The organism is Mesorhizobium sp. ZC-5 (genome assembly GCF_025753855.1).
Classification (GTDB): Bacteria; Pseudomonadota; Alphaproteobacteria; order Rhizobiales; family Rhizobiaceae; genus Neomesorhizobium.
Map to the genome: position 1 here is coordinate 114,110 of NZ_JAOWPT010000011.1, position 57,671 is coordinate 171,780.

General features: G+C 62.6%; 50 protein-coding genes and 1 tRNA gene (2 of these 51 running past the window's edge). 21 read left to right on the plus strand and 30 right to left on the minus strand.

Features of this window, described 5'->3' with window-relative positions:
- Positions 1-625 carry the 5' portion of an AraC family transcriptional regulator gene (locus tag OHD58_RS23540; protein ID WP_263806102.1) on the minus strand. It extends 239 nt beyond the left edge of the window, so 625 of the gene's 864 nt are visible here — the first part of the coding sequence; its start codon is at positions 623-625; its stop codon lies off the left edge, out of view.
- A 234-nt stretch (positions 626-859) separates the two neighbouring features.
- Between OHD58_RS23540 and OHD58_RS23545 the strand changes: the two genes are divergently transcribed.
- From OHD58_RS23545 to OHD58_RS23570, 6 genes are all read left to right on the plus strand, one after another.
- Positions 860-2,326, plus strand: a complete 1,467-nt coding sequence (locus OHD58_RS23545) for an alpha-glucosidase/alpha-galactosidase (RefSeq protein WP_263805989.1) — start codon at positions 860-862, stop codon at positions 2,324-2,326.
- Between the two features lie 106 nt (positions 2,327-2,432).
- On the plus strand, positions 2,433-4,520 hold the full coding sequence (locus tag OHD58_RS23550; RefSeq protein ID WP_263805990.1) for an ABC transporter substrate-binding protein: 2,088 nt from the start codon (positions 2,433-2,435) through the stop codon (positions 4,518-4,520).
- Between the two features lie 119 nt (positions 4,521-4,639).
- Positions 4,640-5,653: an ABC transporter permease gene (locus OHD58_RS23555; protein WP_263805991.1), complete on the plus strand. Its 1,014-nt coding sequence runs from the start codon at positions 4,640-4,642 to the stop codon at positions 5,651-5,653.
- The gene (locus tag OHD58_RS23560; protein ID WP_263805992.1) at positions 5,650-6,828 is read left to right on the plus strand and encodes an ABC transporter permease; all 1,179 of its coding nucleotides are present in this window, start codon (positions 5,650-5,652) and stop codon (positions 6,826-6,828) included. The genes OHD58_RS23555 and OHD58_RS23560 overlap by 4 nt, the downstream gene beginning before the upstream one ends.
- A gap of 14 nt (positions 6,829-6,842) precedes the next feature.
- The gene (locus OHD58_RS23565; protein WP_263805993.1) at positions 6,843-8,507 is read left to right on the plus strand and encodes an ABC transporter ATP-binding protein; all 1,665 of its coding nucleotides are present in this window, start codon (positions 6,843-6,845) and stop codon (positions 8,505-8,507) included.
- A gap of 18 nt (positions 8,508-8,525) precedes the next feature.
- The gene (locus OHD58_RS23570) at positions 8,526-9,899 is read left to right on the plus strand and encodes an alpha-glucosidase/alpha-galactosidase (RefSeq protein WP_263805994.1); all 1,374 of its coding nucleotides are present in this window, start codon (positions 8,526-8,528) and stop codon (positions 9,897-9,899) included.
- A gap of 429 nt (positions 9,900-10,328) precedes the next feature.
- Here the strand turns inward: OHD58_RS23570 and OHD58_RS23575 are convergent, their stop codons facing one another.
- The 12 genes from OHD58_RS23575 to katG form a co-directional block, all read right to left on the minus strand.
- Positions 10,329-11,423: an ABC transporter substrate-binding protein gene (locus OHD58_RS23575; protein WP_263805995.1), complete on the minus strand. Its 1,095-nt coding sequence runs from the start codon at positions 11,421-11,423 to the stop codon at positions 10,329-10,331.
- A 15-nt stretch (positions 11,424-11,438) separates the two neighbouring features.
- Positions 11,439-12,662 carry an SfnB family sulfur acquisition oxidoreductase gene (locus tag OHD58_RS23580; RefSeq protein WP_263805996.1) on the minus strand — a complete coding sequence of 408 codons (1,224 nt, stop codon included), beginning with the start codon at positions 12,660-12,662 and terminating at the stop codon, positions 11,439-11,441.
- A complete protein-coding gene (locus OHD58_RS23585) occupies positions 12,659-13,729 on the minus strand; it encodes an LLM class flavin-dependent oxidoreductase (RefSeq protein WP_263805998.1) in 1,071 nt (356 codons plus the stop codon). Before OHD58_RS23585 ends, OHD58_RS23580 begins: the two co-directional genes overlap by 4 nt.
- On the minus strand, positions 13,726-14,706 hold the full coding sequence (locus tag OHD58_RS23590; RefSeq protein ID WP_263806000.1) for an ABC transporter substrate-binding protein: 981 nt from the start codon (positions 14,704-14,706) through the stop codon (positions 13,726-13,728). The genes OHD58_RS23585 and OHD58_RS23590 overlap by 4 nt, the downstream gene beginning before the upstream one ends.
- Positions 14,707-14,734: 28 nt before the next feature.
- Entirely contained in the window at positions 14,735-15,478 is a 744-nt protein-coding gene (locus tag OHD58_RS23595) for an ABC transporter ATP-binding protein (RefSeq protein ID WP_263806001.1), read from the minus strand.
- Positions 15,475-16,338, minus strand: coding sequence for an ABC transporter permease (locus OHD58_RS23600; RefSeq protein ID WP_263806002.1), 864 nt, complete (start codon positions 16,336-16,338; stop codon positions 15,475-15,477). Before OHD58_RS23600 ends, OHD58_RS23595 begins: the two co-directional genes overlap by 4 nt.
- A gap of 458 nt (positions 16,339-16,796) precedes the next feature.
- Positions 16,797-18,371, minus strand: a complete 1,575-nt coding sequence (gene guaA, locus OHD58_RS23605) for a glutamine-hydrolyzing GMP synthase (protein WP_263806003.1) — start codon at positions 18,369-18,371, stop codon at positions 16,797-16,799.
- A gap of 139 nt (positions 18,372-18,510) precedes the next feature.
- On the minus strand, positions 18,511-19,131 hold the full coding sequence (locus tag OHD58_RS23610) for a 5'-methylthioadenosine/S-adenosylhomocysteine nucleosidase (RefSeq protein ID WP_263806103.1): 621 nt from the start codon (positions 19,129-19,131) through the stop codon (positions 18,511-18,513).
- Between the two features lie 23 nt (positions 19,132-19,154).
- Positions 19,155-19,613: a PaaI family thioesterase gene (locus OHD58_RS23615; protein ID WP_263806005.1), complete on the minus strand. Its 459-nt coding sequence runs from the start codon at positions 19,611-19,613 to the stop codon at positions 19,155-19,157.
- A gap of 89 nt (positions 19,614-19,702) precedes the next feature.
- On the minus strand, positions 19,703-20,479 hold the full coding sequence (locus OHD58_RS23620) for a Crp/Fnr family transcriptional regulator (RefSeq protein ID WP_263806006.1): 777 nt from the start codon (positions 20,477-20,479) through the stop codon (positions 19,703-19,705).
- Positions 20,480-20,527: 48 nt separating this feature from the next.
- On the minus strand, positions 20,528-21,817 hold the full coding sequence (locus OHD58_RS23625) for an RsmB/NOP family class I SAM-dependent RNA methyltransferase (RefSeq protein WP_263806007.1): 1,290 nt from the start codon (positions 21,815-21,817) through the stop codon (positions 20,528-20,530).
- Between the two features lie 181 nt (positions 21,818-21,998).
- A complete protein-coding gene (gene katG, locus OHD58_RS23630) occupies positions 21,999-24,203 on the minus strand; it encodes a catalase/peroxidase HPI (RefSeq protein ID WP_263806008.1) in 2,205 nt (734 codons plus the stop codon).
- Between the two features lie 146 nt (positions 24,204-24,349).
- On the opposite strand from katG, the gene OHD58_RS23635 reads away from it, so the two are divergent.
- Positions 24,350-25,258 carry a hydrogen peroxide-inducible genes activator gene (locus tag OHD58_RS23635; RefSeq protein WP_263806010.1) on the plus strand — a complete coding sequence of 303 codons (909 nt, stop codon included), beginning with the start codon at positions 24,350-24,352 and terminating at the stop codon, positions 25,256-25,258.
- Positions 25,259-25,261: 3 nt separating this feature from the next.
- On the opposite strand, the gene OHD58_RS23640 is transcribed toward OHD58_RS23635, so the two are convergent.
- Together OHD58_RS23640 and guaB are read right to left on the minus strand one after the other, a co-directional pair.
- Entirely contained in the window at positions 25,262-25,681 is a 420-nt protein-coding gene (locus tag OHD58_RS23640) for an MAPEG family protein (protein ID WP_263806012.1), read from the minus strand.
- A complete protein-coding gene (gene guaB, locus OHD58_RS23645; protein WP_263806013.1) occupies positions 25,681-27,180 on the minus strand; it encodes an IMP dehydrogenase in 1,500 nt (499 codons plus the stop codon). The genes OHD58_RS23640 and guaB overlap by 1 nt, the downstream gene beginning before the upstream one ends.
- 205 nt (positions 27,181-27,385) lie before the next feature.
- Between guaB and OHD58_RS23650 the strand changes: the two genes are divergently transcribed.
- The 3 genes from OHD58_RS23650 (at position 27,386) to OHD58_RS23660 (ending at position 31,127) form a co-directional block, all read left to right on the plus strand.
- Positions 27,386-28,495 carry a YjgN family protein gene (locus OHD58_RS23650; RefSeq protein WP_263806015.1) on the plus strand — a complete coding sequence of 370 codons (1,110 nt, stop codon included), beginning with the start codon at positions 27,386-27,388 and terminating at the stop codon, positions 28,493-28,495.
- A 13-nt stretch (positions 28,496-28,508) separates the two neighbouring features.
- Positions 28,509-29,579 carry a M48 family metallopeptidase gene (locus tag OHD58_RS23655; RefSeq protein ID WP_412177284.1) on the plus strand — a complete coding sequence of 357 codons (1,071 nt, stop codon included), beginning with the start codon at positions 28,509-28,511 and terminating at the stop codon, positions 29,577-29,579.
- Between the two features lie 141 nt (positions 29,580-29,720).
- A complete protein-coding gene (locus OHD58_RS23660; protein ID WP_263806018.1) occupies positions 29,721-31,127 on the plus strand; it encodes an MFS transporter in 1,407 nt (468 codons plus the stop codon).
- A gap of 40 nt (positions 31,128-31,167) precedes the next feature.
- Here the strand turns inward: OHD58_RS23660 and OHD58_RS23665 are convergent, their stop codons facing one another.
- Entirely contained in the window at positions 31,168-31,872 is a 705-nt protein-coding gene (locus OHD58_RS23665; protein WP_263806019.1) for an RlmE family RNA methyltransferase, read from the minus strand.
- Positions 31,869-33,206 carry a Ppx/GppA phosphatase family protein gene (locus OHD58_RS23670; protein WP_263806020.1) on the minus strand — a complete coding sequence of 446 codons (1,338 nt, stop codon included), beginning with the start codon at positions 33,204-33,206 and terminating at the stop codon, positions 31,869-31,871. Before OHD58_RS23670 ends, OHD58_RS23665 begins: the two co-directional genes overlap by 4 nt.
- 360 nt (positions 33,207-33,566) lie before the next feature.
- Between OHD58_RS23670 and OHD58_RS23675 the strand changes: the two genes are divergently transcribed.
- Both OHD58_RS23675 and OHD58_RS23680 read left to right on the plus strand, forming a co-directional pair.
- On the plus strand, positions 33,567-34,544 hold the full coding sequence (locus OHD58_RS23675; RefSeq protein WP_263806021.1) for a lysylphosphatidylglycerol synthase domain-containing protein: 978 nt from the start codon (positions 33,567-33,569) through the stop codon (positions 34,542-34,544).
- 194 nt (positions 34,545-34,738) lie between these two features.
- Positions 34,739-34,812 (plus strand) — tRNA-Gln (locus tag OHD58_RS23680).
- 82 nt (positions 34,813-34,894) lie between these two features.
- Here the strand turns inward: OHD58_RS23680 and OHD58_RS23685 are convergent.
- Complete coding sequence (locus OHD58_RS23685; RefSeq protein WP_263806023.1) at positions 34,895-35,362, minus strand: hypothetical protein; 468 nt, start codon at positions 35,360-35,362, stop codon at positions 34,895-34,897.
- Positions 35,363-35,913: 551 nt separating this feature from the next.
- Between OHD58_RS23685 and OHD58_RS23690 the strand changes: the two genes are divergently transcribed.
- Positions 35,914-37,113, plus strand: a complete 1,200-nt coding sequence (locus tag OHD58_RS23690) for an aromatic ring-hydroxylating oxygenase subunit alpha (RefSeq protein ID WP_263806024.1) — start codon at positions 35,914-35,916, stop codon at positions 37,111-37,113.
- 78 nt (positions 37,114-37,191) lie between these two features.
- Here OHD58_RS23690 and OHD58_RS23695 read toward each other — a convergent pair whose 3' ends face one another.
- Positions 37,192-38,619: an aminotransferase gene (locus tag OHD58_RS23695; RefSeq protein WP_263806026.1), complete on the minus strand. Its 1,428-nt coding sequence runs from the start codon at positions 38,617-38,619 to the stop codon at positions 37,192-37,194.
- Between the two features lie 256 nt (positions 38,620-38,875).
- Here OHD58_RS23695 and OHD58_RS23700 point away from each other — a divergent pair, with 256 nt between their 5' ends.
- Genes OHD58_RS23700 through OHD58_RS23710 form a run of 3 tightly spaced genes read left to right on the plus strand, consistent with a single transcriptional unit; the run spans position 38,876 to position 41,692 of the window.
- Positions 38,876-39,793, plus strand: coding sequence for an ABC transporter permease (locus tag OHD58_RS23700; RefSeq protein WP_263806028.1), 918 nt, complete (start codon positions 38,876-38,878; stop codon positions 39,791-39,793).
- Positions 39,790-40,611, plus strand: coding sequence for an ABC transporter permease (locus OHD58_RS23705; protein ID WP_263806029.1), 822 nt, complete (start codon positions 39,790-39,792; stop codon positions 40,609-40,611). The genes OHD58_RS23700 and OHD58_RS23705 overlap by 4 nt, the downstream gene beginning before the upstream one ends.
- Before the next feature lie 7 nt (positions 40,612-40,618).
- Entirely contained in the window at positions 40,619-41,692 is a 1,074-nt protein-coding gene (locus OHD58_RS23710; RefSeq protein ID WP_263806031.1) for an ABC transporter ATP-binding protein, read from the plus strand.
- A 98-nt stretch (positions 41,693-41,790) separates the two neighbouring features.
- Here the strand turns inward: OHD58_RS23710 and OHD58_RS23715 are convergent, their stop codons facing one another.
- Genes OHD58_RS23715 through OHD58_RS23725 form a run of 3 tightly spaced genes read right to left on the minus strand, consistent with a single transcriptional unit; the run spans position 41,791 to position 44,434 of the window.
- Positions 41,791-42,867, minus strand: a complete 1,077-nt coding sequence (locus tag OHD58_RS23715) for an ABC transporter substrate-binding protein (RefSeq protein WP_263806033.1) — start codon at positions 42,865-42,867, stop codon at positions 41,791-41,793.
- 29 nt (positions 42,868-42,896) lie between these two features.
- Entirely contained in the window at positions 42,897-43,586 is a 690-nt protein-coding gene (gene betI, locus OHD58_RS23720) for a transcriptional regulator BetI (RefSeq protein ID WP_412177285.1), read from the minus strand.
- Between the two features lie 23 nt (positions 43,587-43,609).
- On the minus strand, positions 43,610-44,434 hold the full coding sequence (locus tag OHD58_RS23725) for a class I SAM-dependent methyltransferase (protein WP_263806034.1): 825 nt from the start codon (positions 44,432-44,434) through the stop codon (positions 43,610-43,612).
- A gap of 117 nt (positions 44,435-44,551) precedes the next feature.
- Here OHD58_RS23725 and OHD58_RS23730 point away from each other — a divergent pair, with 117 nt between their 5' ends.
- From OHD58_RS23730 to OHD58_RS23745, 4 genes are read left to right on the plus strand one after another with little or no spacing between them, the layout of a single operon-like run.
- Positions 44,552-46,171 (plus strand): phytoene desaturase family protein, encoded by a 1,620-nt coding sequence (locus OHD58_RS23730; RefSeq protein ID WP_263806035.1) that lies wholly within the window; start codon positions 44,552-44,554, stop codon positions 46,169-46,171.
- The gene (locus OHD58_RS23735; protein WP_263806036.1) at positions 46,158-47,717 is read left to right on the plus strand and encodes a phytoene desaturase family protein; all 1,560 of its coding nucleotides are present in this window, start codon (positions 46,158-46,160) and stop codon (positions 47,715-47,717) included. The genes OHD58_RS23730 and OHD58_RS23735 overlap by 14 nt, the downstream gene beginning before the upstream one ends.
- Positions 47,718-47,719: 2 nt before the next feature.
- Positions 47,720-48,964 (plus strand): aminomethyltransferase family protein, encoded by a 1,245-nt coding sequence (locus OHD58_RS23740; protein WP_263806037.1) that lies wholly within the window; start codon positions 47,720-47,722, stop codon positions 48,962-48,964.
- Positions 48,957-49,202, plus strand: coding sequence for a hypothetical protein (locus OHD58_RS23745; protein WP_263806039.1), 246 nt, complete (start codon positions 48,957-48,959; stop codon positions 49,200-49,202). Before OHD58_RS23740 ends, OHD58_RS23745 begins: the two co-directional genes overlap by 8 nt.
- 9 nt (positions 49,203-49,211) lie before the next feature.
- Here the strand turns inward: OHD58_RS23745 and OHD58_RS23750 are convergent, their stop codons facing one another.
- Genes OHD58_RS23750 through uxaC form a run of 8 tightly spaced genes read right to left on the minus strand, consistent with a single transcriptional unit; the run spans position 49,212 to position 56,305 of the window.
- Entirely contained in the window at positions 49,212-49,550 is a 339-nt protein-coding gene (locus OHD58_RS23750) for a cupin domain-containing protein (RefSeq protein WP_263806040.1), read from the minus strand.
- 11 nt (positions 49,551-49,561) lie between these two features.
- On the minus strand, positions 49,562-50,329 hold the full coding sequence (gene kduD, locus OHD58_RS23755; RefSeq protein ID WP_263806041.1) for a 2-dehydro-3-deoxy-D-gluconate 5-dehydrogenase KduD: 768 nt from the start codon (positions 50,327-50,329) through the stop codon (positions 49,562-49,564).
- A complete protein-coding gene (gene kduI, locus OHD58_RS23760; RefSeq protein WP_263806042.1) occupies positions 50,326-51,174 on the minus strand; it encodes a 5-dehydro-4-deoxy-D-glucuronate isomerase in 849 nt (282 codons plus the stop codon). The genes kduD and kduI overlap by 4 nt, the downstream gene beginning before the upstream one ends.
- 23 nt (positions 51,175-51,197) lie before the next feature.
- Positions 51,198-51,968 carry a FadR/GntR family transcriptional regulator gene (locus OHD58_RS23765; RefSeq protein WP_263806043.1) on the minus strand — a complete coding sequence of 257 codons (771 nt, stop codon included), beginning with the start codon at positions 51,966-51,968 and terminating at the stop codon, positions 51,198-51,200.
- An 8-nt stretch (positions 51,969-51,976) separates the two neighbouring features.
- Entirely contained in the window at positions 51,977-53,257 is a 1,281-nt protein-coding gene (locus OHD58_RS23770) for a TRAP transporter large permease (protein ID WP_263806044.1), read from the minus strand.
- 4 nt (positions 53,258-53,261) lie between these two features.
- Positions 53,262-53,822, minus strand: a complete 561-nt coding sequence (locus OHD58_RS23775; protein ID WP_263806045.1) for a TRAP transporter small permease — start codon at positions 53,820-53,822, stop codon at positions 53,262-53,264.
- Positions 53,823-53,881: 59 nt separating this feature from the next.
- A complete protein-coding gene (locus tag OHD58_RS23780; protein ID WP_263806046.1) occupies positions 53,882-54,859 on the minus strand; it encodes a TRAP transporter substrate-binding protein in 978 nt (325 codons plus the stop codon).
- Positions 54,860-54,895: 36 nt separating this feature from the next.
- Positions 54,896-56,305, minus strand: coding sequence for a glucuronate isomerase (gene uxaC, locus OHD58_RS23785; protein WP_263806047.1), 1,410 nt, complete (start codon positions 56,303-56,305; stop codon positions 54,896-54,898).
- A 198-nt stretch (positions 56,306-56,503) separates the two neighbouring features.
- Here uxaC and OHD58_RS23790 point away from each other — a divergent pair, with 198 nt between their 5' ends.
- Positions 56,504-57,671 carry the 5' portion of a mannitol dehydrogenase family protein gene (locus tag OHD58_RS23790; RefSeq protein WP_263806048.1) on the plus strand. 314 nt of this gene lie beyond the right edge of the window, so only the first 1,168 of its 1,482 coding nucleotides appear in the window; the start codon lies at positions 56,504-56,506; the stop codon falls past the right edge of the window.

Consider the following 57,671-nt stretch of genomic DNA (forward strand, 5'->3'; position numbering starts at 1 on the left):
CAGCGAAAACCCGTGAGAAGTGCGCCCGGCTCAGCCCCGACAATTTCGCCAGCTCGCTGACTGGCAATGAGTGGTGCAGATGGGCGCCAATGTGGTCCATCACTCGGGTCAGCACGGAGTTCGCCATCGTTTCGCTGGCATGCTGGCCGAATATGTCGTCGTAGAGCGCCATTGTCGCTTCATAGGAGATGGCCGACGCCCGCGCAGGCGTTGCCCCATCGCCAGTGACCAGGCGCAGCGTACAATCGGCCAGATGATCTATCGTCTTCGATTGCAGCTTGAACACCGGGCCAGTTACAGACAGCACCTCTCTGTGAATCCGCAGCGCCTCGGAACCGTTCATTGAGATCCAGAAGAACTCCCATCTGCCACCCGGCTCGACCCAGTAGCGGTGCGCATGCGGGATCATCAACAGCATGGTCTCGCCGGGAAGTATGCGGTAACTGCGGTTGCCATAGCGCAGATTTCCAGCACCACCGATCGTGTGCTGCAACACCGTAAAAGGCGTTTGCCCGCGCCGTCGGCCATTCCAATCATAGTTCGCATCATCGCGGATTTCGTAGCCCGTGCTGGTCGGCATCGTGTGCAGCCGCTGCCGGAATCGCGGCAGCGACACCATCCGCATGGTTGGCCCAAGATCAATCAATTTTTGCAGCACAAAATTACCCTAGAAAGCACAATCGTTATCTATTCATCGTGAGCGATGTCCGCATAATGGCCTCCAATTAACATTCTGCTCGGGAATGGCCAGAAAGCGATGCCAAAGCCAAGCGCCTCACGGTTTGCGGCAATTATCGCAGTTTGATGAACCGATTTTACCTATCGGTCAAGAAAACGACAGAGGCGAGGCAGGAAAGATATGAGCAGTTTCAAGATCGCCATCATCGGCGCCGGCAGCATCGGCTTCACCAAGAAGCTGTTCACGGACATCCTGTGCGTGCCGGAATTTCGCGATATCGAAGTGGCGCTGACCGATATCAGCGAGCATAATCTACGCATGATCAAAACGATCCTCAGTCGGATCGTTGCGGCCAACGAACTGCCCACCAAGGTGACCGCCACGACAGACCGTCGCAAGGCGATCGAGGGCGCCCGCTACATCATCAATTGCGTTCGTGTCGGCGGCCTGGAGGCCTACGCCGACGACATCCGCATCCCACTGAAATACGGCGTCGACCAGTGCGTCGGCGATACGATATGCGCCGGCGGCATTCTTTACGGCCAGCGCAACATCCCCGTCATCCTCGATTTCTGCAAGGACATCCGTGAAGTCGCCGAGCCGGGCGCCAAGTTCCTCAACTACGCCAACCCGATGGCCATGAACACCTGGGCGGCAATCGAGTACGGCAAGGTCGACACGGTCGGCCTGTGTCACGGCGTCCAGCATGGCGGCGAGCAGATCGCAGAAATCCTTGGCGCCGAGGACGGCGAACTGGATTTCATCTGCTCGGGCATCAACCACCAGACCTGGTTCGTCGACGTGCGCTTGAACGGCCGCAAGATCGGCAGAGATGAACTGGTCTCGGCATTCGAGGCGCATCCGGTCTTTTCGCAGCAGGAAAAGCTGCGCATCGACGTGTTGAAGCGCTTCGGCGTTTATTCGACCGAGAGCAACGGACACCTGTCCGAATACCTGCCGTGGTATCGCAAGCGGCCCGATGAAATTACCCGCTGGATTGACATGTCGGATTGGATACATGGCGAGACCGGCGGCTACCTGCGCTACTCGACCGAGAACCGCAACTGGTTCGAGACCGAGTATCCGCAATTCCTCGAAAGCGCTTCGGCTCCGCTCGACTTCAAGGCGCGATCCAACGAACACGCGAGCCATATCCTGGAGGCGCTGGAGACGGGCCGGGTCTATCGCGGCCACTTCAACCTGAAGAACAACGGCGTCATCACCAACCTGCCGCCCGACGCGATCATCGAATCGCCCGGTTTCGTCGACCGCTTCGGCATCAACATGGTGGCCGGCATCACGCTGCCGGAAGCCTGCGCGGCAACCTGCATCGCATCGATCAACGTGCAGCGCATGTCGGTGCATGCGGCGATCGCCGGCGACATCGATCTGCTGAAACTTGCTGTCCTGCACGATCCGCTGGTCGGCGCGATCTGCACCCCTGACGAGGTATGGCAGATGGTTGACGAAATGGTCGTCGCCCAGGCCGAATGGCTGCCGCAGTACGCCCACGCAATCGACGCGGCGAAGGATCGGCTCAGCCGATCGACCGTCCAGACTCGCACCTGGAATGGCGCCGCACGCCGTCCGGTCCGCTCGATCGAAGAACTGCGCGCCGACAAGGCGGACAAGCAGGCTGCCGAGTAATTCGCGGCGCGAAACAAACGCGTCGTTGAGGACGGGGCGCGCATCGCGCCTCGATGAGGAGGAGCCGGACGATCCATCCGGCGATAAAAACGGGAGTGAACTGTCGATGAAAACGAAATCTGGACTGGGCCGCCGTGCGGCCCTGCTGATCGGAATTTCGGCGTTTGCCGTGCAATCCTACGCCTCTGAGCCCACTGAGGTGCCGCAGCAGCCGGAGTTCCCCGCGCAGGGCAAGATAACCTACGTCCCGCGTGATTCGATCCTCGAGTTCAAGGCGCTGCCCGAATACAAGGAGCCGGCCTGGGTGACGGAAAATTTCGTCAAGACCGGCAAGCTGCCATCGGTGGCAGAGCGCCTGCCAAAAGAGCCGATGGTCTTCAAAACCGGCAATGCGCCTGACGGAGTGGGCGTCTACGGCGACACGATGCGCCACGTCATCGGCGGCCGCCCGGAGGGCTGGAACTACAGCGCCGGCCAGACGCAAGGCTGGGGCGGCATCGACATCGGCATGTCCGAGTGCCTGACGCGCACCGCGCCGTTGTTCCAGATCGAAGCCAAGGACATGGAGCCACTGCCGAACCTCGCCAAGAGCTGGTCGTGGTCTGACGACGGCAAGGTTCTCACCATGAAGTTGGTCAAGGGCGCGAAGTGGTCCGACGGCGATCCGTTCGATTCCGAGGACATCATGTTCTATTGGGAGGATAACGTTCTCGACTCCAACGTGACGCCGCTCAACGCTGCTTCGCCGGAAACCTTCGGCACGGGAACCACGCTCAAGGCGATCGACAAATATACGATCGAATGGACCTTCAAGGAATCGTTCCCGCGCCAGCACCTCTACGCCATGGCATATGGCACGTTCTGCCCAGGTCCGGCGCATATCCTGAAAACGAAACACCCCAAGTACAACAAGGATATGACCTACGAGCAATACAAGAACGGCTGGCCGGCCGACTTCATGAACATGCCGGTGATGGGCGCTTGGGCGCCGGTGGCCTATCGTCCGGACGATATCATCGTGCTGCGGCGCAATCCGTACTACTGGAAGGTCGACGAGGCCGGTAACCAGCTTCCCTACCTGAACGAGCTACACTACAAATTGTCGACATGGGCCGACCGCGATGTACAGACAATCGCGGGCTCCGCCGACTTCTCCAATCTGGAACAGCCGGAGAACTTTGTCGAATCGCTGAAGCGCGCAGCCGAGGAAACCGCTCCCGCCCGTCTCGCATTCGGGCCGCGTGTCATCGGCTACAATCTCTACCTCAACTTCTCCGGCAATGGCTGGGGCGAGCCGGACGCTCGTGGCCAGGCGATCCGCGAGCTGAACCGCAATCTCGATTTCCGCAAGGCTGTCACCATGGCGTTGGATCGGAAGGCGCTCGGCGAATCGCTGGTCAAAGGCCCATTCACGGCGATCTACCCCGGCGGCCTTTCGTCGGCGACGAGCTTTTACGACCGCGCATCGACCGTCTACTATCCGTTCGACGTGGAAGGCGCCAAGGCGCTGCTAGAAAAGCTCGGTCTCAAGGATACGGACGGCAATGGTTTTGTGAACTTCCCTGCCGACAAAGGCGGCAAGGATGTCGAGATCGTGATGCTCGGCAATTCCGACTACACCACCGACAAGAGCCTTGCCGAAGGCGTCATCGGACAGATGGAAAAGCTCGGAATTCGCGTCGTGCTGAACTCGCTGGACGGCAAGCAATTTGACGCCAGCCGCTATTCCGGCCGGTATGACTGGATGGTCATGCGCAACGAAGCCGAGCGCGCCTCGGTGGTGCAGGACACGCCTGAGCTTGCGGCGACCGGCCCGCGCACCAGTGATCATCATCGCGCACCGGAAGGCGGCCAGCTCGACCTGATGCCCTTCGAGCAGGAGCTTGTCGATACGGTCAACACGTTCATCGCCAGCAGTGACGATGCGGAGCGTGCGAACCTGATGAAGCAGTATCAGAAGGTGGTCACGGCCAATCTCGATACGATCGGCCTCACGGAATATCCGGGCGCGCTGATCATCAACAAGCGCTTCGCCAACATTCCCGTCGGCGCGCCGATCTTCATGTTCAACTGGGCTGAGGACACGATCATCCGCGAGCGCGTCTTCGTGCCTCAGGACAAGCAGGCTGACTTCGAACTTTTCGAGGAAACCCTGCCGGGCAAGCCGGGAGTGGGTGAAGGCCCGGCTAGCTGATCCAAGCTTTCCTCCCCTTCGGTCGCCCACAACGGGCGGTCGTTGGGGAGGCAGCGATCCGGGTGCGACGAGGTCGACGCAGATTTCATGAAGCGGACATCACGAAAGGGACAACGGCAATGTTGAGGTTCCTCGCCATGCGGATCGCCTCCGCGATCCCGCTGCTGTTCATCCTGAGCATCGTGACGTTCGCCATCATCCAGGCCCCTCCGGGCGACTACGGCGACTACATCCGCTCCCAGGCAATCAACCAGGGAGGCGCGTCCTACGAGGAAGCGGAGGCCCAGGCCCAGGCGTACCGGATCGCCAATGGTCTCGATAAGCCTCTGCCCGTTCAGTACATGAACTGGCTGGTCGGCATCGTCACCCGCGGGGACTTCGGCCACAGCCTGTTCTACAACAAGCCGGTCGGCGACGTGGTCGCCGAGCGGCTTCCCCGCACGCTGATCCTGGCCTTGGTCTGCCACCTCCTGGCTTCCGCAATTGGTATCGCCTTCGGCATTCTTGCTGCGACCCGCCAGTATTCCTGGGTCGATACGCTGGTGTCGGGCATTTCGTTCCTGGGCATGACCGTGCCGCGTTTCCTGATGGCGCTGATCATGGTCTATCTGCTTGTGTTCCATTTCAATGTTTCGGAGATCAACAACTTCTTCTCCTCACGCTACGGCGGTGCGCCGTGGTCCTGGGCGAAATTCGTCGATCTGTTGAAACACGTCTGGCCGGTCATTGCGATCGCGGTGTTCGGCGGGCTTGCCTACAACATGCGCGTAATGCGTGGCAATCTGCTCGACACGCTAAATGCTCAATATATCGAGACGGCGCGCGCCAAGGGATTGAGCGAACGTCAAGTGATCATGCGCCACGCGGTGCCCAATGCACTTCATCCACTGATCATGTACCAGGGGGTGGCGCTTCCCTACATGCTGACGGGCGAAATCGAGGTGGCGATCATCTTTGGGCTGGCGACCGTTGGTCCCGCAATTGTCGGCTCCATGCAGGTCGGCGACGTCTATGTGACGGCGACGTTCATGATGGTTCTGGCGGCGACGCTGATCGCCGGCAACATCATCGCCGACATGCTGCTGGCTCTGGTTGATCCAAGGGTGCGCATCGGGGGAGGCAGACAGTCATGAGCCTGACCTCCGAAGCACCATTGAGTGTCGAGCCGGGGCCGCATGGGCACCTTCAAGCACCAGCCGAGCCAACCGGCCCGACGATTGTCGTGCCACCTGCCCAAAAGAGCGAGAGCTATCTGGCACTCGTCTGGCGCCGCCTCCGGCGCTCATGGACCGGAGTGCTCGGCCTGATCCTCGTCGTTGCCCTTCTCTTGATGGCGTTCTTTGCGGACTTCCTCTCGCCAGTCGACCCGAAGGTGACGGGAATCGCCTTCGCACCGCCGCAGTCGATCAACTTTCGCGACAAGGACGGCAATTTCAGCTTTGCGCCGCGCAGCTACCAGAACAGGGAAGGCGAGGAACTCGATCCAATCACCTTCCAGCCGATCGTCGGCCCCGACTACGACAACCCGCAGTGGCTGGGTCTCTTCGTCAAGGGCGCGCCATACAAGCTGCTCGGCTTTATTCCGGCAGAGCGTCATCTCTTCGGCGCCACCGATGGCAGCTCCGTTCATCTGCTCGGCACCGACAAGTTTGGCCGCGATGTACTGTCGCGCATCTTCTATGGCTCGCGCATCTCGCTGATGATCGCCCTGACGGTGGTCGCCATCATTACCATCATCGGCACGACGGTCGGTATGGTGTCCGGCTATTTCGGCGGCCGTTTCGACGCGTGGATGCAATGGTTCGTCGACCTTGTTCTGGCGTTCCCGCAGTTGCCGCTCTACTTGGCGCTGACCTCGCTGATTCCGGTGACGGCGCCGACCAATGTCTTCCTCGCTTTCGTCATCTTCGTCATGTCGGCGCTCGGTTGGGCGCAGCTGTCTCGCGAGGTGCGCGGCAAGACGCTGGCGCTGGCGCGCATCGACTATGTGCGAGCCGCCATCGCCATCGGCGCCACCGACCGTCGCATCATCGTCCAGCACATCTTGCCCAACGTGATGAGCCACGTGATCGTGGCTATCACCTTGGCGATCCCGAGCGTGGTGCTGCTGGAATCCTTCCTCGGCTTCCTTGGCTTTGCGGTAAAGCCGCCGCTGATCTCCTGGGGCCTGATGCTTCAGGACACGGCGACCTATTCGGTGATCGGATCCTACCCGTGGATCCTTGCGCCGGTGGGAGCGGTGCTGATCACCGTGTTCGCATTCAACGCGCTGGGCGATGGCCTGCGCGATGCAATCGATCCTTACTGAAGGCGGACCGGACAATGGCAAACGCCGAAACCAAAGTTCCCACTGAGCGCCTGGACAAGGCAGCGAAGTCCGACCAGCCGGTGATCGACGCGCGAAAGCTGGCTGTCACCTTCAAGGTCGAGCACGGCGAGGTCGAAGCGGTGAAGGACGTGTCCTTCCAGCTCCACCGCGGTGAGACGGTGGCAATCGTCGGGGAGTCCGGGTCAGGCAAGTCGGTGACGGCACGCGCGATCATGGGCTTGCTGACCAAGCGCGCAAAAATCTCCGATAAGGCTACAATCGCCTACAACGGCCGTAACGTGTTCAAGTTCTCGACGCGTGAGCGACGTCTCCTGCGCGGTGACCGCATCTCGATGATCTTCCAGGAGCCGATGAGTTCGCTCAATCCGATCTACACGATCAGCGCCCAGATCATCGAGACGATTCGTGCCCACAAGCGGGTCACCCGCCGCGCGGCGGAGGAGAAAGCGCTGGAGCTTTTGAAGCAGGTCCATATCCCCGATCCGGAGGCGCGCCTGAAGCAGTATCCGCACCAATTGTCCGGCGGTCAGCGCCAGCGCGTCATGATCGCAATTGCGCTTGCCAACAACCCGGATGTTCTGATCGCCGACGAGCCGACGACAGCGCTCGACGTGACTGTTCAAGCGCAGATCCTCAATCTGATCCGCGATTTGCAGCAGAAGCTGGGCATGGCGGTGATCCTGATCACCCACGACCTCACGGTCGTAAAGCAGTTCTCCGATTACGTTTATGTCATGCAGCACGGCGAAGTGTGCGAACACAACACAACCGCCGCGTTGTTCAAAAACCCGACCCATCTCTACACGCAGCGCCTGCTTGCCTCCGAGCCGAAAGGTTCCGCCAATCCGCTGCCAGCCAATTCGCCAGTGCTGCTTGAAGGCAAGGGCGTGCGCGTTTCGTTCATGCTGAAGCGCGGCGGCTTCTTCACACCGGACATGCACGAACTGGTCGCTGTCGACAACCTCGACATCGTGCTGCGCAAGCACGAGACGCTAGGTCTCGTCGGAGAATCCGGCTCGGGCAAAACCACCTTCGGCCAGGCGCTGATCCGACTGAACAGCATGGACCGTGGCGAGGTGTCGTTCGGCGGGGTGCCGATCCAGGACAAGACCCACGCTGAGATGCGGCCGTTCCGCTCGCGCATGCAGGTCGTGTTCCAGGATCCGTTCTCTTCGCTCAACCCGCGCATGTCGATCGGCCAGATCATCGAAGAAGGGCTGGTCGTCAACCAGCGGGGCGCTACCCGAAAGGAGCGTCAGGAGCGGGTCAGGGACGCTCTCGAAGCCGCCGGCATGCCGGGCAACATCCTGTCGCGCTTCCCGCATGAATTCTCGGGCGGACAGCGCCAGCGCATCGCAATCGCCCGTGCCATCGCGCTTGAACCGGAATTCATCCTGCTGGATGAGCCGACATCGGCGCTGGATCTTTCGGTACAGGCGCAAATCATCGACCTTCTGCGCAAGCTACAGGACGAACGCGGCCTGAGCTACCTGTTCATCTCGCATGACCTGAAAGTCGTGCGCGCGCTATGCCACCGCGTCGTGGTCATGCAGCATGGCAAGATCGTCGAAGCGGGGACTGTCACGGAGGTCCTGTCGAAACCGAAAACCGACTACACCAAGCGGCTCGTGCGAGCCGCCTTCCAAGTGGCAGCCTAGCAGAGCACGAGGTCAAAAATGGCTAGACAACCCAAGATCGCATTCATCGGCGCCGGTTCGACGGTGTTCATGAAGAACATCGTCGGCGACGTGTTGCAACGGCCGGCGCTCGCCGGCGCGACCATCGCGTTGATGGACATCAATCCCGAGCGGCTGGAGGAAAGTGAAGTCGTGACCGGCAAGCTGGCCAAGTCGCTCGGTGCCTCGGCCAAGGTTGAGACGCATTCCAACCAGAAGCGGGCGCTGGCGAGCGCCGACTTCGTCGTCGTCGCCTTTCAGATTGGCGGATTCGAGCCCTGCACGGTGACCGATTTCGAAGTGCCGAAGAAGTATGGCCTGCGCCAGACGATCGCCGATACTCTGGGTGTCGGAGGCATCATGCGTGGCCTGCGCACCGTGCCGCATTTGTGGTCGATCTGCGAAGACATGCTGGAAGTCTGCCCTGAAGCAATCCTCCTGCAATACGTGAACCCTATGGCGATCAACACCTGGGCGATCGCGGAAAAATATCCGACCATCAGGCAGGTGGGCCTGTGTCACTCGGTGCAGGGCACAGTCTACGAACTGGCACGCGACCTCGACATCCCGGTCGAGCAAATCCGTTACCGCGCGGCCGGCATTAACCACATGGCCTTCTACTTGAAATTCGAGCATCGCCAGCCGGACGGTGGCTACCGTGATCTCTACCCCGAGCTCGTGCGCGGTTACCGCGAGGGCCGCTTCCCAAAACCCAGCCACTGGAACCCGCGCTGCCCCAACAAGGTGCGTTACGAGATGCTGACGCGGCTCGGCTATTTCGTCACCGAAAGTTCGGAGCACTTCGCCGAATACACGCCCTATTTCATCAAGGACGGGCGTCCGGATCTCATCGAGAAGTTCGGCATTCCGCTCGACGAATATCCGAAGCGTTGCATCGAGCAGGTCGCACGCTGGAAAAGCGTCGCCGACGCCTATCGGGAGGCGGAAAAGATCGAGGTCGAGGATAGCCGTGAATATGCTTCTTCGATCATGAACTCGGTGTGGACCGGCGAGCCGTCGGTGATTTACGGCAATGTTCGAAACAATGGCTGCATCACGTCGCTGCCCGAGAATTGCGCCGCCGAGGTACCGTGCCTGGTCGATGCGTCGGGCATTCAGCCCACCTGCATTGGCGCGCTGCCGCCGCAGCTGACTGCGCTGATCCGGACCAACATCAACGTTCAGGAACTGACTGTGCAGGCGCTGATGACGGAGAACCGCGAACATCTCTACCACGCTGCAATGATGGATCCGCACACCGCCGCCGAGCTTGATCTGGACCAGATCTGGAACCTCGTCGACGATCTGCTTACCGAACATGGTGCGTGGATCCCGAAATGGGCGCGGGTTTCTAAACGCAGTCGCGCCGCTTGACCGGAAACAAAAGATCGGCTGGCGTTGAGGCGCCGAACCTGAACAACGTGGTCGAATCCCATGACGGCCCGACGAACTCGCATCCGCGCGCGTCGATTGCCGGTCCTTCCTTTCCCCATCCGCCCGTCGGCCAGCGGATCGATCGCGCCATATACCGGCGATGAGCGCGATGAGGCCAAAGAAGGTATTTCGTGGGCGGCTTCCGACCCGGATCAAGGCATTCGGTGCATCGCCGCTTTTCTCACGCCCCGGTACAGCCGGAAGGAGGCGGCAAGTCACGGATGTATTAACGGCTACGCCAAGAGCGCGTGAAGCATGATATGATCCGAAGACCGGGGCAGCAGATTGCTGCAAGTCTTCAGAAACGTTCGTGGCCCGCGAGCCCGTCGGCCGACAGGAAACGCTGGATCTTGCCGGCCGACATTTTGGCTACTTCGCCGCGTCGGCGAGGCGGCGCGCCTCGGCCAGCGGTTCATGCGCAACCCAGTCCGGCACGCTGAAGTCGTTCGGGATGAAGCCCCATTTCAGCAGGAAGTTCTTCTGGTCTTCCAGCAGGCCGATCAGTTCCGGCGTCAGGTTGGGCTCCAGCACTTGGGCGACGTTCGGCGAATAGGCGGCATCCACCCATTCCTCGCCGAGGCTGGAATCGCGGGCGATCTGGCGCTTGGCGTCGACTGGGTTGGCGTGGGCCCAGCGGGCCGTCTTGATGGCGCGCGCCAGATAGCGCGCCACGACGTCCGGGCGGTTGTCCAGCAGTTCGCCACGCACCGTGAAGGCGACCGGCGCCAGGTTGTTGATGCGGCTCTTGCGGTCCGGGAAGGCGCTGACATCGGTCACCACATGCGCGTCGAGCAGCGCCGCTAGTTCGACGCCCTGGCTCGACTGGTAGATGGCGTCGACCTCACCGGTCAGAAGCGCGCGCAGTTCCGGCCCTTGGCGCCGACGGGTGACGCGCGACGAGAAATGCGAGCTGCTCAGCGCGCCGGCTTCCGGCGGCTTGCCGACCAGCGGTTCGCTGAGCACGATATCGACGAAGGTCACGTCGTCATAGCCGAGCCCGACGCTTTCCAGCGCCGTCAGATAGCCGCGCAGCGCCGTGGCGCGCGGGAAGTCGACCGGATCGTTCGGCCGCTTGATCAGGCCGAGACGCTTGCCCTTCAGATCGGCGGCCGTCTTGATGCCCGATTCCGGCAGCGCCAGGACCGAGGAGTAGTGGTCGATCCAGGAGAGGCCGATGATGCGGAGGTTCTGCCCCTTCGACTTCGATGTGATCGGCGGGATGTTGCCGCCCTCGCGGAACAGGTTCGGATGCGACTGGTCGTAATGCGCCTCGCGCACCTTGCGGTCGGGATGCGAGCGGATCGAGTGCAGCGTGATGTCGGAGCCCTGGAATTCCTGCTCGTAGTCGCCGCGGGCGAGCGCGATGCTGGCGGCGGAGGGAACGGGGCAGACGGTGTACCAGACGTCCTGCGAGTTCTGCTGCGCGTCCGACTGGCGCGCGCCGACAGGGGTGGCGATGTTCATGGCAAGGTCCTTTTGCTAGACGATGAGGGCTTGGCGCGGCGGCGTGCGGCCATTGAGGACGAAGTCGCCGATGTAGTGGTATTTCCACACTTCGGGATCGTGGAGCGTGTGGGTGCGGGCGTTGCGCCAGTGACGGTGCAGGTTCCATTTCTCGTCGGCCGCGCTTGTGCCGGCGAGCGCGAAGAGGTCGTTACCGACCTTGACGCAGACGGCGGAGGCCGCGGCCTTGGCAGCGGCGACGAGGATCGCCAGCCGGATCGTCGCGGCCTCGTCCAGCGGTCCGGCCAGCACGCGGTCGAATGTGTCGGCCGCATGCAGCAGAAGCGCATGCGCGGCTTCCGTCTCGACGAAGAGCTCGCCGACGCGACGGATGATGTGCGGGTCGTCGCCGGCGCGTTCGAGGTCGGCCCCATACCAAGGCCGCGAGCGCTCGCGCACATAAGCGGTCGTGTCGGCCAGCGCCTCCTGGGCGATGCCGATGTCGACCGCGACATGCATGATCTGGCCGAAGGCGAGCCGCGTCGTCGGGCCGGCATCGTATTTCCAGATCGGCACGAGATCGCGCTCGGTCACGGTGACGTCGTCGAAGATCGCCGTGCCGCTGGCGGTGCCGCGCTGGCCCATCGAGTTCCAGTCGTCGACGATCTCGACGCCCGGTGCATGACGCTCGGCCATGACCATATAGGCGCGGCCCTGCTCGTCCAGTGCCGCGACCGGCAGCCATTGCGCGAACAGCGCGCCGGTGGAGTAGAACTTCTTCCCCGTGAGCGCGAAGCTGCCGTTCGGACGCTGGAGGACGCGCGTCTTCATGTTGGCATAGCCGCCCTTCGGCGTGCCGCGCTCGGAGAGGGCATTGCCCCAGAGCTGGCCGGCGAGAACGCCGCCATAGAAGAAGGCCTGCTGCTCCGGTGCGCCCAGCGCCCGGACATTTTCCAGATGCGAGAAATGGTTCTGCGGGATCTGGCCGATCGCCGGATCCGCCGCCGAGACGATGCGGAACACCTCGACCAGAGTGCGGATCGAGACTTCCGGCCCGCCAAAAGCCTTCGGCACCATGATGCCCAGCAGGCCGGTCGAGCGCAGGTCCTCGATCTCGGCTAGCGGACGGCGGCGCTCCGAATCCCGCGCGGATGCGCCGGGGCGGATGCGGTCGGCATAGGCCGTGGCGATCTCGATCGCCTCGGCGTCGGAGGCGATCACATGCGCCTTGCCGTGGAGAGCACCGGGGCGGACGTTCATTGCGCCGCCTCGAGCTGCGCCGTTTCGCGTTCCCGCACCCGCGGGATGACGTGTTCGGCAAAGCGCCGCATCTCGGCCGCCAGCGGCTGGAACTGCAGCATGAACAGTTCGATGCCGGCATCGCGGAAAGCGACGATCTTGTCCGCCACCTGGTCGTAGCTGCCGACCAAGCCTGCATTGGTGCCGCCGTTCGAGCCGACGACCGGCACGCCGGCATTGACCTTCATCATCTGCACCGCGGCGTCGGTGCCGGCCTTCAGGCGTCCGACATTGTTGTCAGCGACCAGCGACAGGAGATGGTCGAACTCGGCTTTGGCCGCCGCCTCGGTCTCGCGGGCGATGACGAAGGCCGAGAGCGCGAAGCGCAGCGGCGCCTTGGTGCGCGGCCGCGCCACCACGTCGGCGATCAGCGCGGTCGTGTCCGCCAGATTTCGGCCGTTGATGAAGTAGACGTCGGCCTGTTCGGCGGCCAGCACGCGCGCGGGCTCGGACTCGCCGCCGAAATAGACCGGCACGCCGCTAGCCCTCTGCGGCTTCGGGCGCAGGATCAGGCCATCGACGCCGACATAGTCGCCGGACTGGCTGACGGTATCGCCCGCCAGCAGGTTGCGCACGATCCGCAGCCACTCGGCCGAGTAGTCGTAACGCGTGTCGTGATCGAGAATCGGCAGCCCGAGCTGCTTCATCTCCGGCACGAACCAGCCGCTGACGAGATTGATGCCGAACCGGCCCTCGCTGATCTGGTCGATGCCGGTGACCAGCTTCGCCAGGATGCCCGGATTGTAGAGATAGGGCTTGATCGCTGCGATGATCTCGATGCGGCTGGTCGCCTCCGCGATGCCGGCGGAGGCGGTCCAAGCCTCCAGCACCTCGGCTTCGGGATCGCGCGGGCTGATCGTGTGCTGCGCGATCAGCGTCGCGTCGAAGCCGAGCTTTTCGGCCTCGACGACCACTGCCCGGTTGCGGCGGTAGCTGGCGTCGGGAAGATCGTCCGGATGATGGTCCGACCCGAAGAAGCCGTGGTGCGGCGCCCAGACGCCGAACCGGATGGCGTGGCGGGCGCTCACTGGTTCACCTGCGGAGCGACCGGCTCCTTGATAGCGTCGTTGAAGTCGGTGACGAAGAGGTCGCGCACGTCGAGTTTCTTGCGGATAATGCCGGTCTCGAAGATCTCGTCGGCATAGGCCTGCTTGGCCGCGAGGAAGGCGTCGTCGATGACAGCCAGCCCGTCCGAATTGTTGTTCAGCGCGGTGCGGACGGCGTTTTCCGACACGCCAAGCTTCGGCGAGACCAGCTTGACGTATTCCTCCGGGTTGGCCTTCGCCCACTTGATGGTCTTCTCGTATTCGCCAATGAAGGCGCGGATCGCGTCGGCCTTGGTCTCGACGGCGTTCGGCGTCGCGAAGATGCAGTAGAGGTTGGAAATGTCGTACTGGTCGCCGCGGGCCAGCACATAGCTGCCCGTCACCTTTTCGAGGATCTGTGCCGCCGTCGGCGAGTTCTGCGAGGTCGCGTCGACCTGGCCGGTGATGAAGGCCGCGACCGCCTCGGCGCCCAGGATGTTCAGCGACTCGAAATCCGAATCCTTGACGCCATGCGCCTTCTGCAGATGCACCACGAAGAGCTTGTGGTTGTTGTTCTGCGCATAGGCGATGCGCTTGCCCTTCAGGTCGGCGAAGGTGGTCGCCTTGACCTCGGGGCGGACGATCAGATTGGTGTTGCGGCCATTCGAGCCGGTGCAGGCGACGACCTTGTTCTTCGAACCGTTGGCCGACATCTGGATCGGGCCGATCTCGCCCTGGTCCTCGATGTCGACCGCACCCGACAGGATCGCGTCGTTCAGGTCGTTGCTGTTGGGGAAGTATTTGTACTCGACCTTCACGCCCGGCAGCTGGACGTCCTTCTGCCAGAGCGCGGCGAAATAACCGAAGGCCTGCGGCACGCCGACTCTCAGGACGACATCCTCGGCGAAAGCGGACGAACTCATCAGCAGCGAGGCGACGCCGCCGATCACAAGCCGGCGGAAAATAGTGTTTGTGGTCATGGTCTTGTCCTTGTTTGACGAAATTGAATCAGAGGGCCGGAACGCCGAGCAGACCGAGCACGCGCTCGCGCAGACGGCCGAAGCCGGGATCGAGGCGGTTGCGCGGCCGCTGCGCCTCGATCGTGAATTGGTCGAGCACCTTGCCTTCGCCGAGGACGACGACGCTGTCGGCGAGCGTCAGGGCCTCGTCGACATCGTGGGTCACCAGGGCGACGGTGAAGCCGTGCTTGCGCCAGAGGTTGAGCATCAGGGCATGCATCCGGATGCGGGTCAGCGCGTCGAGCGCGCCGAACGGCTCATCGAGCAGCAGCACGGCAGGATGGTGGATCAGCGCGCGCGCCAGCGCCACGCGCTGCCCCTCGCCACCTGACAGCGTCGCCGGCCAGGCGTCCCACAGCTTGCCCAAGCCGACTTCTTCCAGCACGGCCAGAGCCTGCTTCTTCCGTTCCGCCTGCAAGAGGCGCAGGCCGAAGGCGACATTCTCCCAGACCTTCAGCCAGGGCAAAAGGCGGGAATCCTGGAAGGCGATCGAGACCTTGCCGTCTACCGAGACCTTGCCCGACGTGGCGGTGTCGAGGCCGGCGAAGAGGCGGAGCAGCGTGCTCTTGCCGCAGCCGGATTCGCCGACGATGGCGACGATCTCGCCGCGCTGCACCGACAGGTTGACGCCTTCGAGCACGGTGCGCTCGCCAAAGGTTTTCCGCACGTCGGTGGCGCTAAGACCGGGCGTGAGGGATTGCGCCAAGGCGGCGTGGCTGACGGCGACGTTCATTTCAGGAACCCCCTGCTCCAGGGCAGCAGCCGCCATTCCAGCAGGCGCACCAGCGCCTCCATCAGCAGGCCGAGAATGGCGTAGAGCACGAGACCGAGGATGATCCAGTCGGTCTGCAGCGCGTTGCGGCCCTGTGCGACCAGATAGCCGATGCCGCCCTGCGCATTGATGCCTTCGCCGATGACAAGGCTAAGCCAGGCGATGCCGAGCGACAGACGTAGGCCGACCAGCGCCGACGGCAGCGCGCCTGGCAGGATGACGCGGGTCAAGAGTTCCCGCCGGCTCGCACCACACATCTGCGCCAGTTCGGCGAAGCGCCGGTCGATGCCGCGGATGCCCTTATAGAGATTGATGTAGAGCGGAAAAACCACACCGATCGCCACCAGCCCGACTTTCACCCCCTCGTCGATGCCGAGCCAGATCACCAGTAGCGGCGCGGTGCCGAGCGACGGCATGGCGCGGATCATCTGCAGCGGCGGATCGATCGCCTCCTCGCCGAGCTTCGACAGCCCGGACGCGACGCCCAGCATGACCGCCACCGTTCCGCCGATCGCCAGCCCGAGCAGAACGCGCTGCAGCGAGGTCAGGACGTGGACAAGGATTTCGCCAGTGCTCGAAAGCTCCACAAAGGTGGCCCACACCTGCGACGGTGGCGCCAACACGGCCGGATCGACCCAGCCAACGGCGGTCGCATATTGCCACAGCGCTATCAGCAGGAGAGGCGTGACGCTGCGGCGGACGATCGACCACGGAAATGTGCGCGGAATGAATCGCGACACAATTTGGGTTAGCCTGTCCTTCGCGTCGAGCGGAACCGGGCCGTCGCTTTTGTCATGCTGAAACTCTGTCTGGGCAAACACCACATGTCCCTCCGGCTGCCGGATGCATGTGACGAATGTCTACCAATTCGATAGACTATATAAGAAGACCGTTTCTAATAATGCCGGGCAGAGCGAAATCCTGCAGTGGAAAGAGTCCCCCTGAAGGAATCTGTTTCCGCACGCAGGCTATCAGCGCCGTCACCATGCTAGACGACGGCCAGCCCCATAGCTTTTTGGGTCAAACTCCCCTTCCGAGGTGCTCTTCGCTGTGAAAGGCGGGTTTCGTTATGACGCGACGCGATAGGCGAACGGCACTGATTCCGAATGTGGGGAGCGCTTGTAGCGGTCTCCCGCTACCATCGATCCCCACACACCTGTGCGGGTTTTGTTCACTGTGGGGATCGCTTGTAGCGCTCCGATGGTGGGACATTTTTATTTTTTTCAATGAGATAGCTCTGTTTAGCGATTGACCGCGAAACGCCCTGAAGGACGCCGGGTCATTCCCACTCTATTGTCCCCGGTGGTTTGCTCGTCACGTCGTAGACGACGCGGTTGATGCCTTTCACCTCGTTGATGATCCGGGTCGCGGCGCGGCCGAGGAAATCCATGTCGTAGTGGTAGAAATCGGCGGTCATCCCGTCGATCGAGGTCACGGCGCGCAGCGCGCAGACGAATTCGTAGGTGCGGCCATCGCCCATCACGCCCACCGTCTGCACCGGCAGCAGCACGGCGAACGCCTGCCAGATGGCGTCGTAGAGGCCGGCCTTCCTGATCTCGTCGAGATAGATGGCATCGGCCTCGCGCAGAATATCGAGCTTTTCGCGGGTGATGCCGCCGGGGCAGCGGATCGCCAGGCCCGGCCCGGGAAACGGATGCCGGCCGATGAAGCTTTCAGGCAGGCCGAGTTCCTTGCCGAGCGCCCGCACCTCGTCCTTGAAGAGCTCGCGCAATGGCTCCACCAGCTTCATGTTCATACGCTCGGGCAGGCCGCCGACATTGTGGTGCGACTTGATCGTCACCGACGGACCGCCGCTGAAAGAGACGCTTTCGATGACATCGGGATAGAGCGTTCCCTGCGCCAGGAAATCGGGCGTCTTGCCATCGCGCGCCAGCTTCTTTGCCTCCTCCTCGAACACCTCGATGAACAGCCGGCCAATCGTCTTGCGTTTCTTTTCCGGATCACTCTCGCCCTCCAGCGCGCCGATGAAGCGGTCAGCGGCGTTCACATGGACGAGCGGGATGTTGTAGTGTTCGCGGAACATGGCGACCACTTCGGCCGCCTCGTTTTTCCGCATCAGGCCATGATCGACGAAGATGCAGGTGAGCCGTTCGCCGATGGCTTCATGGATGAGCACGGCCGCGACGGAGGAATCGACTCCGCCGGAAAGCGCGCAGATCACCCTGCCCTCGCCGACCTGCTTCCTTATCGACTCCACAGCATGGTCGCGGTAAGCGCGCATCGTCCAGTCGCCAGCAATGCCGGCGATGTTGTGGACGAAGTTCGCCAGGAGCTTCGAGCCGTCCGGTGTGTGCACGACCTCGGGATGGAACTGTACCGCGTAGAAACTGCGCTTCTCGTCGGCGATCGCCGCGAAAGGCGCGCCGGCCGACGTGCCGACAACCTTGAAACCGGGCGGTATCGCCGTCACCTTGTCGCCGTGGCTCATCCAGACCTGATGGCGGGTGCCCTTTGCCCAGATGCCTTCGAAGAGCGGATTGTCCTCCTCGATCTCCAGGAAGGCGCGCCCGAATTCACGGTGATGGCCGGCTTCGACCTTGCCACCCAGTTGCGCGCACATCGTCTGTTCGCCGTAGCAGATGCCGAGCACCGGAATACCCGCATCGAATACCGCATCCGGCGCTCGCGGGCTGCCGATGTCGACGGTCGAATGCGGACTGCCGGAAAGGATGACGGCCTTCGGCTTGATGCGCCGGAAGCCTTCCTCGGCCGATTGGAAGGGCACGATTTCGGAAAACACGCCGGCTTCGCGGACGCGCCGGGCGATCAGTTGCGTCACCTGGCTGCCGAAATCGACGATCAGGACGGTGTCTGGGTGCGTGGGGTTCTTCATGGCGGGCGTTTAAAGAAAGAAATGAGTCGGTGCAATGGGTTGCCGCGCTGCGCTGCCATTTTGATTCCGCCGCCTGACCTGGCGTATGAGCGGCTTCATGCGGTTCATGTTTTGATTCAACTGGCTGCGGCATGCCGCTCTAGACAACGAGTTCGCCAGAAGCGATTGCAGCCTGCAGCCGGTCGACCGCCGCGGCGAGCCTTTCGTCGATGATATGCAGGTATTCCGTCCAGTCGCCGACATGCTTCAGGTCGGCAGCACCATCCGAAATGCCGCGCAGTGCGATCAGCGGCACTCCGAAAAGCTGGCAAGCCCGCAGTACGGCAAAGGTTTCCATGTCGACCATGTCGGCGGCAATGCCTGCATAGGCGTCACCCGAAATAATGCCGGCGCCGGTCGACAGGCTGGCCTCTTTTATGCCGGGAACACGATGCGTCAGCGGAACGATCGCCGGCAGGTCGAGAAAGGGCGTCGTTCCCTTTTCGAAGCCGAGCGGCGAGGCATCCATGTCGCGGTACGACACGAACACGGCCTGGTAGATTTCCGTCTGCGCGAGGCTGCGGCTGCCGGCCGAACCGAGTGAGACGACCAGGTCAGGCAGCCCGCCTTCGATCTTCAGGCGGGCAAGTTCGGCACCGAGCCTGACTCCTGCTTCCACCGGACCCACGCCGGTCATCAACGGGACAAAGCGCTTTTGAAGATTGGGACCGTACTCGGCATCCGCCGCCATGACGAAGAGGATTCTTTTTGCTGGTTCCAACGCGCTCACCTGCTTGATCCGGCTCAGCCCTCGACGCCTTCTCGGCCCACCACCGTCATCATGGTTCCGGTCATGGTGGCGATTAGCTTGGCTTCGCCGTCAGCCGCGAACGCATAGGCCTGACCGTCCGCCACGATGATGGTGCGGCCAGGCTTGGTGACGGAGCCGCGGAAGAGGAACCGTTCGCCCTTGCCCGGCGCCAGCAGGTTGACCTTGAATTCGATGGTCAGCACCCCGGCATTTGCAGGCATCAGCGAAAAGGCGGCATAACCGCAGGCCGAATCAAGCGCCGTCGATATGATGCCGGCATGCAGGAAGCCGTGCTGCTGGGTAAGCCCGATGGAATGGGGCATCTCGATTTCGATGATGCCCGGCGTCACCAATGTCAATTCGGCGCCGATCGTCGTCATCGCGCTCTGGCGCGCGAAGGACTTGCGCACGCGCTCTTCGAAATCAGGATCGGGAACGGGTTTTGCCGTCACTGGAAATGCCTCAAATTCTGGAACCGCTTATCGCAAATTTCAGAAAAGGCGCAATTGGCAAATGTTGCAATGCAAAAAGCGCGCTGAGATCAGACGCTCGTAGCCGGTTTCGGCTCTTCGCCGGCAACGGGAGCTCCTTGTACACTCTCGCGGTTCTCTTCCGCAGGCTCGCTCTTGGCGACGGTGGGTACACGGTTCGCATCGTTCATACGCTCCAGTTTTCCCACCAGATTGCGGTTGAAGCTGTATTCCAGCGCCTGCCTGATGCCCGGATTCTTCTTGTTCAGCGCCCTGAGCACACCGGGATCGAACACGCAGCAGCGTATTTCGTTGGCCACCCTTACCGTCGCTGATGCCGGCTTGCCGGTCAGAAAGCTCATCTCGCCGAGAAAATCGCCTGGGCCGCACACGCCGATAATCGTCGTCCCGGTTTCGATGCTTGCCGCACCGCTGGCAATGAAAACGAGTTCGGGCGCGGCCTGTCCCTCCTCCACCAGCACTTCGCCGGGCTCGCGCGTCTGCCAGCGTGCCAGCTTGAGCATGCGTCCGCGCAGATTGGGCTCGAGCGTCGGCATTACCGTCTCGATGAAGAATTTCTCGTCGTCACTGCCGGAACGCCGGCGTCCGGCAAGCAGGACGATCGCCAGTTGCACCGCATTGACCCCGGCGAAGATGAATTCCCACGTCGCGCTGATGTTGTCGTGGATCAGAAATCCGTAATAAAAAACGCCGACCACGCCGCTGGCGATGCCGAACACCCGCAACCAGCGCATGCTGCTCATCGAGACGGAGATGATGACGAGTATGTAGTTGAGGTGCCCGACCGCATTGTTGAAATCGGTCAATTGGGCGATGACGTAATCCACCGGCAACCCTCCAGGGTCCTTCGAACGCACTTGCTCCGTCTACCGTGCTCACGATTTCCTTGAAAGTGCCGCGAAATAAAATCCATCGGTGCCGGTTCGTGTCGGGCTCAGCATGATGCCTCCGGAAGCGTCGATGCGAGCGGTCGGGTCCTGATCGGGGAAATGCCCATTCCACAGAGCCGCGTGGTCGACGGGGGCGAAATCCGGACTGCGCTTGATGAACGAGGCGACCTGTTCCCGGTTTTCCTCTTCGAATACCGAACAGGTGATGTAAACGAGACGGCCGCCGGGCCTGACATAAGCGCTGGCGGCATCGAAGATCGCTGCCTGCTCGGCCGTGCGCACATCGAGCTGCCTCTGGGTCAGCCGCCACTTGGCGTCCGGGCGACGGCGCCAGGTGCCGCTGCCGGTACAAGGCGCGTCGACAAGCACCAGATCCATGTTGCCGCGCAGTCCTTCAAGTTCAGATGCGCGACTCGCGACCTGCACATTGCGGCAGCCAGCCCGGTTGAGGCGGTCGAAAATCGGCGCGAGCCGCTGTTTTTCCGAATCGTAGGCGAAAATCTGGCCATGGTTCTCCATCAATGCCGAGAGCGCCAATGTCTTGCCGCCCGCCCCCGCGCAATAGTCGAGAACCTGGCCGCCCGAAGCCGGCACGGCGAGTGCGGCGACAATCTGTGAACCTTCGTCCTGAACCTCGAACCAGCCTTTCTGGAATGCCGGCTCGGCCTGAACGTTGGGATGCCGGCCATGGCCGGCGATCGGCGGGATCCGGATACCTTGCGGTGCGATTGGTGATGCCTCGGCGCCGGTACCCTGAAGCTCACCCAAAACGCGTTCGCGATCGGCCTTCAGCGTATTCACCCGCAGGTCGAGCGGCGGACGCTTCGACAGCCCCTGCCCTTCGCCGATCCAATCGCCGCCATAGGTCTTTTCCAGAAGCGGCACGCACCAGTCGGGGCAGTCGGCCCGAATGGCATCGGGAGCATCGGCCAGGGTGCGCGAGGCGAATAGCTTGACTTCGTTTTCGTTCAAAGGCTCGGGGGCGAATTTGTCGCCGTCGAGTTCCGCATTTAGGCTCTCGGGGGTTTCGCTCCATTCGAGAAGAAGCGCTCCAAAACCGAGCGCCCTTGGCGCGTCACTATCCAGCAGCCAGGCGGCGGAACGACGCCGGCGCAGCGCGTCGTAGACGATGTTGCCGATGGCGGCACGGTCACCGGCACCTGCAAAGCGATGGGAGAGCCCCCAATCGCGCAATGCCTCCGCTGCGGGGCGATGCCGCCGCTCGATATCTTCGAGAACTTCGATGGCCGCAGCCAATCGTCCGCCAAGCCGCATGTCTGGTTTTCCCGTGTTCGGTTCGCCCGTCCGGCGGCCTGACTATCCGGCAAAACGAAAACAGACAAGCACAACGGAGCTGAAGCCGGGAAAAACATTCCACTTTCGAACGCCTTCGAAAACGAAAACGGGCGCGGACGTATCCGCGCCTGTTCCGTCTGAAAAATGGTCCGCCTGCTTTTCAGCCCGCCGAAGCACCGAGATCGAAGCGATCGGCATTCATCACCTTCGTCCATGCCGCCACGAAGTCCTTCACGAACTTACCGCCCGCATCCGCTTGGCCATAGACCTCTGCAAGCGCCCTCAACTGCGAGTGGGAACCAAAGATCAGGTCGACGCGGGTGCCGGTCCACCTGAATTCGTTCGTCTTGCGGTCACGTCCCTCGTAGATCCCCTCGGAGCCTGCCAGCGGCTGCCACACGGTGCCCATGTCGAGCAGGTTGACGAAGAAGTCATTCGTCAGCGTGCCGGGCCTGTTGGTGAAGACGCCGTGCCTGGAATCGCCAACATTGGCACCGAGAACACGCAGGCCGCCCAACAACACGGTCATTTCCGGTCCCGTCAGCGTCAAGAGGTGCGCCCGATCCACCAGAGCTTCCTCCGGCTGCATGAACTTGAGCTTGCCGTCGTTCGTATAGTTGCGGAAACCGTCATAGCGCGGCTCGAGCGGCGCAAAGGACTGTACGTCGGTCTGCTCCTGCGAGGCGTCGGCCCGGCCTGGCGCGAACGGAACATTCGCGTCAACGCCGGCGTCCCTGGCGGCTTTCTCGACTGCTGCCGAACCGCCGAGAACGATCAGGTCGGCCAGCGAGACCTTCTTGCCGCCGGATTGTGACGTATTGAATTCGTTCTGGATCGCTTCGAGCTTTTCCAGGACGGTCTTGAGATGGGTCGGCTGGTTGACCTCCCAGTCCTTCTGAGGAGCGAGGCAGATGCGCGCGCCATTGGCACCGCCGCGCTTGTCGGAGCGGCGGAAGGTCGAGGCCGACGCCCAGGCGGTCGAGACCAACTGCGACACCGATAGTCCGGAGGCGAAGATCTTCGCCTTCAGGGCTGCGATGTCCTGCTCGTCGATCAGCACATGATCCACGGCCGGGACCGGATCCTGCCAGATCAGCGTCTCCTGCGGAACAAGTGGGCCGAGATAACGGACGCGTGGCCCCATGTCGCGGTGCGTCAGCTTGAACCAGGCGCGGGCGAAGGCGTCCGCGAACTGGTCCGGATTCTCGTAGAACCGCCGCGAGATCTTTTCGTATTCCGGGTCGAGACGCAGCGAAAGATCCGTCGTCAGCATCGTCGGGACGTGCTTCTTCGATGGATCGAATGCGTCCGGAATGCTCTGCTCGCCGCTTTTCGCCTTCCACTGCTTGGCTCCGGCCGGGCTCGCCGTCAGTTCCCATTCGTTTTCGAACAGGTTCTTGAAAAACAGGTTGCTCCACCTTGTCGGCGTCTGCGTCCAGGTGACTTCGGGACCGCCGGTGATGGCGTCGGCGCCTATACCGGTGCCGTGCTTGCTCTTCCAGCCCAGACCCTGATCCTCAAGCGCGCCGCTTTCCGGCTCCGCTCCCACCAGCGATGGATCGCCGGCGCCATGGGTCTTGCCGAAGCTGTGACCGCCCGCGATCAGCGCGACAGTCTCCTCGTCGTTCATCGCCATGCGGAAGAATGTCTCGCGGATGTCCCTAGCCGCCGCGATCGGGTCGGGATTACCGTTCGGCCCCTCCGGATTGACGTAGATCAGGCCCATCTGCACCGCGCCCAGCGGCTCCGACAACTGGCGTTCTCCACTATAGCGTTCGTCGCCCAGCCACGTTCCCTCGGGGCCCCAGTAGAGCTCTTCCGGTTCCCACACATCGGCGCGGCCACCGGCGAAACCGAACGTCTTGAAACCCATCGATTCGAGCGCCACGTTGCCGGTCAGGATCATGAGGTCGGCCCAGGAGATCTTGTTGCCGTACTTCTGCTTGATCGGCCAGAGCAGGCGCCGTGCCTTGTCCAGGTTCGCATTGTCCGGCCACGAGTTGAGCGGCGCGAAACGTTGCTGGCCTGCGCCGGCGCCACCCCGGCCGTCGGTGATGCGGTACGTGCCCGCACTGTGCCATGCCATGCGGATGAACAATCCGCCATAATGACCGAAATCGGCCGGCCACCACTCCTGCGAGTCCGTCATCAAGGCATGAAGATCCTGGATGACCGCATCGAGATCGAGGCTCTTGAACTCCTCGGCGTAGTCAAAATCCTTGCCCATCGGGTCGGCCGCGGGCGTATTTGTATGGAGCACGCCGACATCGAGATGCTCCGGCCACCAGTCGCGGTTCGCACGTCCGCGGCTGCCGCCGGTGAACGGGCACTTGCCGGCACTCTTGTCGTCAGTCTTCGCGTCCATGGCTTTCGCCTCCTCAAATTTCCAAGCTTTGCCGAATTTCGCCAGGGGCGGAGCGCTGCGCCCGCCACTCTGGAATTGTTCCAGAGTAGCTACCAGCTCCTATAAAGACAAATTGCCTTTCCTGTTTTTATCGATAGGATTTGGTTATGATCAGATTGACCGTTCGCCAGATGCAGTATTTCGATGCGCTGGCTCAGACATTGCATTTTGGCCGTGCTGCAGCATTGGCCGGAGTTTCGCAACCAGCGCTTTCGGCGCAGATCGCTGAAATGGAGGAGCGGCTTGCGTGCCGGCTCTTTGACCGCGGTGGAAAATCCGTGCGCATGACGGATGAAGCTCTGGCGCTGCAGCCCAGAATAGAGCGCATTCTCGGCGAGATGCGCGAGATCGAATCCGTTGCCAGGCGCGGCCGCCTTGCCATGGAGGGCCGTTTCCGACTCGGTATCATTCCGACCATCGCGCCCTATCTCTTGCCGCACGTCCTGCCCGAGTTGAAATCGCGCTTTCCCGCGCTTGTGCTGGAGCTTCGCGAGGCGGTCACCGCATCGCTGGTTGAAGGAACCGCCAGCGGCCGCATCGACGGTTTCGTGGCGGCGCTGCCGCTCGACTTTCCCGGCCTGGTCACCGAGGAACTTTTCCCGGATCGCTTCTTCCTTGCCGTACCGGCCGACGATCCGGGCTTCGCTTCGCCGCCGGTGCCGCCGGAGAGCCCGGCGCTCGAACGGCTGATGCTGCTGGAGGAAGGGCATTGCATGCGCGAGCAGGCGCTCGCCGTCTGCGGCAGTGTCAAGCCGGTGGCGATGGCCAGCTATGGCGCGACCAGCCTCACCACTTTGCTGCAGATGGTGGCGCATGGGCTGGGTATCACGCTCATCCCCGAAATGGCCGCGCGGCCTGCCGGCGCGATGCCCGACCTCAAGATCGTACCCTTCGCCGACCCGATGCCGTCGCGCACCATCTGCCTTGCCTGGCGGCGCAACAGCACGCGGCACAACGAGTGCGTCGAACTGGCAAGCATCATCCGCGGGCTGCGCGGCGTTTTGATGCCGGATTGAAGGTCAGACAGCGCCCACAAGGTGCAGCGCGAACCAGATCCACATCAGCCCCAGCACCAGGAAACCGAAAGCGAAGGCCGGCTGCCGGAAACGGATACGGTTCGACGTTACGTGGATAAAGGCGTGCAGGTAGCGCGACAGCACGAACAGCCACGCCAGCACCACAGGAACAAGCCCCGCCCCTGATGTGACGTAGAGGCACAGGCATACGATATGGAAAAGCCCCGGCAGTTCGAACTGGTTGGCGAGATTGTTGCGGATAAACAGGCTCTCGGCGGGCTCGCTCAGGTTCTCGCGGAATTGCGAAGCCTTGGCGTTGCCCGACTTGACGGCTGCCCTGCGGCGGAGGCTCATCAACGCATAAATGACATAGACCAGCACCACATGCGCGATCATCGGCCAGAAGATTGCCGTCTGGTTCATCACGCACCCGGGTAGTTGGGGCTTTCGCGGGTGATCGCCACGTCGTGCGTGTGGCTTTCACGCAGGCCGGCGTTGGAAATGCGCACGAAGGTCGCCCGATCGCGGAAATCCACGAGGTTGCGGGCGCCGACATAGCCCATCGCCGCCTTGAGACCGCCGGCAAGCTGGTGCAGCACGCCGGACACCGGTCCCTTGTAAGGCACCTGCCCTTCGATGCCTTCCGGCACCAGCTTCAGCGTATCGCGCACCTCGGCCTGGAAATAGCGGTCGGCCGAGCCACGCGCCATGGCGCCCACGGAACCCATGCCGCGATAGGCCTTGAACGAACGGCCCTGGTGCAGATAGACCTCGCCCGGGCTCTCGTCGGTACCGGCGAGCAGCGAACCTATCATCGCCGCGCCGGCACCGGCGGCCAGCGCCTTGGCGAGGTCGCCGGAATATTTGATGCCGCCGTCGGCAATCACCGAAACACCGGATTTCTCGGCCGTCTCGACCGCCGACATGATCGCCGAGAGTTGTGGCACGCCTACCCCGGCGACAATACGCGTGGTGCAGATCGAACCCGGTCCGATGCCAATCTTCACCGCGTCGGCGCCGGCATCGATGAGTGCCTGTGTGCCCGAAGCCGTGGCGACATTGCCCGCCATGATACGCACCGAGTTGGACAGTTTTTTAGCCCGGACCACCGCGTCGAGCACCCGCTGCGAATGGCCGTGCGCGGTGTCGATGACCAGCAAATCGACGCCGGCATCGATCAGCCGCTCGGCGCGCTCGAAACCGTCATCGCCGACGCTGGTAGCCGCCGCTGCCCGCAAGCGTCCTTGCGCATCCTTCGAGGCATGCGGATTGAGCTGCGATTTCTCGATGTCCTTGACGGTGATCAGCCCGACGCAGTTGCCCTGCTTGTCGACGACCACCAGCTTCTCTATACGGTGCTGGTGGAGCAGCCGCTTGGCTTCGCCCTGATCGACGTTTTCCTTCACCGTGATCAGGTTCTCGCGCGTCATCAGTTCGTAGACCTTCTGCGCGGGATCCGAGGCGAAACGCACGTCGCGGTTGGTCAGGATGCCAACCAGCTTGCCGACCTTCTGGCCGCCGGTACCGCCATTCTCGACAACCGGAATTCCGGAAATGCTGTATGTCCGCATCAGCGACAATGCATCGGCGAGCGTCGCATCCGGCCCGATCGTCACCGGATTGACCACCATGCCCGATTCGAACTTCTTGACCTGTCGAACCTGCTCGGCCTGCTCTGCCGGTGAAAAATTGCGGTGGATGACGCCGATGCCACCGGCCTGTGCCATGGCGATGGCCAGGCGCGATTCGGTGACCGTATCCATCGCCGCCGAAAGGATCGGGATGTTGAGGTCGATGTCCCCGGCGATGCGGGTGCGGACATCGGTCTGGCCCGGCATGACCTCGGAATGGCCGGGCTGCAAAAGCACGTCGTCGAATGTCAGCGCCATTGCGCCGGTGGCGGTCTCGATGATTTTTGCCATTGCCGATCCTTAATGCAAAAGGGGCGCTGGCCCACTGGGCAGCGCCGACTCGTAAGTTCCCTTTCAGGATTGGCACGGGCTGGTACCATGTATCTTGTCGTTTGAAAAGACGACCGCTTCACCTGCCGACCCTTGCGGGCAATTGCATTCTCGGCAAGGTTGCAGTTCCACTGCAAGCTCACCGAAGCCGCACCACGAGGGGAAAATGAACGATACCGACGTGCCTCAAGCGGCCGTTCCATCCACGATCCGAATGCAGCGGGAGAAATTTTCCTTCACAGGCACGACGCGCGAATATTTCGGCATCTGGATCGTCAACGTGCTTCTGACGATCGTGACGATCGGCATCTATTCCGCCTGGGCAAAGGTCCGCCGCCAGCGCTATTTTTATGGCAACACCCATCTCGCCGGCGCCACGTTCGACTATCACGCGCGTCCGATCCAGATCCTGATCGGCCGCATCATCGTGCTGGTGCTGCTGATCGCCTACAATCTTCTCGCGACTTTCGCGCCCCTCGTCAGCGGCATCTTCGCTGTGGCCTTTCTGTTCGCATTGCCCTGGTTCATCATGCGAGGCATGCGTTTCAGCGCGCGCGTCACCAGCTACCGAAACGTTCGGTTCGATTTCACCGGTGGCTACTGGGGCGCATTCCAGGCGTACATTCTCGGCGGCGCGCTGATCTACGGCACCGCCGGAATCCTGGCTCCGCTCGCTTCACAGTGGATGTGGAATTACACGCTCGGCAATCTCAGATATGGCGACCGTCCGATAAAGAGCGATCCACGGCTCGAAAAACTCTATGGCCAGTGGTGGCTTCCGGCTTTCGTGCTGGCCGGAGGATTTCTGGTGTTGGTCGCGGTGGCGGTTGCACTCGTTATCCTTTTTTCCACCCAGATCGGCGAATTTTTCAATACCGGCGACGATCCTCAGGTTTCGCCCTACATGATCGTTGTCCTGTTTTATGTGGCCGTTGTCCCCTTCCTGATCCTCTATTTCGTCGCTGGCTTGCTCTATCGGGCCGGCACGCGCAACGTGGCTTTGAACGAAACGATCATCGACGACAGGCACGCCATGGCCTCCTGCATCCATCGCGGCCGCTACGCATGGATTTCCATAACCAACCTGCTCGCCACATTGGCAACGCTCGGCTTTGCCCGGCCGTGGGCAGCGATCCGAATGGCCCGGTACCTCGCCACCGTCACCGCGCTCGATACCACCGGCCCGCTTGACGTATATGTAGGCACCATCCGCGACGAAGGTGGCGCGGTCGGGTCGGAATACATGGACGTGGAAGGATTTGATCTTGGCTTCTGAAACCCGCCTGCCGATGGCGGTGGAAGGCCTCTGGCGCCCGCCCGCCGTCGGGCGTGCCAAGGCAGCGGTCCTGACTGTCGGCCCTGACGCCACCGTCACCGCCGCCGACCGTGATACCGGCGCGATCTTTTCTTCGGCGGCGTTCCCGACAGTCCGGATATCCGACCGCGTCGGCTCTATTCCTCGCAATATCACCTTCCCCGATCAAAGCGTCTTTGAAACAAGCGACAACGACACCGTCGACACTCTGGTGCGGCCGCATCGGAAGAAGAACTTCGGCTTCATCCATGGCCTCGAGCGGTTCCATCCACGACTGGTTGTCCTTGCCGCGCTGGTCGTCGCATTTTGTTTCGCGCTTTATCGTTTCGCCCTGCCGATGCTGGTCGAGGTGGCGATCGTGGCAACGCCGCCGGTGGTCCCACAATTGTTGAGCCAGGGCGCTCTTGCCTCCCTGGATCAGACGTTTTTCGAGCCGACCAAGCTAAGCGCCGAGAGGCAGAAGGCGCTGACCGATCAGTTCACCGCCATTGCGGCCCTGGCGCGCGGCGGCAATGGAGTTGCTGCACCTGCGCAGGTGCCGCCCTACACGCTCAACTTCCGCGGTGGGGGTTCGATCGGGCCGAACGCCTTTGCGCTTCCCGACGGAACCGTCGTGCTGACCGACGAACTGGTGGAACTTGCCCAGGACGACGAGATGGTGCTCGGCGTGCTCGCCCACGAAATCGGCCATGTCGATCATCAGCACAGCCTCCGACAGCTTTATCGGGCAGCCGGTGTCACCGCGCTCATCATGCTGATCGGCGGCGATATCGGCTCGGGAACGGAAGATATCCTGGTCCAGGGCTCAGCGCTTGCCTCGCTTTCCTATTCGCGCGACGCCGAGGCGGAGGCCGACCATTATAGCGTCGAATTGATGCACAAGGCCGGCCACGATCCGGCAGCCATTGCGCGGTTCTTCGAGTTGATGCGCGACAAGCTGGGCGACAAGGGCGAGAACGATTTCCTCTCGACGCATCCGGCAACACCTGAACGCATCGCCGAAACCAAGCGGTATGCCGAAGAAATCGCCAGCCGGAAGAAATGACCTCATCCCGGCAAAGGTTGGCATTGTCACGGTAAGCTGACGGTCCAGTCACGGAAAATCCGCGACAAGCCAAAACAACCATGCTACCCGCCCAAACGTCGACGTCCCACGCATTCCGCGACGTAATTCCGGATCTGGTCCTTGAACCGCATCATCCCGCTCATTCTCGCGGTTGCCCTCTTCATGGAAAACATGGACTCGACGGTGATCGCAACGTCGTTGCCTGCCATTGCCACCGACATCGGCACCAGTCCGGTCGCCTTGAAGCTAGCGCTTACCGCGTATCTCGTGTCGCTCGCCATCTTCATCCCCATCAGTTCTTGGATGGCCGACAAGCATGGCGCAAAACGGGTGTTCCGCATTGCAATCGCGGTTTTCGTGATCGGTTCGATCGGATGCGCGGCAGCAAATGCGCTGGGCGGCTTCGTGCTGGCCCGCTTCGTCCAGGGTATCGGCGGCGCTATGATGACGCCGGTCGCGAGGCTGGTGCTGGTGCGCTCCACACCCAAACGCGAACTCGTTTCAGCCATGGCCTGGCTGACAATGCCCGCGCTGATCGGACCGATGCTCGGGCCACCGGTCGGCGGCTTCATAACGACTTTCTTCAGCTGGCATTGGATATTCATCATCAATGTGCCGATCGGCGTCCTCGGCATCTGGCTGGCCGGACGTTTCCTCCCGGAAATCCCCTCGGCGGGCGCGGGACCGATCGACCTGCCAGGCTTTTTCCTCTCGGCGATCGCCGCATCCGGCATCGTGTTTGGGCTGTCCGTGGTCAGCCTGCCGGCGCTTCCCCCTGCCTTCGGCGTGGCGGCGGTGCTCGTCGGCATCGCGGCAGCCATTTTTTATGTTCGCCACTCCCGCAGGCGGTCCCACCCGCTGCTCAATCTCAGGCTGTTCGCCAACCCGGTCTTCAGGGCCGCGGTCATCGGCGGTTTGGTGTTCCGCGTCGGCATCGGCGCGGTTCCTTTTTTGTTGCCACTGCTCTTCCAGCTCGGTTTCGGCATGAGCCCCTTCCAGTCCGGCATGCTGACCTTTGCATCGGCAATGGGCGCTTTCGCCATGAAACTGCTGGCCCCGATCATGTTGCGCCTGGGCGGGTTCCGCACAATTCTCATCGCTTCCGGCCTGCTGAGCGCCGGCCTGATCGCCGTCAACGGCTTCTTCACCCCTGCAACCTCGGCAGGAGTCATCATCCTGGTGCTGCTGGTTGCCGGATTTTTCCGATCTCTCTTCTTCACGTCGACCAACGCGCTGGTTTTCGCGGATATCGAGAGCGCTGATGCCAGCCAGGCGACCGCGATCAGCGCGGTGTCGCAGCAGATCAGCATCGCGCTCGGCGTGGCTGTCGGCGGCACCACGCTGGAGGCAGCGGCCTACTTCTCGGGACAGGCCATCGGGCCGTCGGCGTTCACGACTGCTTTCCTGGTCATCGCCTTCATCAGCATGCTCGCGGTCATTCCGTTCATCGGGCTCGCGCCGACCGCCGGCAATTCGGTGTCGGGACACCGGCTGTCCGATCCGGAAGAGCCGCGGGCGCCGCTTTAACCTGCTTCACGGAGAACGGCGAACGGCCTGTCAGCAAGGTTCACGTCTCCGGGCGGCCCTTGAAATCCTTAGCGAGAAGATAAAGCTCCACCGACTCGTTGCGCGATGCCGGCGGCTTCACGTGATGCACCGAGCGGAAATTCCGTTTCAACGCATCGAGAAGGCCGGATTCCGTGCCGCCCTGAAAGGTCTTGGCGAGAAAATGGCCGCCGGGCCTCAGCACCGAAATCGCGAAATCGGCTGCCACCTCGCACAAGTGCATGGTCCGGATATGGTCTGTGCGCTGGTGCCCGGTCGTCGGCGCCGCCATGTCGGAAAGCACGATGTCGGGCTCGCCGCCTAGGGTCTCGACAAGCTTTGCCGGCGCCGCCTCGTCGAGGAAATCCATCTGCAGGAAGGCCGAGCCCGGCACCGCATCCATTTCGAGGTAGTCGATGCCCACTACCCGCGGGTTCTGCTCGGTCGACTTGACGCGCGCCGCCGCCACCTGGCACCAGCCGCCGGGTGCGGCACCGAGATCGATCACCCGCATGCCCGGCTTGAGCAGATGGTGCTTGTCGTCGATTTCGATCAGTTTGTATGCGGCGCGCGAGCGGTAGCCGTCGGCCTTGGAGCGCTGCACGTAAGGGTCGTTGAGGTGGCGTTCGAGCCAGCGGCGCGACGATTCCTTCAGGCCGCGCTTCTTCTTGACCTTCGTTCTCAAGACCCGCGCGCCGGTCCCGGTGCCACCCGGTTTCTTGGTCATGGCCGCGGTCCCGGCCGCCAGTTGCGACGCCACACGCCGTCGTCGGCCATCAGTTCGCTGAGAATGCCTTCGCGCAGGCCGCGGTCGGCGACGCGCAGCCGTTCCGAGGGCCAGATGCCGCGGATCGCCTCGAGGATGGCGCAACCGGCAAGCACCAGGTCGGCGCGGTCGGCGCCGATGCAGGGATTGGCGACGCGCGCTTCGAAATCCCAGCCGAGCAGCTTTTCGATCATCGAATCGACGTTTGGCCGGTCCATCCACAGCCCGTCGACGCGGCGGCGATCGTAGCGTTCGAGCCCCAGATGCACGCCGGCCAGCGTCGTCACCGTGCCGGAAGTGCCAAGCAGGTGGAAGCGCGAGCCTGAGGTCAGGTGGGCCAGCCGGTCGCGGCCGTCGAACGCGCCGAGCATGCCCGTCACGTCGTCGACCATCGCCTTGAAGACTGCCGGTGTCACGTCGCGGCCGCCGAAACGCTCGGCAAGCGAGACGACGCCGACCGGCAGCGAGGTCCATGAGACGATGTGGTTGGCGAGCCGCGGCGTGCGCTGCCGCGATACATCGACCAGCGCGATCTCCGACGAGCCGCCGCCAATGTCGAACAGCACGATGCCGTCGGTATCGCGCTCGACCAGCGAGCCGCAGCCGGAAACCGCCAGGCGCGCCTCGGTGCGCCGGTCGATGATCTCCAGCGACAGGCCGGTCTCGGCCTTCACCCGCGCCAGGAATTCGGCGCCGTTGTCGGCGGTGCGGCACGCCTCGGTGGCGATAAGACGGGCGCGGCGTACCGTACGCTGGCGAAGCTTGTCGGCGCAGATCTTCAACGCTTCGACGGCGCGATCCATCGCCGCCTCGCCGAGTCTGCCGTTGGCCGTCAGCCCCTCACCGAGGCGGACGATGCGCGAGAAGGCATCGATGACGCGGAACTGGCCCGGCCGCCCCGGAACGGCGACCAGCAGGCGGCAATTGTTGGTGCCGAGGTCAAGCGCCGCATAGACCGGCAGGTCCTGAAACGCCGGCCGCCGCGGCGCATCGGCTTCGGGCGCCGGTACTGGGGCTGGCGTAGGCGGTTCCTCAACCGACGGCGCATCTTTCGCGGGCAGTCCCTGCGGCACGCCGTCGCGCACGAAAACCTTGCGGCCGCGCCGGCGCTTGCGGCGCTTCTTCCATTTCGGCTTGTCGTTCGGGATCGCGCCAAGCGCCTGTCCGTTGCCGGACCAGCCCTCCGCCGGTCGGGCAGGAATAATCGGATTGGCGGACGGACTCGCGCCGTCGTGCGGCGGAAAGCCCCGTGACGCCCCATTTTCCGGCAACACGCCGGTATCGGGGTCCTTCACCTTCTTGTTCCTTCTGGCGCCGCGCGAACCATAACGGACGCTGCACGCGCTTTATGTTTTCTTCGTTGCCGTCAACGTACCAGCGCCGGTCGCAATCACCAAGCCCTGCTTTTGCAGAATTGACCCGCATCGAGCCTCTCCGCGCGCAGGATTGAAATTCCGATTTGATTGCCAGCGAAGAAAACGGTTCTATCTGCGGAGGGGTGCGTTTAACCACGTGCTGACGATTCGGTCACTGTCGCATCGGCCCGGAAATCGGCAACAGTTTCCGGACCGCGATGCGTAACTCAACGACCTCGGGCATCTTGCGCGTCGGCAATGGCGAGCGATGCTCCAGGGCACAGGAGCGACCCGCACGGGATGAAGTGGAAGGATTATATCTGGCCGGCCATCGGCCTTCTCGCCGTCACGCTTTCGGTATGGCTGCTCTACAAGGAACTGCGCGGCATTTCGCTCGACGATGTCGGTGACGGGCTCGCCGCCATCCGGTTGCACCAATGGCTGCTCGCGGCGCTGGGTTCGGTCGTCGCCTACGCGGCGCTCGCCGGCTACGACCACATCGCGCTTCTGCATATCGGCAAGAAGGTGTCGTGGCTGTTCATCTCGCTGTGCTCCTTCACCACCTATGCGCTTTCCCACAACATCGGCGGCTCCGTCATTTCAGGCGCGGTCATCCGCTACCGGGCCTACGGGTCGAAGGGCCTGACCGCATCGGAGGTCGGCATCCTCGTCGCCGTCTGCTGGTTCACCTTCGTTCTCGCGACCATCGTGCTCGCCGGCTTCGTGCTGGTGCTCGAACCGTCACTCATCCACCGCTACATTGAAGGCACGCCGCCGATCGTGGCGTTCGCGATCGGCGCCTTTCTGCTCGGCCTGGTCGCGCTCTATGTCTTCTGCAGCTGGCTGCACCTGAACCCGCTGAACATCCGCGGCCTCGCCATCCATTATCCGCGCCTGCCGATCGTCGCCAGGCAGCTCATCATCGGCCCGCTGGAGCTGCTGGGGGCCGCCTCGATCATCTATTTCGCTCTGCCCGAAGCCGGAAATCCGGGGTTCATCACGGTACTCGGCGTTTTCATCGCCTCGTTTTCGCTGGCGCAGATCTCGCATGCGCCGGGCGGGCTCGGCGTGCTCGAGATCGTCTTTCTGTCGGGGCTGTCCGACATGGATCCGGTGGGCGTGCTCGCCGCCCTGCTCGTCTTTCGCCTGTTCTACCTGATCATCCCGCTGGCTTTGGCGCTGGTCGTCGTGCTGGTCTTCGAGCGCTCGCAATTCGCCCAGCAATGGTCACGGCCGCTGCCCGTGGACATCGACACAAAACCACCGGATCCTGCCTGATCCCACCCTTCGACATCCGCATCGACGCGATCAGTACGGTGCAGTTGCCGAACCTGCACCGGCAATTTCCACGGCACGTCTCCACCCCTTGCTACCTTGAAGCCGAACAATCCCTTGACTATTTCGGGTCCATGGCTAAAACGCAGGCCGCGCGGACACTTTGGTGCCGACGCCAGCGGGTAATGACCGCCTGCTGGGGAATAGGTTAACGGTAGACCCACGGACTCTGACTCCGTTAGTCCTGGTTCGAATCCAGGTTCCCCAGCCATCTCTTTTTTCCACATAGCTCCCGTTCGCCGGCCGGCCGAGAAGCCGTCGTCTTTTCCCGCTTCCCGTCGAACGCCGGACGATCACGACGTGTCGGGACGGTTTGTGGCGCCCCGAAGCATGCCGTGTTGCCCGTTCGTGCCTGACGCGCGGCGCGAAGGAAAGACCGCAGAACTACGGAACAACGCCCAACCGGCGAACACGCCCGCCTGCCGGTCAGGAACCCAATCATCGGCGAGCCGCCCGGCCTGTGTGGCGAGACCCGTCAGCGCCGCGGCCAGCGCGCGAAAGCACAAAGCGAGGCGCATCGCCTCCGCCGACCGGTCGCCGGCCTGTAGAAGGGCTATCGGCGCGGCGGGCGCGCCGGTCATCTGCAACCCGGTGGTGACGAACTCCAGGGCGACGGACTCGGCGCGACGCAGGATCCAGAGCATGAAATCGCGGACAGGGAGCGGGCTGCCGGCCACACGCTCGGCCAGCTCGGCCAGGGCGACGAGCACAACCGCGATGCGCCTGAGCGCTTGCCTGTGATCCTCCATCGTCCAGTCCATCAACCCCTCCAACCAGTTCGGAGAGCATTATGCGCGCGTTGGCCGAGACGTGGATAAAGCCGAGGAAAACATTCCTGGCGCCTGCTGACAAAGCGACCAAATTCGCACGAGATCATCCGCCACTACGGGCTGGACGGCCGTGTAGCCGTTCAGAGATCGTGGTCCAGCGGCAACCGATATGATGCTACGACCGACCGCCTTGTCGCCAGCGTTGTCCGCGAGTGCTGACTGGGCACGAGACTTGAGTCTGGAAAATCATCCGGAGCTTTTGCATCCGCTCAAGCATTGGAGCCGGATCCGAATCCAAGATGCGATCCTGATCAACCAGAAACGCTCGTTAGGCGTGATCTCGTGGTCACGAATATTGGCGATTTGGCCCCAGCCTTCGGCGGATAGACGCCGCGAAAGCGGTCCAGTCGGACAGCATGTCGTGGGGACGCCATGCGCCCTTTGTGGATGTCGTTCAATAGCGGAAAAATCCCCAAACCCTTGCCCAGCAACAAAAACCGTGCTTATATTGAATGAACATTCAATAAGTAAGAGCCATGAAGATGAACCGGCACGTTCGCGATGTGGCGGTCCCAAACGATTGGGATCGCAGGGGTTTGCCGGGCTGGTGCTACCATAGCCCGGCCCTGCTCGAGGTCGAAAAGGAGCACGTTTTCCGCAACCACTGGCAGATCGCCTGCCATGTGTCGGACGTGCCTGACCGCGGAAATTACCTGACCATGGACGTGGTCGGCGAACGCGCGCTGATCGTGCGCGGCGCCGACGGCGTCGTGCGCGCCTTCCACAACATCTGCCGCCATCGCGGCTCCCGGGTCGTCGCCGACGAAAAGGGCACCTGCAAAAACGCGCTGGTCTGCCCGTTCCACGGCTGGGTCTACAATCTCGACGGCACGCTGAGGGGTGCTGCGCGCCCTCGCTCCTTCCCCGATCTCGACAAGACCGAATTCGGCCTGATGCCGCTCGACCTCGAAATCTGGATGGGACTGATCTTCGTGCGCTTCCGCAAGGGGCCGCAGCCGTCGGTGGCCGAACTCATGGCGCCGTTCGAGGCCGAAATCGCCAACTACCGCGTCGCCGACATGGTGCCGACTACGGGCATCTGGTCGCACACCTCGCCGGTCAACTGGAAATCCGTGCGCGACGTCGACAACGAGGGCTATCACGTTGCGATGGCGCATCCCGCCCTGCAGGATCTCTACGGCGCGACCTATTTCGACGAGCCGTTCGTCAACGGCGTATCGCGGTCTTTCGCCACCTACAACCCGCATGCCGGGCGGCGCTGGAGCGTGAAGAACTATGTCAAGCTGGCACCCGAGCCGACAAACCTGCCGGAGAACCTGCGCAAGGCGTGGGTCTATTACGGCCTGTTTCCGAACGGCGCCCTGGCGCTGATGCCGGAATCGATCCAGTTCTACCAGGAGTTCCCGCTGTCGACCGGCGAAACCATGTTGCGCGGCGCGGTCTACCGCTATGCCGACGAGAGCCGCGAGCAGGCCGCGGCGCGCTATCTTGCCTATCGCATCGACCGCGAGACGCTGGAGGAAGACGTCCAGCTCACCATCTGGTCGAACGAATCCATGCTGTCGGAATCCTTCTCGGGCTTCTACCTGTCCGATCTCGAATATGGGGTGCGCACCCACCACGACCACCTGCGCAAGCTGGTACCGGTCGTCGGGCTCGACACCGCGCCCGACGAGAAGGATATTTGGAATTTGAACGAGGCGCTGAGATCGCAAGCTTAAATATAGCGAGTAGCGACAGATCAACGGAATCGATCAGGCGCAAGGTTTTTTTATCTATTCGCTACTCGCTATTCGCTTCTATCCCCTCCACACCCCTTCCCGCCGCAAATCCTCCATCGTCCGCGAAATACCCTCGTGCAGGATGCCGACCATGTCGTCGATCTGCTGCTTGGTGATGATCAGCGGCGGCGACATCACGCACATGTTGATCAGCGGCCGCACCAGAAGGCCGAGCTCGTGGCAATGCGCGTCGATGCGTTTTCCGACATCCTTGTCGAGTTGCAGGGGATCCCGGCTCTCGCGGTCGGCGACGCATTCCACGCAACCCATCAGGCCGGCGCCGCGCACCTCGCCGACCAGCGGCAGTTCTTCCAGCGTCTTCAGCTGCGCCTGGAAATACGGCGCGACCTTGCGGGCATGATCGAGCACGCCACCTTCCAGCAGGTCGAGATTCTTCAATGCCACCGCGCAGCCGACCGGGTGACTGGTGTAGGTCAGCCCGTGGCCGAACATCGCGTCCGGGTGGTTGGAGCGCCGCAATTCTTCCATCAGACGCGCCGAGATCACCACACCGCCGAGCGGGAAATAGCCCGAAGTGACGCCCTTGGCGAAGGTGATCATGTCGGGTTCGATGCCGAACACCTCTTCCGATGCAAAGACATGGCCGAGACGACCGAAGGCGGTCACCACCTCGTCGGAGACGTAGAGAATATCGTTCTGCCGGCAGATCTCGCGTATCCGCTTCAGGTAGCCGTCCGGCGGCACGATGACGCCGCCGGAAGCCTGCACCGGCTCGCCGACGAAGGCGCCGATCCTGTCGGCGCCGACCCGGGCGACGGTGTCGCGGAATTCATCGACCAGGAAATCCGCGAACGCTTCGACGCTCAGGCCAGCCGGCCGGCGAAACGGGTTCGGCGACGACAGCTTGACGATCAGCTCGTCGGCGCCGTCCATCCAGTCGCGGTCGCGCGGCCGGCCGTTCAGCGATGCGGAAAGATAGGTCGAGCCGTGATAGGCGCCGCCGCGGCTCAGGATCAGCTTCTTTTCCGGGCGGCCGCGCACATTGTTGTAGAACTGCATGAAGCGCAGCGCCGTCTCCACAGCCGACGAACCGCCGGTGGTGAAGAATACGTGGTCGAGATCACCCGGCGCGTAAGCCGCGATGCGCTGCGCGAGTTCCGCCGACGGCGCGTTCATCGTGTACCATGGCGTGTTGTAGGACAGCGCCATCGCCTGGTCGTACATTACCCGGGCGAGCTCCTCGCGGCGGTGGCCGACATTGACGCACCACATGCCGGCCGGCCCGTCGATCAGCTGCTTGCCGTCGCCGTCGGTGATGTAGATGCCCTCGCCTTCGCCGATCAGCGCGCGTGCCTCCGTTCCAATGGAGCCGGCAAGCGGCCAGGGCTGCACCAGATGCCGCTTGGCGCGTTCGACCGCATCGCCGCTTTCCGCCCGCGCGGAAGGCGCATTCGCACCGGTTCTGGTCTCTCTTAGTGCCGCCATGGGATCACCTCGTATTTCGCTCGCCTGCTTGGAATTTCCGAACGCCGGCCAGCCCGCTAAACACGCCTTGCTGAGCTTATTTTGAATGTCCGTTCAATCAATATCACAGAAATAGCGCTTGATTTCAATCGCCGTATGCGCTCATGATGAAGAAAGTCGGCAGCCAACGGGAACTGGCGAACCGGCACCGTTCAATGGGATGCTGCATGGCGGAACTCTCAGCACGTGGGATCGAGCCCGCACCCGGAGCCCTGCAATGACGGCGGCTGCAGAAGGTTCGCCGCCCTTGCGCGCAACGCGCAGCCGCGGCGGCCCTCTTCTGCAATCCGAACAGGCGCAGGGCATGGCCCTGATCAGTCCGACCTTCCTCTACGCCCTCGTCTTGCTCGCCGTGCCGATCCTGGTGGTCATCGCCCATAGTTTCTGGACGCAGAACTACCTCACCATCGACCGCACCTTCACGCTCGAGAATTACCGGGTGACGCTGACGGAGCCGATCTACCGCGATCTCCTGTTCCGCTCGCTCTACATCTCGCTGGTGGTCAGCTTCGTCACGGTGATCCTGGCCTATCCGATCGCCTACTTCATCTCGTTCCATGGCGGCAGCCGCAAGAATCTGTGGCTGTTCCTGATCACCATCCCGTTCTGGACGAGCTATCTGCTCCGGGTGATGTCGTGGAAGGTCATCCTCGGTTATGGCGGCGTCCTGAATTCGGGCCTGATGGGCCTCGGCGTCATCGACGAACCCTCGACCGCCTTCCTCTACAACACCACCGCCGTCATCATCACGCTGACCCATGCCTGGGCGGCCTTCGCCATCCTGCCGATCTTCGTCTCGCTGGAAAAGGTCGACCGCACGCTCTTGGAAGCGGCCACCGACCTCGGCGATGGGCCGATCCGCCGTTTCCTGCGCATCACCTTGCCGCTGTCGATGCCCGGCGTCATTTCCGCACTGATGATCGTCATGATCCCGACGGTCGGCGACTACGTGACGCCGCGTCTGGTCGGCGGCAAGGATGGTGTCATGATCGCCAACGCCATCCAGGCGCAGTTCGGCAAGGCCTCCAACTGGCCGCTCGGTGCCGCGCTTTCGGTGACCACCATGGTGATCGTCACGGCGATGGCCGGCATCACCGTCTTCATCCTGCGATGGGCCGCGAGGCGCGCGCGATGACCGCCGTCCGCAGGCTGCTGACCAACTGGCTGCCGGTCTACGCGGCGCTCTATATCGGATTTCTCTATCTGCCGATCCTGCTCCTGCCGGTGTTCTCCTTCAACACCTCGGCGATCCCGAAATTCCCGCTCACCGGGCTGACGCTGAAATGGTACGAAAGCCTGCCCAACACGCCGGCGCTGCTCGACGCAGCCTGGAACAGCCTGGTCGTCGGCGTGGCGGCATCCATCGTCAGCACCATGCTCGGCATCTGCGCCGCGCGCGCCATGACCCGCTACCGCTTTGCCGGGCAGCGCGCGGTGAGCGGGCTGATCATGGCGCCCTTGGTGCTGCCCGAAATCATCGTCGCGGTATCGCTGCTTTTGGTGCTGCTGCAGCTCGGCCTCAGCCTGTCCCTGTTCACCGTGGTGCTCGGCCATGTGCTGATCTGCGTGCCGTACTCGGTCACGGTGCTGATCTCCGGCTTCGAGGGTTTCGACCGCAGCCTGGAGGAGGCGTCCGCCGATCTCGGCGAAACCGCCTTTGGCACCTTCCGCCGGGTGACGCTTCCGATGGTGGCGCCGGCGATCATTTCGAGCCTGCTCGTGTCCTTCACCATCTCGCTCGATGAGTTCATCATGGCGTTCTTCCTCACCGGCACCGATCCGACATTGCCTGTCTACATCTGGGGCCAGTTGCGTTTCGCGGCGAAACTTCCCGGCGTGCTGGCGCTCGGCACGCTGCTGCTGGTCGGTTCGTTCATTCTCCTCACCTTCGCCGAAATCATGCGGCGGCGCGCGACACGCCGTACCCAGAACGCAGGGGGTGCCTTTGTCTGACAGGCCGATGATCGAGATTGCCGGCGTCACCCGCAGCTACGGGGCCTTCAAGGCGCTGGACGATACCTCATTGAGCATCCGCGAGGGCGAGTTCTTCTCGCTGCTTGGCCCTTCCGGCTGCGGCAAGACCACGCTGCTCCGGATGATCGCCGGTTTCGATACCCCCACCAGCGGCAGCATCGCCATCGACGGCCAGCCGATGGATGGCATCGCCGCCAATCGCCGACCCACCAACATGGTGTTCCAGAGCTACGCGATCTTCCCCCATCTCAACGTCGCGCAGAATGTCGCTTACGGGCTGAAGCGCCTGCGGCTCGACGCCGGCGAAGAAAAGCGCCGCGTCGAGGAGGCCCTGGCGCAGGTATCGCTCTCGGGCCTCGGCAGCCGCGGCGCCACCGAACTCTCGGGCGGCCAGCGCCAGCGTGTCGCACTCGCCCGCGCGCTCGTGATGCGGCCGAAGGTGCTGCTGCTCGACGAGCCGCTTTCGGCGCTCGACAAGAAGCTGCGCGAGCAGATGCAGGTGGAGTTGCGCCGGCTGCAACAGGCGGTCGGCATCACCTTCGTACTGGTCACCCACGACCAGTACGAGGCGCTTGCCATGTCGGACCGCATCGCCGTGATGTTCGGCGGCAGGATCGCGCAGGTCGCGGCACCCAAGGAAATCTACCAGCGCCCCGTCAACCGGCAGGTCGCCGATTTCCTTGGCGGCATGAATTTCGTCAAGGCCGAGATCGTCGAGGAGAGCGGCGCTTCGATCATCGTCGAGACCCACGGTTTCGGCCGCGTGAAGACCGACAAGCCGCAGGCCTTCGTGCGCAACGGCAAGGCAGCGACCCTCGGCATCCGGCCGGAACGTCTGCGTGTCCTGTGGGACGACGCCACCAGCAGTCACCAGGTCACCGGCAAGGTGGTCGACCGCCATTACTTCGGCGAGATAACCCACCTGATCGTCGAGGTTCCCGGCCTTGAAAAGCCGCTGTCGGTTTCGGAGACAAACAATTTCGGCGCCGACGACATCCCGGTCGGCGCCGCGATCCGGCTCGCCTACGATCCGGATGCCCTGGTTGCCATGGCGGATTGAAACGATGCATCTCCCCGACGGGAGATGCAAACCGCAGTAACTGGTTGGACAGGTGAGGCCGACAAGCGTCCTCACCTCATCCTGAGCTTGCCGAAGGATCAATACCCCGATTTGATCTTCTCGAACTCGGCGATCATCTTCTGCTTGAGTTCGCTCGGCACGGGCGACTGGAACAGCGTCTTGTCGACGAACTTGTCGACGTCGGCATAACCCTGTGCTGCGACCACGGCCGGATCGATCGCCGCCATGCTCTTGGCGTCGGCATGGCCATAGCCCCAATCCGACAGCAGGAAGCTCGCCACCTCCGGTGCGTTGATCGCGTTCAGGTAGTCGTAGGCTTTGTCGGCATTGCCCGGCGCGCCCTTGAGGCGGACGTAACCACAGACCCAGGTTGACAAGCCTTCTGCCGTATCGCGCGTCGATTTGATCGGCGCGCCGGCAAGCGCCGATTGCACCGCCGCGTCGTTCCACGCCCAGGCGAGATCGACCTCGCCGCCGCTCATCGCCTGCACGATCTCGGTGTTGTCGGTCCAGTAGAGACGAACGTTCTTGTGCACCTCGCGCAAGAAAGCGGAGGCCTCGGCAAACTGCGCGTCGGTCATTTGCGTCCAGTCCTTTAGCCCGATGGCGAGCGAGGCAAGCGCATAGGCGTCGTCGACATTGTCGCCGATCGAAACACGGTCCTTGAACTTCGGGTCGGCCAGCGATTTCAGCGACTTGATGTCCGCCGGATCGACCTTCTCCGAATTGTAGGTCAAAAGGGTGTTGCCCCAGTCCCAGGGCATGAACCAGGCCGTGCCGTCGGCCGTGGTGGCCAGGTCCTTCATCGCCATGATGGCGGGGTTCATATCCTTCCAGCCTTCGATCTTGGAGGTGTCCAGCGGCTCCAGCAGACCCGCCTCGCGCCACTTGACCACGCTCTGAGAGCAGGGATGGGCAAGGTCGGTCTTGAAGCCGGAGCGGATCTTCTGGAAGGCTTCCTCCTCGTCGCCGAAGAAGGTGAATGTCGGCGAATCGCCATTCTTTGAAATATAGCCCGGGTGGAACTCCGGTGCCTCGTAGCCGGACCAGTCGAATACCGTCAGTTCCGCATCTTCGGCGAATGCCATGGGCGCCACCGAAGCCGAAAGCGCGACCGTCAAGACCAATACCGTTCGTCTGTTGATTCCTCTCATTTCAAGTGCTCCCTGTTCTTGTTGATTGCCTATCCCACATTTCGTTCGCTGCGGGTTTGCCCCGGATAGTGCTTGGGGAATGCCAGGGAGAGAAACTCGAAAGCCGCCTGAAGGGCGGATTCCCGCGTCACGTCCTCGGTTCCCATCATCAGCCTCAGCCACAGCCCTTCCAGCATGGCGCTCAACGCCAGGGCCGTCCCCTGAGGATCAAAATCGTAGCCGGCCTCTTCCTTCAATTTCCGGCAGAGATCGATGAAGACATTCTGGTAGGCCGCATCCCGAGCCCCGCAGAGAGCCTGATAGGTGGGCCGCGACTTGGCCTCGCCCCAGAAGGCGCACCATGCGGCGAGCTTGCGCTTGTTGGATATCGACCGATCGAAATCGGCGGCAACCAGCGCACGAAGCTGGCGCGCCGGATCGTCGCCGGCTTTCAGCAGGGCGGCGCGCCAATGTGCCGAATATTCGTCGTACATATGCTGCAGCGTAGCGACGAGCAGCTTTTCCTTGCTCTCGAAATGGAAATTCACGATGCCGCGCGACAACCCTGCCCCGTCAGCGACATCAGCCATGGTGGTTTCGGAATAGCCGCGCTTGGCAAGGGAATCGATCGTCGCTTCGATCAGTTGCAGCCGCCTGACCTCCTTGGAGGCCTTGCGGCCGCGCTTCTCGTTGTCCTGGGCGGCCTCTTTCGGCAATGCCGATTTCATGAGCGTATCCATCTTCAGCACCGCCGGACGGGGACTCATTGTTCCGGCCTTCGTCCGCGCAGATGAGTGGGACGGTGTTCGCCGCTGTCAAGAACCTTCTGCATGGCCTCCCAGGTTCTGATGTTCTTGTCGACATAGGCGCGGCCCACCGCGGCGGCAGCGACGTCGTAGAGCGGGCCTTTCAGCCTCTCGAGTTCGCCACGCGCCACGTCGCGATACCAGCCATTCCTGTCGGTGACAGTAACTTCAACGAAGCCGGCAAGCAGCATGGCGCGACGATAGCGTTCGGGCGAGGCCATGCTGAACGACAGGCCTTCGGCGGCAATGTAGTCGGCCATGTCTTTCGAAGGCGGTCCGTCGTGACCGATCAGCCAGTCACTGGCAGCGAATACGCCGCCGGGTTTCAGCACCCGGAAAATATCGGCGAACAACGCATCCTTGTCCGGCACGTGAAGCAGCGCGTCCTTGGAGAACACCAGGTCGAAGACGCCGTCGTCAAACGGCAGCCGACCGGGCGGCGCCTGGACGAAATCGGTCTTGCTGGAAAGACGCTGTTCAGCGGCGCGGCGGCGCGCATTTTCGATTACCGGCAGTTCGACGTCGAAACCGGTTGCGTGGCCGGCGCCATGCTTCTCGACCAGGTGCAGCGTGATGCCGCCTGAGCCGCAGCCAACGTCGAGGACTCGCTTGCCCTCCAGCAAGAGCCCGTGCAGCACGCGATCGACTTCCTCCGGTCCGCCGGGCGAGAGGTAGCCCTCGCCCCACAGCGCCTCGAGAAAGCGGATCGCGGTATCGTCGTACTCCGGCCCTGCGCCATGGGCATCGATCATCAGCAATTCCCAATGCCGAAATTTCTTCAAAGCCTACTCCGAACTGCGGAAAACGCAACATGGTTTGTTGAACATTCATTCAATATGACTGGACAGAAGTCGGGCGCCCGTGCCAGATTTGGTAGGGAGAGGGGCCGAGCGACAAATATGAAGACATGGGATGCAATCGTCATCGGCGGCGGCCACAATGGCTTGGTCAACGCCTGCTATCTGCAGCGGGCAGGCCTTGATGTGCTGGTCGTCGAGAAGAACGCGTGGGTCGGTGGCGCGGCGACTAGCCGCGAACTGACACCGGGATTTCTCTATTCGAATTGCTCCTACGTCTGCTCGCTGTTTCGCCCCGAGATCATGCGCGATCTCGAACTGCCGCGCTTCGGCCTTCAGGTCATCTCCTATGAAGGCGGCGCGGTGTTCACTCGCGATGGCGACTATCTCGCCAACTACCGCGACCATGACGCGCATCGCCGCGAGTTCGCGCGGTTCTCCGCCCGCGACGCTGAGGCCTATGACCGCTATGCCCGCGACGTGACGCGGCAATGCCGCTTCATCCAGCCGCTGCTGATGCGCACGGCCCCGGACCCAACCAGCCTGCGTCCGCGCGACATTGGCGAGCTGATGTATCTCGGCAGGAAATTCGCTGGTCTAGGCGCCGAGGAAATGGCGCTGACATTGCGCTTCTGGACCATGTCGATCTCCGATTTCCTCGACGAATATTTCGAGACCGACGTCATCAAGGCCAACTTCGCGCTCTCGGGCATTATCGGCACCGCACTCGGGCCGATGTCGCCCGGCACCGCCTATGTGCTGCTTCACCACTACATGGGCGAGGTCGACGGTTCGGTCGGCGCTTGGGGTTACGCGCGCGGTGGCATGGGAGCGGTGACAAAGGCGCTGGCGGATTCCTTCCGCGCCTCTGGCGGCACCATTCGCACCGAAGCCGAGGTCGATCATGTGCTGGTCAAGAGCGGCAAGGCCAACGGTATCGTGCTTGCCAGCGGCGAGGAGGTCTATGGCAAGCTCGTCGTCTCCAATGCCGACGTGAAGCGCACCTTCCTCAAGCTCGTCGAGGAAAAGGAGCTGCCCGAAATCTTCCTGCGCCGCGTCCGCAACTTCAAGATCCGCGGCTCGTCCGGCAAGGTCAACATCGCACTGGATTCCATGCCGGAATTCCCGGCGCTGCCGAAGGATTCGCCCTGCTACCGGGGCGACATGCATTTCACTGATTCCGTCGAGCGCATGGAACGCGCCTATGACGACTGGAAAGCCGGGAAATGGTCGGCAGATCCATTCCTCGACATGGTGATCCCGACCACGCTCGACCCGACCATGGCCGCGCCGGGCAAACATTTCATGAGCTGCTTCGTCCAGTACGCTCCACCGAAGGTCGGCGGACGCGACTGGACCGACGCCGACCGCGACGGGTTTGCCGAAAGCGTCATCTCGCAGATTGCGGAATACTCTCCCGGTTTCCGCGATCGCATCGTGCATATGGAGGTCCGCACGTCGCGCGAGATCGAGGCCGAGGTCGGCCTTACCGAGGGCAACATCTTCCAGGGCGAACTGACCTTCGACCAGTTGCTGTTCAACCGGCCCGTGCCCGGCTACGCGCAGTACCGTTCACCGGTCGGCGGGCTCTACATGTGCGGTTCATCCACCCATCCCGGCGGCGGCGTCATGGGTGCGCCGGGGCACAACGCGGCCGCCGAAATCCTGCGCGACCTGAAGCGCGGCACCAAGCATATGAGCCCGGCCCATGACGTCATTTGATGTTATCGTCATCGGTGGCGGCCACAACGGCCTCGTCGCCGCCACCACCCTTGGCAGGGCCGGGCGGAAGGTGCTCGTTCTGGAAGCCGCAGGCGAGATCGGCGGTGCGGCACGCACAGAGGAATTTTTCCCCGGCTTCCGCGTTTCGTCGATCGCCCATGTGCTGAACCGGCTGCATCCGGAGGTCGTCAAGATACTCGAACTGGAAAAGCATGGTCTTGCCTTCGAACGCCAAGCGACGCCATCAGTCGCGCTTTCGACGACGGACGATCCGCTGGTGTTGCGCGGCGCCTACGGCGAGAGCCTTGACGGCGCAACCGACAGCGAGGCCGCAGCGTGGCGCGAATTGCGCGCACTGCTTTTCCGCTACGCCGGCATCCTGAAGCCGTTCCTTGCCCGCCGTCCTCCGGATCTCGCCGACATGTCGCTCTCGGAGACATCGGCACTGGCGATGGCCGGGCTGTCGCTCAAACGGCTCGGCAAGGAGGACATGCGCGACTTCCTGCGCATGCTGCTCATGAATGTCGCCGACGTGCTCGACGAGCACCTGGAGGACGACCGGCTGAAAGGCCTGCTCGCTTTCGATGCGGTGCTCGGTTCGCATCTCGGGCCGCGCTCCCCGACTTCGCTCCTCGGTCTTTACTACCGGCTGGCGGGGGAGATCGGCGGCGTCCCCGGCGCCCAGTTGCTGCCCAAAGGCGGAATGGGCGCGATCATCGCAGCAATGGGCGCTTCCGCGTCCGCGGCGGGGATCGTTGTGCGCTCCAACGCTGAAGTTGCGAAAATTCTCGTCGAAAAGGGCCGTGCAGTCGGTGTCGCTCTTCAAAACGATGAGCAAATTCGCGCAAAAACCATCGTTTCCGCCATCAACCCATCCTCCACCTTCAGTCTTGTGGGAAGCCGCGAACTCGACACCGGATTTGTCCGGAAAGTGAAGAATATCCGCATGATGGGCGATGCGGCCAAGCTCCATCTGGCGCTAGACCGGCCGCCGGAATTTCTTGGCGTGCGCACCGAAGATCATCGCGGCCGGCTGGTCATCGCGCCGTCCACCGATCATGTCGAACGCGCCTTCAACCCTTCGAAGTATGGGGAATTCTCGCCGGAACCGGTCATGGAAATCACGCTGCCGAGCCTCGCCGACCCGTCGCTTGCGCCGGACGGCGCCTGCGTCCTGTCGGCCGTGGTGCAGTATGCACCATACGCGCTGGGGGAAGGCTGGGAAGCCGGAAAGCCCAAATTTCTCAATGCGATAATGGCGCAGCTCGAAGCCCATGCACCAGGCATCGCCAAGTCGATCCGCCATACCGAACTGCTGACGCCGCTCGATATCGAGCAGCGCTATCGCATGCCCGGCGGCCACTGGCACCACGGCGAATTGCAGGCGGACCAGATGCTGATGTCGCGGCCGGTCTCGGGCGCCGCAGGCTACAGCACGCCCGTCGACGGGCTCTATCTTTGCGGCGCCGGATCGCATCCGGGCGGCGGCGTTTCCGGCGTTCCCGGGCTGAACGCGGCGCGCCACATCATCGCGATGAAAGCATAGCCATGGCGAAGACTGCGCGGAAAACCAATGCTTCAACACGGCCGCCCCGCGCGGCCCTGCAGGGTCATTTCCGCACGCTGCGCCTGCCCTCGCCCCTCCAGCCGCGCATTGACGCGCTGGCGAAGACCGAGGACTGGTACACCTGGGCGGGCTACAAGGCGCCGCTTTCGCTGTGGGACGAAGAGCTCGAATATTTCACCATCCGCAGCCAGGCGGCGGCCTTCGACATCTCGCCGATGGTGAAATACCGCATAGAGGGCGCGGACGCCGAAGCGTTCTGCAACCGCGTCACGCTGCGCGACGTTAGCAAGCTGAAACCCGGCCGTGTCCACTACACCGCCTGGTGCGATGATGCCGGCCATGTGCTGGACGATGGTACGCTTTTTCGCCTGGCACCGACCCATTTCCGCCTTTGCTGCCAGGAACGGCACCTGCCTTGGCTGCTCGACAGCACCATCGGGTTCGATGTCATGGTGGAAGAGGAGACCGAAGCTGTCGCCGGCCTTGCCTTGCAGGGCCCGACGTCGCTTGCTGTCTTGCGCGACGCCGGCTTCGCGGGTGTCGAGAAGCTAAAGATCTTCGATCTTGCTGAATTTCCTCATGAAAGCGGCATGGTGGCGATCTCGCGCACCGGCTTCACCGGCGATCTCGGCTACGAGCTGTTCGTTCCGGCAAAACTGGCGCTTAGCCTGTGGGATCGGCTATTCGAGGTCGGGCGGCTGCACGGCATCCGCGCCATTGGCTACACCGCACTCAATCGGGCGCGCATCGAGGCGGGGCTGATCGTCGCCAATGCCGATTTCGTCACCGCCGAACATGCCATACGCGGCGATCGGCTGCGCCTGCCCGACGAGATCGGCCTCGGCTTCATGGTCGATGCCGAAAAACCGCATTTCAATGGCCGCCGCACCATCCTCGCCGCGCGCGCCAACCGCAGCATGAAACATGTGCTGGTGGGGCTGGAGATCGAGGGCAACATTCCCGCCGAGCATGCGATCGTCTATCATCGGCAGAAGAGAGAAGTAGGTCTCGTCAGCGCCGCGATCTGGTCGCCGATGGCCAAGCGCAACATCGCCATCGCAAGCCTGTCGCGGCCCTATGGCGACACGGTGACCGATGATTTGTGGGTCGAGATCTATGCCATGCGCGAGCTGAAATACGAACGGCTGATGAAGCGCGCCAGGATCGTGCCGCGCCCGTTCATCAAGCTTGAACGTCGCACCGCCAACCCGCCTGCCAATGTCTGATACGGAAGACAAGGAAGCTGCCGAGCAGTGGGCGCTGGTCAACACGCCGCTCGGCGAGGAGTGGTCCGGCCGCACCCGCTATGCGGCGGCGATGTATTTCTACAAACGCGGCGAAATGAGCGCCGAAGCACTGGAAGTCTATCGCATCTGCTCGCGCCTCGACAGCCAGGATCCCTTGTCGATCATCCGCGACCGCAATGTCGGCAAGGAATGGCTGGAGCGTATAGCCCGGAAATAATCGCGGCCGTCAGGTCAGAAAATCGGCGCGGTGCGGCGTGAACGTATCGACCAGCCGCCCGGCCTCAAGCGCCTTCACGCCATGCACCAAATTCGACGGCACGATGAAGCCGTCGCCGGCCGAAAGCGTCTGCGCCTGCCCGTCGATCGTCACCTCGAAACGCCCCTCGGCGACGTAGCTCGACTGTACATGCGGATGCGAATGCAACGCGCCGACACCGCCCTTTTCAAAGGCGAATTCGACCATCATCAACTCGTCTGTATGGAGCAGGACACGTCGGCGGTTGCCGTCGGGAGTTTCGGTCCATTCACCGTCGCCGGCGCGGAAGAATATCTTGTTGTCGATCATTCGTGGTGTCCTCAGCGCGCCAGCCAGCCGCCGTCGACCGGCACGATGGCGCCATGCATGTAGTCCGACGCTCTCGCCAGCATGAACACGGCCGTGTCGCCGATGTCCTCCGGCCCGCCCCAGCGACCGGCCGGAATGCGCGCCAGGATGGACGCGCTGCGGTCCGGATCGGCGCGCAGGATGGCTGTGTTGTTGGTCTCGATGTAACCCGGCGCGATGGCGTTGACGTTGATCCCCTTGGCCGCCCATTCATTGGCGAGGATGCGGGTAACGCCGACCACACCGTGCTTGGCCGCCGTATAGGATGCGACGCGGATGCCGCCCTGGAAGCTCAGCATCGAAGCGATGTTGACGACCTTTCCGCGACGGCCCGGCTCGGCGAACACGCGCCTGCCAAAGGTCTGGCAGAGGAAGAACAGCGACTTCAGATTGACGTCGATCACGCTGTCCCAGTCGGCTTCGGAGAAATCGACTGCATCGCCACGCGATATGATGCCCGCATTGTTGACCAGCCCGTCGATCGGGCCGGACTTGTCCCAAAGCTCGTCCAGCATGGCCTGCGCCGCTGCATGGTCGCCAAGGTCGCAGCGCGCCTCGCTGAATGATCCGCCGAGGCCGGCGATGATCCCGGCGGTCTCGTCCATGGCGGAGCGTCCGACACCGACGACCGTCCCCCCTGCCCTGGCAATCGAAACCGCTATCCCTTGCCCTATGCCGGTGTTGGCACCGGTAACGACGATCCGCTTGCCCTCCAGGCTGAATGCCGACAGATCGCTCACCGGAGATCTCCAATCGCAACCTGGTCGACATCGGTGTAGTCGACGTTATCGCCCGCCATCGCCCAGACAAAGGCATAGTTGGAGGTCCCTGCCCCCGAATGGATCGACCAGCCAGGCGACAGTACGGCTTCCTCGCTTTTCATCACCACATGCCGGGTTTCGTCGGGCTCTCCCATGAAATGGAAAACCCGCGCGGTCTCTTCCAGGTCGAAATAGAGATAGGCCTCCATGCGCCGGTCGTGCACATGGCATGGCATGGTATTCCACACCGAGCCTGGCGCCAGTTGCGTCATGCCGACGACAAGCTGGCAGGTCTTGACGCCATCCGGGTGAATGAACTGGAAGATCGAGCGCTCGTTGGAGGTCTGCTGGCTGCCGAGGTCGAGGCGCTTAGCATCGTCTATGCCGATCCGCTTGGTCGGATAGGCGTGATGGGCCGGCGCGCTCAGCAGATAGAATTTTGCCGGCGCCACCGCATCATCCGAGGCGAAACTGACGGCTTCGGTTCCCATGCCGACATAGATCATGTCGCGCGAGCCGATCTTGTGCGTGTCGCTGCCTGTTTTCACGCTGCCGGCACCGCCGATGTTGACTGCAATCAGTTCGCGCCGGTCGAGGAAGTTTTTCGTGCCGGTCGGCTTGATGGCTTCAAGCAACAGCGGCGCATCGACCGGCATGGCGCCGCCGACAACCATACGATCGTAATGGGTGTAGGTGAGTTGGATGCTACCGGGCTGGAAGAGGCCGGGAATATGAAAATTGTGGCGCAATTCATCCGTGCCCATCGTGGCGGCCGTGCTCGGGTCGATCGCGTAGCGCGATGAAAAAACGGTAGTGTCGGGCATGTCTGAACTCTTCTTCCTGATGGTCAAAATGTCCTGACCCGTGGGCTTGCGGCCAGGTATTCCGTCTGCTGGCTGGCCAGACGTTTGCGGTAGCGATCCTGCGCGGCGACCAGATGCGCGCGCATGGCATCGCGGGCGGCGTGGGGATCGCCGGCGGAAATTGCTCTCAATATCAGCAAGTGCTCGCGCTGAAGACCGGTCAGGTATTCCGTCGACAAGACTTCCACCGAATACCAGGGTGAGTTGCGGTCGCAGGGAATGGTGCGATCGCCGAGCGCGTCGAGTATTTCGACGTAGAAGGGATTGTTGGTCGCGGAAGCAATCTCGCGATGGAAAGCGAAGTCCGCCTTGCCGGTCGGCTCGCCGAGATTGAGCAACCGCTCGAATTCGAAGAAGGCCTCCTGGATGAGCGCCTCCTGTGCGGCGTTCCGGCGGATCGCCGCCAGCCCGGCACTTTCAATCTCGATGCCCATGCGGACCTCGAGCACATTGATTGCCTGGCTGACCTTGTTGATATCCTGGCTGATCGAGCCGAAGGCCAGGGTAGAATGCTCGAGCACGAAAACGCCGGCCCCCTGCCGCGATTCGACCAGCCCATCGGCGGCAAGCGACGCGATCGCCTCGCGGATGACGGTACGGCTGACACCGAAGGTTTCGGTGAGCTGGCTTTCTGTCGGCAGTTTCTGTCCGGGCGCGACCTCGCCGCCAAGCACCTGCGCGCGCAACGCTGCGACCACGTGCTCGGAGAGTTTTGGTTTGCGTTCGATGCGCTGGTCGGTCGCGGCGTCGGCCATGTCGATCCCTATTTGAACACGCTGGGCAGCCACAGCGAGATCGCCGGGATGTACGTGACCAGCCCGAGAACCACCAGTCCTGCAGCATAGAACGGCCAGATCGAGCGCATGGCCTCCCACACGCTTATCTTGCCGACGGCACAGGCCACGAATTGCACCGCTCCCACCGGCGGGGTGTTCAGCCCTATGCCGAAGTTGAGGATCATGATGACGCCGAAATGCACGGGATCGACGCCGTAGGCCTGGGCTACCGGCAGGAAGATCGGCGTGCAGATGATGATCGTCGGCCCCATGTCCATGAAGGTGCCAAGGAAAAGCATCAGCACATTGAGCAGGAGAAGCACGATCAGCGGATCTTCCGAGACCGCGTTCATCGAGGCGATCAGCGCGGCTGGTACCTTCAGGAACGCCATCAGCCACGAAAAGGCCGCCGCCATGCCGATGATGAGAAGCACCATCGCAGTCGTGCGCACGGCGCCGTGGGTGGCGTGGACGAACCCTTCCCAGCTCATCTGCCGATAGACGAACACCGTGACGAGCAAGGCGTAGATGACAGCGATGCACGAACTCTCCGTTGCGGTGAATATGCCAGACCGCACGCCGCCGAAGATGATAGCGATCAGAAGCAGGCCAGGAACCGCCACGGCAGCGAGATGCACAATGGCGGTAAAGCCGGGGAACGGCTCGGTCGGGTAACCTCGGCTGCGCGCGACGAAATAGGCGGTAACCATCAGCGCTGCGGCCAACAGCAGGCCCGGGATGATGCCGGCGGTGAACAGGTCGGCGATGGAAATTTTCCCACCCGCCGAGATCGAATAGATGATCATGTTGTGCGAGGGGGGTAAAAGCAGTGCGATCAGTGCCGCCATCGAGGTGACGTTCACTGCGTAGTCGGCGCCGTAGCCGCGCGCTTTCATCTGCGGGATCATCAGGCCGCCGACAGCGGCCGCCTCAGCGACCGCCGAGCCGGAAATGCCGCCAAACAGAGTGGCGGTGACGATGTTCACCTGCCCCAGCCCGCCGCGCAAATGCCCGACCAGCGATGCGGCAAAGGCAACGATCTTCTGCGCGATGCCACCTCGCACCATAAGGTCGCCGGCATAGATGAAGAAGGGGATGGCGAGCAGCGAAAACACGCTCATGCCGGAGTTCAGCCGCTGGAACACGATCAGCGGCGGCAGTCCCATGTAGATCACGGTGGCGAAGCTCGCCACGCCGAGACAGAACGCGATCGGCGTGCCGATGATCATCAGCAAGGTGAAGACGCCAAACAATATCCAAAGTTCCATGCCGTCAGACCTTCAAATTGGCTGTATCGAGTTCGGCGGCGACTTCGGCCGGGGGCAACTCGTCGAGAGCATCGTCGATCGGCGCGCCGGAGAGCCGCAGCACGATGCGTTCGAGAGTGAACAGCACGACAAACGCGCCGCCCGCGACCAGCGGAACGTAGTCCCAGCCGCCCGAGATGCCGAGCGACGGCAGCGTGGTGTTCCAGGTCAGCGCGACAAGCTGGCCGCCGTACCAGATCATGCCGATGCCGAAGGCAAAGGCGACGAGGTCGGAGATCATGCGCAGCCATTTCTTGCCGCCCTTGGGCAGCACGTACAGCAGCACGTCGAAGCCGAGATGGTAGTTTTCGCGCACGCCGACTGCAGCGCCGAGGAAGATGAACCAGCTCATCAGCATGACCGACCCCGGTTCGGTCCAGCTTGGCGAATCGTTGAGCACGTAACGGCAGAACACCTGCCAGGCGACGAAGATGGTCATCAGCACGAGGCCGATGCCGGCCGCCCAAAGCGCCAGCTGGTTAAGCTTCGACAGAAATCGACCCGTTTTTTCCAGCGTCGCGGACATGCGCTGCTCCTGAATTGCAGGATGGGCCGACCGGACGGACCGGCCCATCCTATCGCTGGTTACTGCACCGCCTGGACGTCGGCGACCATCTTCTTCAGCACATCATCCGTGACGTGCTTCTCGTAAACCGGCTTCATCGCATCGATGAATCCCTGCTTTTCCGGCGTGGTGATCTGCGCGCCGGCCTCTTCCACCTTCTTGCGCGATTCACCGACCTTGGCCGCCCACAGCTCGCGCTGTTTGGCGACCGAGTCCTTCGCCGCCTGCTTGAAGATTTCCTGATCTTCCGGCGTCAGCTTGTCGAAGGCCGCCTTGTTCATGACGAACACCTCCGGAAGGATGGTGTGCTCGTCGAGCGAGAGGTTCTTGGCGACTTCGAAATGCTTGGCGGTATCATAGCTCGGGAAGTTGTTTTCGGCGCCGTCGATGACGCCGGTCTCGATCGACGAATAGACCTCGCCGTAAGGCATCGGCGTGGCATTGGCACCGAGCGCGGCAACCATGTCGACGAAGATGTCGGACTGGATGACGCGGAACTTCAGGCCCGCCATGTCGGCGACCGAGTTGATCGGTTTGGTCTTGTTGTAGAAGGAGCGCGCGCCCGCATCGTAGAAGGCGAGCACCACGAGACCGGCTGGCTCGAACGCCGCTTTGATCTGGTCGCCGATCGGACCATCCATCACCTTGTGCATGTGGTCTTCCGATCGGAAGATGTAGGGCAACGCCGGAACGATCGTTTCCTTCACCGTACCGTTGAACGGTGCCATCGAGACGCGGTTGAGCTCGATGACGCCCGAGCGCACTTGCTCGATCGTGTCCTTTTCCTCGCCGAGCTGGGCCGAGTGATAGACTTCGACCGAGTAGCGGCCGCCGGTGCGTTCCTTCACCAGCTCACCGAAATACTTGACGCCCTCGACCGTCGGATAGCCGTCCGGATGGGTGTCGGACGATTTCAGCACCGTCTGCGCGAGCGCCGTCCCCGTCATCAGCGCGGCAGCCAGCAACGTGGCCCCCGCCAGTTTCGAAAAATGCAGCATTGTTTCCTCCCGTTTCAAATGTCGGGCTTTCGCCCACTAGAGCCGGTACGCCTTTTTTGCGAGCGTATAGGCAAGATCTTGCGCAAGCTCGTGCGCCTCGTCCTCGCGGAGCCTGTGCTCCGAGACGAGACGTGCAAGGAATGCGCAATCAACCCGGCGCGCCACATCGTGACGGGCCGGAATGGATGGAAAGGCGCGGGTGTCGTCGTTGAATCCGACCGTGTTGTAGAAGCCCGCGGTTTCGGTGGTCATCTCGCGGAAACGCCGCATGCCTTCCGGGCTGTCGTGGAACCACCAGGCCGGCCCGAGCCGCAGCGCCGGATAGACCCCCGCCAGCGGCGCGAGTTCGCGTGCATAGCTCGTTTCATCCAGCGTGAAGACGATGACGGTCAGCTCCGGTTCGGTGCCGACGGCGTCGAGCAACGGTTTCAAGGCGGTCACGTAGTCGGTGCGGGTGGGAATATCGAAACCCTTGTCGCGGCCGAACTTCTTCAGCATCGAAGGCGAGTGATTTCGCCAGGACCCCGGGTGAATTTGCAGAACGAGCCCATCGTCGAGGCTCATTTTCGCCATTTCGGTCAGCATTTGCGCGCGGAAAAGCCGGCGCTCGCGTTCGTCCTCGGAACCGCTCCGGATGCGGTTGAACAGTTCCTCGGCAGCTGCATCCGAGAGGTTCGCGGTCTCCGCCGTTGCGTGTCCATGGTCGGTCGACGTGGCGCCGAACGACTTGAAAAAAGCCCGCCGCGATCTGTGAGAATCCAGATAACCTCGCCAATTTCCCGTGTCGCAGCCGGTAATTTCGCCAAGACGGTCGAGGTTTTCGCCAAAATTTTCGAAATCCGGATCGACGACCGAATCCGGCCGATAAGCGGTCATGACACGTCCCTTCCAGCCGCTGTCGCGGATCATGGCGTGCCATTTGAGATCGTCGAGCGCGCCTTCGGTGGTGGCGATCGCTTCGATGTTGAACCGCTCGAATAGCGCGCGCGGACGATAATCGTCACGCTGCAGATGCTCGGCGATGGTGTCGTAATGCGCGTCCGCGGTCTTCGCGGTCAGCGGTTCGGAAATGCCGAACAGATCGGAGAAAACATAATCCAGCCAGATGCGGGTCGGAGTGCCGCGGAAGAGATGATAGTTTTCGGCGAAACGCCGCCAGATCTTCCGGCCATCGGTTTCGACCGGGGAACCATCGAGCGTGGGCACGCCGAGATCCTCCAGGCGTACGCCCTGGCTGAACAGCATGCGGAAAATATAGTGGTCGGGTACTATCAGCAGGCGTGCCGGGTCCGGGAAAGGTTCGTTGAGCGCAAACCAGCTGGGATCGGTATGCCCGTGCGGGCTGACGATCGGAAGGCCTTTGACCTCGGCATAAAGCTTTCGCGCGATCGAGCGTGTGCGCTCTTCGGCCGGAAACAGCAGATCGGGATCGATGAGCATGCTCATGCCAACGTGCCGCTCCTCCCTCGGCGCGACAATGGCTAGGGCGAGCGACTGATAATGTCAACATACAAAAAATAGATTGTTGTATGATGACTTTGTTGCACGCGCTCCCGAACCGTTGTAGGCAGGATTGCCGACGAGGATGGGCGGCAGGAGGAATCTTTTGACACTGCTCACATCGTGCGCCGGTTGATATCCATTATGCGCCACCGGCTTTCCAGCAACACGCTCACCACAATTCCCGCTCCCGTCGCCTGCCCGCGTTACGATCGCAGCGCGGTTGTTCCCGGCATCGTGCATCTTGGCCTCGGCGCATTTCACCGGGCGCATCAGGCCGCGTATGTCGAGGATTGCCTCGCTGCCGGCGAGACCGGTTGGGGCATTGTCGGCGCCTCCCTGCGCAGCACCGACACGCGCGACGCGCTGGGGCCGCAGGACGGGCTCTACACGCTCGCCGTTCGCGACGGAGAACATGAAGGTCTGCGTGTCGTCGGGTCCATCGTCTCGGTGCTGGTTGCGCCGGAAAATCCCGAGGCATTGCTCGACGCCCTAATCGATCCCCGCATCCGCATCGTCACGTTGACCGTGACGGAGAAAGCCTACCTGCGCAATGCCGCCGGCGATCTCGACACCAGGCATCCGGATGTCGCCTGGGACCTGTCCAATCCCGACCGGCCGAAGACCTTGTACGGCTTCCTCGCAGAGGGACTTGCCCGCCGGAGATCGGCGGGGACACCTCCCTTCACCGTGCTGTGTTGCGACAACCTGCCTGCCAACGGAGCGACGCTTCGGCGGCTTCTGCTGGAATTCGCCGCCGAGCGCGACGCGGAACTCGAAGCTCATATCACCGGCGAAGTGGCGTTTCCGTCCAGCATGGTCGACCGCATCGTGCCGGCGACCACGGATGCAGACCGGGCGCGGGTATCCGAGCGGCTTGGCGCCGACGATGCGTGGCCGGTGATGACCGAACCGTTCTGCCAGTGGGTAGTCGAGGACAACTTCACCGCCGGTCGCCCGGACTGGGAAAAATTCGGCGTCACCATGGTCGAGGACGTGCGGCCGTTCGAGGACATGAAACTCAGGCTGCTCAACGGCTCGCACTCGGCGATCGCCTATCTCGGTCTGCTTCTCGGCCATGCAACCGTGGCCGAGGCCTTCGCGGATCCGGCGATCAGAAGATTTGTCGGCAACCTTTGGGCCGAGACCATCCCCACCCTGCCCAAAGGCGCCGGGCTCGATCCGCAAGCCTACATCGAAAAACTCGCCAACCGCTACGCCAACACATCGCTTCAGCACCGCACCGCCCAGATCGCCAATGACGGCAGCCAGAAGCTGCCGCAACGCGTCATTGCCTCGGCATTGGATCGAG

Coding starts and splice junctions, on each gene's coding strand:
- OHD58_RS23700 (WP_263806028.1), top strand. CDS start 38,876: ATGACGGCGGCTGCAGAAGGTTCGCCGCCCTTGCGCGCAACGCGCAGC.
- OHD58_RS23730 (WP_263806035.1), top strand. CDS start 44,552: ATGAAGACATGGGATGCAATCGTCATCGGCGGCGGCCACAATGGCTTG.
- OHD58_RS23745 (WP_263806039.1), top strand. CDS start 48,957: ATGTCTGATACGGAAGACAAGGAAGCTGCCGAGCAGTGGGCGCTGGTC.
- OHD58_RS23695 (WP_263806026.1), bottom strand. CDS start 38,619: ATGGCGGCACTAAGAGAGACCAGAACCGGTGCGAATGCGCCTTCCGCG.
- OHD58_RS23545 (WP_263805989.1), top strand. CDS start 860: ATGAGCAGTTTCAAGATCGCCATCATCGGCGCCGGCAGCATCGGCTTC.
- OHD58_RS23640 (WP_263806012.1), bottom strand. CDS start 25,681: ATGAACCAGACGGCAATCTTCTGGCCGATGATCGCGCATGTGGTGCTG.
- OHD58_RS23665 (WP_263806019.1), bottom strand. CDS start 31,872: ATGACCAAGAAACCGGGTGGCACCGGGACCGGCGCGCGGGTCTTGAGA.
- OHD58_RS23705 (WP_263806029.1), top strand. CDS start 39,790: ATGACCGCCGTCCGCAGGCTGCTGACCAACTGGCTGCCGGTCTACGCG.
- OHD58_RS23550 (WP_263805990.1), top strand. CDS start 2,433: ATGAAAACGAAATCTGGACTGGGCCGCCGTGCGGCCCTGCTGATCGGA.
- OHD58_RS23655 (WP_412177284.1), top strand. CDS start 28,509: ATGGCGGTGGAAGGCCTCTGGCGCCCGCCCGCCGTCGGGCGTGCCAAG.
- OHD58_RS23690 (WP_263806024.1), top strand. CDS start 35,914: ATGAACCGGCACGTTCGCGATGTGGCGGTCCCAAACGATTGGGATCGC.
- OHD58_RS23625 (WP_263806007.1), bottom strand. CDS start 21,817: ATGCGGCTTGGCGGACGATTGGCTGCGGCCATCGAAGTTCTCGAAGAT.
- OHD58_RS23560 (WP_263805992.1), top strand. CDS start 5,650: ATGAGCCTGACCTCCGAAGCACCATTGAGTGTCGAGCCGGGGCCGCAT.
- OHD58_RS23685 (WP_263806023.1), bottom strand. CDS start 35,362: ATGGACTGGACGATGGAGGATCACAGGCAAGCGCTCAGGCGCATCGCG.
- OHD58_RS23565 (WP_263805993.1), top strand. CDS start 6,843: ATGGCAAACGCCGAAACCAAAGTTCCCACTGAGCGCCTGGACAAGGCA.
- OHD58_RS23570 (WP_263805994.1), top strand. CDS start 8,526: ATGGCTAGACAACCCAAGATCGCATTCATCGGCGCCGGTTCGACGGTG.
- OHD58_RS23580 (WP_263805996.1), bottom strand. CDS start 12,662: ATGAACGTCCGCCCCGGTGCTCTCCACGGCAAGGCGCATGTGATCGCC.
- katG (WP_263806008.1), bottom strand. CDS start 24,203: ATGGACGCGAAGACTGACGACAAGAGTGCCGGCAAGTGCCCGTTCACC.
- OHD58_RS23590 (WP_263806000.1), bottom strand. CDS start 14,706: ATGACCACAAACACTATTTTCCGCCGGCTTGTGATCGGCGGCGTCGCC.
- betI (WP_412177285.1), bottom strand. CDS start 43,586: ATGGATACGCTCATGAAATCGGCATTGCCGAAAGAGGCCGCCCAGGAC.
- OHD58_RS23735 (WP_263806036.1), top strand. CDS start 46,158: ATGACGTCATTTGATGTTATCGTCATCGGTGGCGGCCACAACGGCCTC.
- OHD58_RS23740 (WP_263806037.1), top strand. CDS start 47,720: ATGGCGAAGACTGCGCGGAAAACCAATGCTTCAACACGGCCGCCCCGC.
- OHD58_RS23555 (WP_263805991.1), top strand. CDS start 4,640: ATGTTGAGGTTCCTCGCCATGCGGATCGCCTCCGCGATCCCGCTGCTG.
- OHD58_RS23770 (WP_263806044.1), bottom strand. CDS start 53,257: ATGGAACTTTGGATATTGTTTGGCGTCTTCACCTTGCTGATGATCATC.
- OHD58_RS23635 (WP_263806010.1), top strand. CDS start 24,350: ATGATCAGATTGACCGTTCGCCAGATGCAGTATTTCGATGCGCTGGCT.
- OHD58_RS23715 (WP_263806033.1), bottom strand. CDS start 42,867: ATGAGAGGAATCAACAGACGAACGGTATTGGTCTTGACGGTCGCGCTT.
- OHD58_RS23750 (WP_263806040.1), bottom strand. CDS start 49,550: ATGATCGACAACAAGATATTCTTCCGCGCCGGCGACGGTGAATGGACC.
- OHD58_RS23675 (WP_263806021.1), top strand. CDS start 33,567: ATGAAGTGGAAGGATTATATCTGGCCGGCCATCGGCCTTCTCGCCGTC.
- OHD58_RS23575 (WP_263805995.1), bottom strand. CDS start 11,423: ATGAACATCGCCACCCCTGTCGGCGCGCGCCAGTCGGACGCGCAGCAG.
- OHD58_RS23650 (WP_263806015.1), top strand. CDS start 27,386: ATGAACGATACCGACGTGCCTCAAGCGGCCGTTCCATCCACGATCCGA.
- guaB (WP_263806013.1), bottom strand. CDS start 27,180: ATGGCAAAAATCATCGAGACCGCCACCGGCGCAATGGCGCTGACATTC.
- uxaC (WP_263806047.1), bottom strand. CDS start 56,305: ATGAGCATGCTCATCGATCCCGATCTGCTGTTTCCGGCCGAAGAGCGC.
- OHD58_RS23780 (WP_263806046.1), bottom strand. CDS start 54,859: ATGCTGCATTTTTCGAAACTGGCGGGGGCCACGTTGCTGGCTGCCGCG.
- guaA (WP_263806003.1), bottom strand. CDS start 18,371: ATGAAGAACCCCACGCACCCAGACACCGTCCTGATCGTCGATTTCGGC.
- kduI (WP_263806042.1), bottom strand. CDS start 51,174: ATGCCCGACACTACCGTTTTTTCATCGCGCTACGCGATCGACCCGAGC.
- OHD58_RS23710 (WP_263806031.1), top strand. CDS start 40,619: ATGATCGAGATTGCCGGCGTCACCCGCAGCTACGGGGCCTTCAAGGCG.
- OHD58_RS23765 (WP_263806043.1), bottom strand. CDS start 51,968: ATGGCCGACGCCGCGACCGACCAGCGCATCGAACGCAAACCAAAACTC.
- OHD58_RS23595 (WP_263806001.1), bottom strand. CDS start 15,478: ATGAACGTCGCCGTCAGCCACGCCGCCTTGGCGCAATCCCTCACGCCC.
- OHD58_RS23775 (WP_263806045.1), bottom strand. CDS start 53,822: ATGTCCGCGACGCTGGAAAAAACGGGTCGATTTCTGTCGAAGCTTAAC.